The sequence below is a fragment of the Thermodesulfobacteriota bacterium genome (assembly GCA_040753795.1).
Taxonomy (GTDB): Bacteria; Desulfobacterota; Desulfobacteria; order Desulfobacterales; family Desulfosudaceae; genus JBFMDX01.
This window is the reverse complement of record JBFMDX010000007.1, coordinates 1-57671: the sequence shown is the minus strand read 5'-3', so window position 1 is coordinate 57671 and position 57671 is coordinate 1. Positions and strand designations below refer to the sequence as shown.

The window sequence follows — 57671 nt, the reverse complement described above, 5'->3', positions numbered from 1 at the left end:
TACTAAAATTAACGCTACCGTTCCTTTGATGTCGGCGGTGGCCAGCCGCATAAAAATTGCCACCGGCAGTGTCTCGGTTCGCATGGCCATCGTGCCCGCCACCATGATGGTTGCGCCGAATTCACCCAGCGCCTTTGCCCAGGCCAGGATGAACGAGGCGATCAGTCCTCGCCGCGCCAGGGGCAGCGTGATGGTGAAAAAGGCATGACGCGGTGTTGCCCCCAGCGTGCGCGCGACGATTTCCAGTTCAGCCGGCACTTCGTCAAAGGATGTTTTCAGCAACCGCACGGCAACACCCAGGATAGTGATAAACTGCGCCAGCACGATACCGGCAAACGCGAATACGAAGTGTACAACATGCTCCTGCACCCATTCGCCGATCGGGTTATTGAAGAAAATCAATATCATCGCACCCAGCGCAGCCGGGGAAACAATAATGGGGAATTCCAGCACCGTGTCGGTGATTTCACGTCCACGAAAATGATAGCGCGACAGAGCGTATGCGGCCGGTATAGCCAGCAGCAGGGCCAGCGCGGCCGCAACGGTTGCGGTCAGCAACGAGAGCTTTATTGAAAACAGGGTGCGGTCTGAAGTGAGAACCTGGCGGAGAATCGGCGCGTCAAAGAACCATGCCAGCGATAGGATCAGTCCGCCGTAAAGCACAAGCACCAGCAACGCGGCGAAAGTAGTTGAGCGTTGAAAGGTCATGCGTCCGTGTTATTTATTAATCCATTCCGCCGGCACGGCATATTCTCCGCCGACCGGTTTGCTTTCGCCCAGCCATGCGGCAGCCTCTTCCGCTGTTGCAAAGTAATGAAATTTCGTAAATACGGCCCGTCCCTCCGGCCCGGCCATAAAATCGATAAACGACTGCGCGGCTTGGCGGTTCCGGGTAAATCTTGAAGTTGCGATCGGAATGTAACCGATGCGCGGGATCATTCCCCGGGGTAATCGAACGGTCTCGATATGTTCCGGATCCCAATGTTCAAAAACGCTCCACCCGAGTACCGCATCCGCCATCTTGAGTGAAATAGCCGTGGCTGTTTTTTCACAAGACTCGGTATAATTGATCAGGTTGCGTCGGAATATTTTTTTTTCCGCCGGCGTAAATTGGTGTTCGATAATTTCCACCGCATACGCGCCGACGCACACACCCTCCGGATTTGCAATGGCCACCTTCAGGCCGGGACGGAGTAAATCGCGTAACCCATTAATCTTGTGGGGGTTACCCCGGAAAACATTAATCGCCGGAACGAGATATACAATAATCTTTTCCGTCTCAGGAAACACATCGCCGTCACGCTTGGCCTTCTCCATGTAATCGGATGATCCGGGAAAATAAAGGTCTCCTTGTTTGGTCAGCTTCATTTGTGAGAGAATGCTGCCTGAACCGCCGATCACCAGATCCACCTTTACGCCTGTTTTCTGCTCGTAAAGCAAGGCCGCTTCCTCTGCGGCCGGCTTTGATGCCGCGCCGACATAAACGAGAAGATTCTCAGCGGCATCAGCAGGTCCGTCCGTGAAGATCATACCCAGAAGCATAATCAATACGATGTAACGATCCCGGAGTTTTTTTGTTCTAACCATTCGCCGCCCCCTTTTTCCGATGAAGTTTTTTTTGAAACTTTTCAAACTCGCCTTCGGCGAAAACGGTGAGTTTATTTTCCATTTCTTTATATTGCTGAATGTATAACTCCGCGAAAGGTGTCAGTAAGGTTCCGCCACGGTTATTCCCGCCCCTCGTGCTGATCACCATGGGCCGTCCGATGTCTTGCTCCAGAAACTTCAGCAGTTTCAATGCCTTGACATAAGAAAGGCTCATGCTCTGGGCCGCCTTGTTGATGGATTTATGCTCTTTAAGCCGTTCCAGCAGACGCAGAGGCCCCGCTCCCATGAATTGCAACCCCTGATCGTTGAGGATGGATATTTTTATTTTGATTCTCATTTGTCGATATTTATGCTGTTAAATAACGGAAAATGTCAAGGGCTTTATTTGACAACATATGGCATATTTTGAAAAGAAACATCTTAACCTGAACAATAGATCTGACGCGTATCGTCAGATATCGATAAAATTAAGTGTTCGTACGAGTTGCTTTAATCCATGCTGTTAAGGAGTCATGATGTTTTTCCCCGTCGCCCAGATCGAAGTAGCCCCCTGGTTGCCGCCGGTAATCGCCCTAATCATTTCTTTCTTTACCTCCATGGGAGGGGTCTCCGGTGCCTTCCTGCTGCTGCCCTTTCAGGTCTCGGTACTTGGATACACCAGCCCGTCGGTTTCCGCCACCAATCAGCTTTTCAACATCGTGGCCATCCCCAGTGGTGTTTACCGTTACTGGAAAGAGGGCCGCATGGTCTGGCCCTTGACCTGGATCGTGATCCTTGGCACTCTGCCCGGGGTGCTCATCGGCGCGGTGGTGCGGGTGACCTGGCTGCCCGATCCCCGTCATTTCAAGCTCTTTGCCGCGGCGGTATTGCTCTATATCGGTATAAGAATGGCGCGGGATCTGCTGAAAAGAAAGGGAGACACTTCACCTTCAGAAGCAACCGGATCCGGAGCGGAAGCGGGTGGTTCATCCGCGTTGCAGGTGACGCGTTTTGACGCAAAACGGCTGGAATACAGCTTTCGGGGGGAATCGTTCGGCGCGCCATTCTGGGGCGTTTTTGCCGTGAGCTTTATCGTGGGTATTGTGGGCGGTATTTACGGCATAGGCGGCGGATCCATCATCGCGCCTTTTTTTGTGACGTTCTTTCGGTTGCCGGTTTACACCATCGCCGGCGCGGCTCTGATGGGGACTTTTGTCACGTCCGTGGCCGGCGTGGCTTTTTATCAGGCGATCGCCCCTTTTTATCCCGGCATGTCCATCGCTCCGGACTGGCTGCTGGGTATTCTCTTCGGTCTGGGTGGAATGGCGGGCATGTATCTGGGCGCCCGGTGTCAGCGGTTTGTTCCGGCCAAGGTCATCAAGTGGATGCTGACCGCTGTATTGCTCTTTACCGCCGCTCAGTATGTGGCCGGTTTTTTCCTGGTTTGAAAAATACCAGCCAGGCCAGAACCAGCGACACGATCAGAAAGGAAACATCGCGGGCGATGGTCCATAAATCCGCCGGTCCTTCCGTAGCTTCGGTAGAAAAACAGCCGCAGTGAATATTCAGCCCGCGAGCCAGATTAAAGGCCAGCGCGGCGATGAAAATGGTCATGAGTCCGGTGCTGATGCCGACAGCCCCGGGTAGCCAGAACCCGGCCACCAGGCAGAGGCCGATCAGCAACTCAACCCATGGCAAAATCAGCGCCGCCGGACTAATCAGCACATCGGGAAGGATCTGATAGTCGCAGACCGCCTGGGCAAAGGCCTGAGGGTGAATAATTTTATCATAACTGGCATACAGAAAAACGCCGCCCAGAAAAAGGCGTAGCACCACAAACATAATTTTTTCGACCGGAGAAGGGCTGCTGTCTTTCCGGGTATGCTCACCTTGCAGGTTTTCGGGTTTACACCCGCCACTTCCGTTGCAGGCCATTTCACACAGCAGGGTACCCCGGCCGCAGTCAGCGGTTTCAAACTGTAGCACCGGATGGTCAATGCCGAAACGATGCAGCAGTTCCCGGCGGATACGCTCGGCCAGTTCGCCGGTTCGGCTCACCGGCTGGTCAGGCACCACCACATGGCAGGAAAAGGCGATGCTGGCGGAAGATACCTGCCAGGCATGCAGATAGTGAACACCCGCTACCCCGGACATTTTCTCCAGAAGACTTCTGACCTCTTCGAGCCTGATGTGAACGGGAGTCGCGTTCATCAGCACGGCCGCCGCCTCCTTGAACAGGCCCCAGCCGTTTTTCAGGATAAAGAAAACGATGGCCAGGGACAGCAGCGGGTCGAGCCAGTACCAGGGATAAAAGAGGAAAATAACACCGGTCATCAGGACTACCACCGACGTCAGCAAATCTCCCACCATGTGCAAAAAGGCGCCGCGGATGTTCAGGCTGTTTGCCGCGTCCCGGTGCAGCAGCCAGGCCGACAGGCCATTGCCGGTGACGCCGACCGCGGCCAGGATGACGACGGTCGATCCGTTGACGGGCTGGGGGGTCAGAAAACGCAAAACAGCATGGTAAAGGATGAGCCCGGAAGCACCGGCCAGGAGCATGACGTTAATCAGTGCGGCCAGGATTTCCGCGCGCCGGTAACCAAAAGTGTTAAAAACGGTGGCGCCCCTGCGACCGACGCGAAAAGCGATATAGGAAATCAGCACCACGGTAAAATCGCTGAAATTATGCACGGCATCCGAGATCAGCGCCATGCTGTTGGCCGCGATGCCGCCGATCACCTGAGCCACGGGAATGATCAGGTTCAGGGCCATGGTGATCAGCAGCCGGAAGCCTTCGGCATCCTTTTCCGCCGGCGCGCCATGGCGATGTTCATGCCCCGCGTCAATTCGATCCGCGGCATCATGCAGAAATGAACAATCCGGAATATTCATGGGGTCACGCCCCTGTTTTGGTGGGCAGACCGGCCTGCTGCCACAGGGTCCAGCCGTTGATCAGCACGCGCACGTTTTTCAACCCCATGGATCGAAGAAAACCGGCCAGCTCATGACTTAAGTCGCAGCCGGTTCCGTCGCAATACGTGATGATGGCTTCGGCCGTCTCCAGTTGCCTGTTCACCCGGGAAAGATAACGGTCCACTTCCAGCCAGGGTAAAGGCAGGGCCCCCTGAATATGCCCCTCGATATACTGGTCGATGGATCGTGCGTCTACAAAGAGAACCCTGCCCGCTTTAAACAACTGCCGCGCCCCGGCCAGGTCAATGGCTAGACCCTCTTCCCCGGCATCGGCCAGGCGGGCTTCAGCCGACCAGCTTCCAGCAAGAGGGATGCCGTCGGGACGCAGGGCGTTGACCCCCAGGGCGAGAACGCACGCCGCCGTCGTCAGCAGAATAATCTGCCAGAACGCCTGTTTTAAAGCAAACCAGGTTCTTTTTTTATCCATGAACCCGTTTTCCCAATGGACTTCTGCCCCGTGGTTTTCCAGTGCGTGATTAAAACTTTATTGAAGCCCCCGCCTGAACAACATGTTTGTCGTAATCATAGATGTTCACATTGGTGTGCGTGTGAATAAACGTGTAACTGGCCATCAGGTCAAGGTGGCGGGTGACCTGAAAGTTGTACTCGGTGCCCAGGCTGGCGGCAATATCGTGGCGTTTGTCGGAGGAGGTCTCGTTGATATAATCCCATGCCCTGGAGTCATAATAGATGCGCTGATAATCCCCCAGTATCCGGAAATAGGTCCTGTCTTTTATGCTGATCAGATAGGCCATGCCGCCGCCTATGGAATGGCCGTCCTCGTCAAAGGAAGGGTAGGGGTCCACGTCCAGGATCTGTGAAATTTTTCCGTATACTTCAACCGCCTGACGGGAATCCGGCAGTTTAAAGGTCGCCGTGGGGGCAGCGGAGTAGCGGTGATATTTGGAATCATCATCTTCCATGCCGTAAACATACTGCAGGGGCAGGCTGAATATGAAATCGCCCTGAAACAACTGCGGCTCGACGGACACCAGCTGCTCAATTACATCATTTTCCTTAAACGCTTCATGCAAATCAGCGTAGACATTATAGTCGGCCCGCAGCCCCAGGCGATCACCGAATTTACGCTGCCAGTAGGCGGAAAATCCCGCGAATCCCGCGTAATCGCCCTCGTCCTTGCCGGTGTCCTGGGCGCTCAGGCTCTGAACAATGTGTGAATCGAATTTGCCTCCGGCCATCACGGACGCGCCAAAGCTACCGGCTTCTCCATCCTGGCTTTTTACGCGGTCCTGAATTTTGGCTCCCCCGACCTGGGAGATGCTCTGTGACGGAGCGCTGCACCCTCACCCGGCAGCCCATACCGGGACAGTGTGCATTCCGAAAAACACGCCAAGAATCATAAAAAGGAAAAGTCGTTTCATTGTCACATCTCCTGTGCATAAATATTATCAGCGGCCGGTTTGTATCAAGGTAACATCATACAGAAACGCTTCTTATTTTTACATAAAAATAATTTTTCAGGGTTGTGTTTAGCGGTCCATAAACAATACCGGAGTACTTAAAAATTAATGATATGAAACAGGTATTTGAAGCAGAAATAGAATCCGACCGCCACAAAAAGCACTCCCGTAATGCGTCTCAACCACCGTTCGGCAACGGTCAGGCGGTTGAAAAAAATCCCGGCCAGCCGGCTGCTGTAGGCAATGATCATGGCAAAGAGAATGACCGGGGCCGCGGTCCCGACGCCATAAAGCAGGGGCAGGAAAAACCGGGACTGAAATTTCAGGGACAACGGGATGACGCTGCCGAAAAAAAGCGCCGCGGATACGGGACAGAAGGAAAGAGCAAAGAGAACTCCCAGCAGCACGGCCCCGATAAAGCCGCTGTCTCCCAACCGCTGCAGCATGTTCATGCTGAAGGAAACGTTCGGCAGCCGCAGGGGAACGATATCCAGAATAAACAGACCGGCGATCAGCAGCACCGGCCCGAGGATCTGATTCATGTGGGCCTGGAGAAAGTTGGACGACCCGGGTATGGAAATCAGCCCGCCCACAATGAGGATGCTGATGACCATGTACGACAGGGTCCGCCCCAGGGTATAGGCCAGAGCGGCCAGGATAGTCGCGTACCGGGAATCGATCTGCTTGCCGATATAGGTGGTGGCCGCGATATTGGTGGCCAGGGGGCAGGGGCTGATGGAGGTCAGGATGCCCAGCCAGATAACGGAAGCGATTTGCGCCGCACCGAAATCCATCATGGCTCCTTTAACCAGTCGGTAATTTCCGATACGACATACTGATCGAATTTTTCCCTGTTCCTCACGGTGGTCCAGATCTCTTTCAGGTCTTTCCAGCGGGTTTCCTTGCCGTCCCTGACTTCGGAAAGAATCAGGTGCTTGGTGTAAAGCTGATAGTCCTGCACATAATGGGCGTTGCCCGGTTCGTCCACATTGACCGCCCGCCAGACCAGAGAGCCGTTTTTCAACTGCTCCGCGAAATGGCTATTGATGGTTTCCGCGGAAAAGGCCTCGATCGTCTTGCAGGTGGGGCAGCGGAAGGTGTTGTGAAAATAGGTCGCGACCAGGTAGCGGGACGGTTTCGGGCTTTCCGCGGCCTGGGCCGTGGCTTGTCCCCCGGCAGGCGGTTCGGCCATGGCCGTCGTCATCAGTCCCGCGGTTATGAAAACGGTCAGCGCCAGACATAAAAACACGGTTTTAAAAATCCACTTCATCAGATCAATCTCCTTCAATAAAAGTTATTTTTTTGCAAACCAATGACTTGTCTTCAAACAGATTTTTACCAGCATCAGCATGACCGGAACTTCGATCAGGACGCCGACAACCGTGGCCAGGGCCGCGCCCGAGGAAAGACCGAACAGCATGGTGGCCGTGGCAATGGCCACCTCGAAATGGTTGGAAGCGCCGATCATGGCTGCCGGGGCCGCATCCGCGTAGGGCAAATTAAGGAGTTTCGCCAGCCCGTAACCCAGCCAGAAAATCAACATCGTCTGAATGAACAGCGGAACGGCGATCCAGACGATGGTGAGCGGATTGTTGATGATCACGTCACCCTTGAATGAAAAAAGCAGCACCAGGGTGGCCAGCAGGGCGATAATGGTGATCGGCGTCAGCACATGCAGAAATTTTTCGGTCAACCAGACCATGCCCTTGGCTGAAATGATCCAGCGACGGGAAAAATAACCGGCGACCAGGGGAAGCGCAACGTAAATCAGAATCGAGAGCAGCAGGGCCTGCCAGGGCACCGGCAGCTTGCCCACGCCCAGCAGAAAACCGCCCAGCACCCCATAGAGTACCAGCATGGTCAGGGAGTTGATGGCCACCATCACCAGGGTCAGGCCGTCGTTGCCCCTTGAGAGATAACCCCAGACCAGCACCATGGCCGTGCAGGGTGCGATGCCCAGCAGAATGCAGCCGGCCAGATAACTGCGCCAGAGGGGAACCTGCATCATCTTGACGCCGTCGACCAGCACCACGGTTCCCGCTCCGTGGGCCGCGCCCACCGGCAGGTCCAGGCCGAAGGGCATCTTCACCAGGTCTACGGCCTCCGGGCCGATAAAGCTGTAGAAAAGGGTGCCCAGAAAAAAGAGGGCGATGGCATACATGGTAAACGGCTTGACGCACCAGTTGATGAACAGGGTCAGAAAGACCGGCTTGCCGCTTCGGCCGGCCTTTACCACGGAAGCAAAATCGATTTTGACCATGATCGGGTACATCATGAAAAACAGGCAGACGGCAATGGGAATCGACACCACCGGCGCGCCCTTGACGTAAATGGCCAGCCCGTCCAGAGACCGGGCCGCTCCCGGCGCCACCTTCCCCAGCAAGATGCCGGCAATGATGCAGAGAATAACCCACACGGTCAGATAGCGCTCAAAGACGCTGGTCATTTTTCGATCATTGTTTTCGGCACTCATTCTTTTTTCTCCTCATCGGTTATGTCAGGTTGACGGGAATTTGCTTCACAAAGTCCCGGATTTCATCCCTCACCCGTCGATAGTGAATCATGCCCTCTTCGTCGTCGCGGGCGCCTCTGGCCAGTTCCGGCGGGTCGTCAAATCCGGCGTGAACCCGTTTGACCCGACCGGGAAACAGGGGGCAGGTTTCGTTGGCATGGCCGCACAGGGTGATGACATAATCAAACGCTTTCTCCGGCAGTTCGGCAATGGTTTTGGATGTCTGACCGCTGATATCCACTCCGGCCTCGGCCATGGCCCGAACCGCCAGGGGGTTGAGCCCGCGCTTTTCAGTGCCCGCCGACCAGGCGTCGATGGTGTCCGATTGCAAAGCTTTTGCCCAGCCTTCCGCCATCTGGCTGCGGCAGGAATTACCGGTGCACAGAAAGAGGATTTTTGTTTTTTTGCTCATCCGGTCTCCTTTGCAAGGCTATTCAAAATCAAATCCCGACAGGTAGGCGTTCAGTTTTTCCCGGCTCTCCGGGTTCAGTTCCGGGCAATCTTCCGCTCCCCGGCCGCCATCCATCACCTGAACGGCAAACACCATGCAGGTGGGCTGGCCGCACTTCTTACAGTTGCTTTTGGGCAACAGCTTTAATATCTCCATCAGCAGCGGCTTCTTTTTTCCCGCATAACACGGGGTTATCTCGGCCCGCTTTTCCCAGGCATGGTTGATCTCCGATTTGAGCCACTCCACCAGCTTGCGCGCTTCCTCTTCGTCCTTCAGGGCATTGATGGCGATCTTGCGGCCATGAACGGTGATTAATTTCCCCTGGACTTTGAAGGTTACCGAGGGCGGGTCCTGAAGGAAGACATCTCCTCCCAGGATCGCGTTTACATAGGGCAAGGCTTCGCTGACGTCCTGGTCCAGGTGGGCGAAGCAGTGCACGGCCATGGCGCCGGGGTTGCACTCGGAATTAAAAATTTCCAGTTGATAGCTGCTCAGCAGCATGGGGCGCCTCCGCATTCACAGGCGAACTTCTTTGCGCCGTCTGGTTGTCTTTCTCCTACCGAGCGCCTTACCGCTGCCTTGACCCGGTCGATGTCCATCCGCTCCAGATGGAAGTTCTTGTTTTTTTCAATCCCCTCATCGGTAATGACCAGGTAGTTTTTTAAGGGAATTCCGGCGTTTTTTAGAATCGCCCTGGCGCAGCCCACCTGACAGCCGTCAACGACCACCAGCGTCGGGACGTCCCTGGCCGACTGCACAAAACCTGAAATCAGACCGCCGATGCCGGCCAGGCAGAACATTTTACCAAAGCCCTCCTGGGTGAGTTCGATGGCTGCCTGATTGGAAAGCTGACCGACATTGGAACCGCCCGAACAGGCCAGAATCATCACCTCATTGCCTGCGGCACAACATGAATCCGCCATTGTAACCTCACTTGCTTTTTATTTTTTAAACCAGGATTTGACATCCTCTTTTTTAGGAATTTTTCCCACCGACTTTACCTCGCCGTCCACCACCACCGCCGGCGTGCCGAAGACGCCATAGCCGGCGATTTTCATCAGATCAGTGACTTTTTCTACGTTGGCGGTCACGCCTGCTTCAGCCACCGCCTCTTTGACGATTTTTTCGGTCTGCTGACATTTGGGGCAGCCGGGCCCCAGCACCTTGATGTCCATGTCTTTTCCTCCAGCTTGCTATTTGGTTTGTTTGGCGGCCTGTTCGATCCAAAGCTTGAGTTTGGCCCTGGGCGGAACAAAACCCACGGCTTTAACTTCGTTGTTGATGATCAGAGCCGGTGTCCCCATCAGGCTGTAACGTCTGATTCCGGCCGCATCGCGGACATGCTCCAGATCGGCCACTATCCCGGTTTCGGCCATGACCTCCAGCACTTCCTGCTCCAGCCGTTCGCACTGGGGGCAGCCGCGACCCAGCACCTTGATTTCCATCCCGCCGCCGGTTTCATGGGCCAGCGGTTCGCCGACAAATTTTTTGTATTCCCTCAGAAACGCCTGCCGGTAAAGATCCCTGACATTATCGCTGATGTAATTCCGCCTGGAAAGGCGGGTCAGAAGCTCTTCTCCAATGGCGCCGTCCTCGGCGCCTTTCATTTGTTGCGCCACTTCCGCCAGCGTCTCTTTCAGGCCGACGATGCCGACGGTTCCCATCGGGCCGATGCGGACTTGAACAACCTCATTCATCATCTGTTCCTTTTTTCATTGCGGCGTCCCACCAGCCACAGGGCCACGCCCAACCCGGCGATCATTACGGCAAGATACAGAACAAGCAAGCCAAGCGGCGTGCCATCCACCCAGGACCCGTAAAGCAATCCGGCCAGGGTGCTGAAGAGCGCCACCCAGCCGACATATGTCCAGGTTTTGATTCTTCCGATGATGGCCGAGATCATCAGGATGCTTTGCAGGCTGAGTTCGGGGTCGGCCATCAGGTAGGCCAGTAACGGGCCCCGGTGCATGCCCAGGCTGAGAAACATGTTGGCAATGGGAACTTCAACCAGGGTCGGAAAGTACATGAACACGCCGAAGACGACTCCGGCCAGATTGCCCGGAATCGTGTTGTGACCGGCCAGGGCCTTGATCCATTCGGGCTCTATCAGCATGCGGATAACGCCCACGGCGAACACACCGCCCACCAGCAGCGGAAAAATCTGTTTGACGAAGAACCAGGATTCAGTCAGCCACCCATAAAGCTCATCTTCGCTCAGGCGCTTGAACATCAGCCAGACGAGAGCGGCTTGTGCCAGCAGGACGCCGAAGAAACGCCCGGTAAATTTTACGTCCAGCCCGCCTTCGTGGGGAGACATGCCAAGCGCCGCGGTCAGAAGGGTCAGGCCGACCAGGCCCATGGCGATCCACGTCCAGGCGGTGAGGCCCTCGTAAAGCTTATTGAGTCCCTTCCAGGACGCCAAACCGATGAGGACCAGCAGCCCGATCAGAATCGCGCCCTGGGCGGTTACGCCTTCCTGCCCTTTGCCGGTATCGTAAGGGATTAAGCGGTAGAGGAAGTCCTGGAAGCGATCCATGCCCGTAATGGGAAGCGTGATCTGTGCGTAAGAATCAGTTAAAAGGCTGATTTTGAATGTACCGGCCAGCAGCATGGCCACTAAAAGCAACAGGAAAACCAGTGAGGAACGCTGCATTTTCCCCTGGCCGGCGAATATAGCATCGGATTCCCTGTCGTGGGCCAGGTCTTCACGCGAGAAAATCAGTGCCATGATCATGCCGATTCCGATCCCGAAAGTCAGGGAAAGGAACAGGCGGGCAAAGGCCAGGTCGAGACCAATGATGCTGCCGGTGTATACCAGCGCCAGAATGTTGGCGGCTGGCGCGAAAAAGAGGAACGTGATGGCCGGGCCGATTCCCGCGCCTTTTTTATAAATTCCGGCAAAAAGGGGGACAATGGTGCAGGAGCAGACCGCCAGCAACGATCCGGCCAGGGAGGCAGCCGGATAGGCGACCCGTTTCGGCGCGTTGCGGCCCAGAAAGCGGGTGACCGACTCTTTGGGAATAAGGGCACTCATTGCGCCCGCGATATAGAAGGCGGGAACCAGGCACAGCAAGACATGGGCGGCAAGATAGGCGGCAAGGTTTCCAAGGCCGCCGCTAAGAAGGGATAGAATAAATTCTGTAATATGCATAATACTCCTTTTGAAGGTGTGTCACTTTCAAGCTGGCGCCCTTACTTTTTCTATTATCATCGGTTCAGCGCCGGCAAACCTTAAAGTAGCGCTCCATTGCTTGAGCCATAGTCGGTTGTCGTCTCAAATTTGGTCTTATTTCGTCTCGTGACGATATCCGAAATCAGGCTTGCAGGCGGCAGACATTTTCTCCCGCCGGATGCCAGGCAGGCGTCTAACCAGCTCTTTTACGGCCTCGTCGTCTTCCAGCCAGTGGCGAAGGTTTCCCAGCAGGCTGGCCGCATATGGGTTTTCCCCGCCTTCGGACGGCCGGTAGTTGACCCATAGCCCGTCCCTGGAAGAAAGGATCAGGCTGGCGTCTTCCAGTATTTTTAAATGCCGGCTGACCGTGGATTGCGCCAGGCCCAGAGCCTCCTGTATTTCGCAGGCACACATCCATCGGCGCTGCAACAGCTTGACAATTTTTACCCGGCTGGGGTCGGAAAGCGCCTTGACTGTTTTAATGAATGTGTTCATCTGTTGTCCTTATATCGATAAATCGAAATATAACGATAAAGATCAAGCTGTCAATAAAAAAGTTTTCCTTTTACGACAATGAATAATTCGACATGGGCTGCTGGTGTAACTTTTTTACCCTGATTGTGCCCGGCAACATGTGGGGATGGGTACTTATTACCCATGCTTGTTGCTACCAACTTCTTTTTAAGCAAAAATTTGCTTATATATTGAATTGTTATCGTTTCACATGGACAGTGGCACAATAAATGCTTTGCACGAAAAGTGCCAGCACGCTACCCCAACGCAATTCACGGTTGTGTCCACATTAACGCTTGACAGCGGTTTTGAGTTTGTATTAAAGGCGGCTAGATAATTAGCCATTTGGCTAAATATAAAAATAGCGTTGGGAGGCAGGCGCCAAATGAATATGAAGAAAACAATACTGATAACCAAGGCGATTTCAGACGGCAATCGGGTGCGGGTGCTGATGGCCCTGACCCATCAGCAAGAACTCTGCGCCTGCCATATCGCGGAGTTGCTGCGAGTATCGGCGCCGACGGTGTCCCGGCACATGGGGATTCTGCTGACAGCGGGGCTTGTGACCGCCCGCAAGGACAGCCGCTGGGTATATTATCGGCTGACGGACGCAACCGGCGATCCGGACATACGGCCGCTGGTCAGGTGGCTGGCGGAATCCCTGAAGGCGGATCCGGATGTCAGCCGGGACCGGCTTTTTCTGGGGCATATCGCGGCCTGTGACAGCGGCCAGATAAACTACAAGAGTAACAACAATAGACAGACAGGCCGGAACGCCTGATTTTATAAGGAACGGCCGGAGGCCTGCTTTTAACAAAAATATAAAAAGGGAGATGGCGGTATGAAAAAAAGTTTTTTGATCGGAATGGTTGTACTGTTTTTTGCCTCTTTGACGGCGATCTCGGCTTGGTCGGCGGATTCCCCGGGCACAGGTTCCGGGATGAATGCCTTTGAAGCCTCATGGAAGAAGGATCGATATGCCCTGGTCTTTTTTTATGCGGAAATGGACGATGCCATCAAGGAGAAGCAAGCCGGGTTTGAGGCGATTGCGGCCGGCCTGAAAGACAAGGCCGATGCCTATTTTGTTAATATCAAGGATCCAGGGCAGCGCGATGTGGTGAACCAGTATAAACTCGACCGGGCTCCCATGCCGCTGGTGCTTGTCATCGCGCCAAACGGCGCGGTGACCGGTGGTTTTCCGCAGGTTTTTCCCGAACAAGCGGTGAAGGAGGCCATCCTGGGGCCGCTGACGGCCCAGTGCCTGAAAGGGCTCCAGGACCGGAAAATCGTTTTTGTCTGCGTTCCGGGTGAAAACGCCGAGGCAAATATCAGCGCCATGAAGGGGGTGAAGGATTTTACGAGCGATAAGATGTTCGAGGGTCAGACGGAAGTGGTCATTTTCAAGGATGCCGGCCCGTCGGAGCAGCGGCTGATGAGCATTCTGGGAATTGATGGAAAAGGTGTCGTTGATCCCATAACCGCAATGCTGGCGTCTCCGGGCGGGATGATCGGGAAATTTACCGGCGCAACCGACAAGGACACGTTATTGACCGCGCTGAAAAGCAAGCAGCAGAGCGGCGGCTGTTGTCCGGCAGGTTCCGGAAAAACCTGCAAGTAGCCAAAACGGTCTGAGAACAAAGAGGGAGTCGATGTGATGAAAATTTCGAGCATTGTCTGGAAGGAGCTGTTTGAGCGCAAGAATCAGCTTTTTACCAGTTTTCTGGCGATTATTCTCGGCATTACGGTCATTGTCGCCATTCGCAATATTATGAACTATTCCGAAAAAGCGGTGGCCAGGGAACTGGATGCCCTGGGCGCCAATATTCTGATTCTGCCCAAAAGCGCGACGGTTCAGAATTATTACAGCGCCGACATGCAGGATGAAGTGTTCCCGGAAGAATATGTCACCCGGTTGACCACGTCCGACCTGCAGGGGCTGGACAACCTTTCCCCGAAGCTGTCCTTTCCCGTGACGGTGGAGGCAAGACAGTGGATATTGACGGGCATCCTTCCGAAACAGGAGTTTGCCGGCAAGATCGCCTGGCAGGGAATCGGTATCTTTACCAAACCGGCCGGATGCGGCGCTGTGCCGGACACGTCTCCGAACAGCAAACCGGATCCCGCCGCCCTTGCCCGGAAACGGGTTATCGAAACGCTTGGGCCGGATGAAATTCTGGTGGGAGCGGATGCCGCCGCGGCCCTGAATTTGAAAGACGGCGGTTCCGTTGCCGTTATGGGCAAAGCGTTAACGATTGCCGGAATTCTTCCGGTTACCGGAACCATCGATGACTCCCGTATTTTCGCTCATCTGCACACGGTCCAGGATATGTCGGGCAAAGGGCCGGTAGTCAATGCCATTGAAGTCGTCGGCTGCTGCAATGCCATATCCGACGGGCTGGTGGGCAAGATCAACCGGCTGCTGCCCGAGGCCAAGGTTCTGACCATCACCCAGGTGGTGGACATCCAGATCAAAACCAACCGGCTGATGGCGCGACTTTCCCTGATGTTTTTAGCCATCATCGTGGTTGTCGGCGGCGCCAGCATCGCCAACTACATGTATGCCAATGTCTATGAACGCCGTCAGGAAATCGCCATCCTGATGGCCATGGGCGCCACTTCCGGTTTTGTGCTGCGGCTTTTTTTAATGAAAGCCCTTGTCATCGGTCTTGTCGGCGGAATCGCGGGGTATTTCGTCGGCACCGGCATGGCGGTTTATCTGGGCCCGAAAATAGTCGCCATACCGGTCTTGCCCATGCCGACGCTCCTGCTGTGGGCCATGGGAATTTCCCTTATACTCAATATCGGAGCGTCGCTGTTTCCGGCTCTGCGAGCCACCAAACTCGATCCGTCCGTCGTGCTTCAGGAGGCATAAAAATGATCCGTATCGAAAATGCGAGCAAAGCCTACACCCATCACGCGGAACAAGTCACGGCCCTGGACCGGCTGTCTCTGAACGTTCAGGCGGGGGAGTTTGTATCTATTGTCGGCCCCAGCGGCAGCGGTAAAAGCACCCTGCTGCTCCTGATGGGTGGAATGCTTTCGCCTTCCGAAGGAACGGTTTCCATCAACAACACCAATCTTTACGACCTTTCTCCGGATGAACGCGGCCGGTTTCGCGGTCAACACATCGGGTTTTTGTTCCAGCGGTTTCATCTGATTCCCTATCTGACAGCCCTTGAAAACGTCATGGTTCCGTTTCTCATTGGCGGCGATAAAGGCGAGGCGGCGCGCGAAAGGGCCATTGACCTTTTAACCCGGGTTCAGCTTGAACAGCGCCTGGACCACAAGCCGGGAGAGTTGAGCGTGGGCCAGCAGCAGCGTGTGGCCCTGGCAAGGATGCTGGCCAACGATCCTTCCCTAATTCTGGCCGACGAGCCCACGGGTAATCTGGATCCGGAGACCGGCGGGGCTATTCTCGGCTTTCTTGTGGAGCTGAACAGGGCGGGAAAAACCATTGTCATGGTCACCCATGCGCCGGAAGCCGCCAAAATGACCAGCCGCATGATCCGGCTGACTAACGGGGCGTTAGCCAACTGAACAGGCTCCTTGTCGCGTAAAACCGCAACCGCATCAATGGAAGCGGGCAATATATATGGACGTGTCGGTAGAAAAGGAGATTTTCATGTTTCATCGTGCCGGTTTTCGTTTGTTCTGTTTTATGCTTTTGTTCGGCTTTATTGTCGGGGCGGCATTCGTTCATGCCGGTGAAGGAAAGCCTGTTGCTGTATTTGATGCTGCTCCTCATGATTTCGGCGCGGTTTTTGAGGGCCAGGAAGTCAGTCATGATTTTGTCATCAAAAACACCGGCACCGCTGACCTTGAAATCAAAGACGTTAAAGCCGGGTGAGGGTGTACGGCGGTCTCGTTTGACCGCCTGATCTCTCCGGGGTCGGAGGGAAAAATCGCAGTGAAGCTATCGACCAAGGGGCGCCTCGGGAAAAACAATAAAACCGTCCGGGTGGAAACCAATGATGCCGCCAATGCGGAATTTAATTTGCAGTTGACGGGTGAAGTGAAAGCCTTTGTGGCCATTACTCCCCCCAAAGCGCTTTTAATCGGAAACATCGGCGAGCCGATCAGCCAGGTTGTCACGGCCGTTCCGGATGCCCGGGAGCCGTCAACCATTCTTCGTACGGAAACGTTTGGTCAGGGGAATTTTCGCTATACAATGAAGGAAACCGAAGTCGAAGGCAAAAAGGCCTATCAGTTCCTGATTGAAAATATCAGAACAACGGTAGGCACGTATTCGGAACAAATTCTGCTTTTCACCGACCGAATGGATCACAACCCGATCATCATTCCGGTTATTGGAAATATCCGGCCGGTCGGCTCGGAAAACAGTAAAGCCGGGGATGCGCCATCCGTGCCGGGCCCGGAAAAGAAGTAACAAACGAATCATAAGGGAATCAATACGTGTTTGAGACTACCATAACCTATTCTACGGCTTTTGGCGCCGGTCTGCTGTCCTTTTTAACGCCATGCGTATTTCCGCTGGTACCGGTGTATTTTACCCTGATAACCGGTTTGTCCCTGGATGACCTCACCGGCGTCGACAGGGCCGGTGCCAGAAAACAGGTTTTTTTCTCGACGCTGGCCTTTGTCACGGGATTTTCCACCATTTTTATTCTGCTGGGCGCCTCCGCTTCCTTTTTGGGAAGCCTTATCGGGGAGCACAGATTATTATTGAAAACCTGCGGCGGCATTCTGATTGTGATTCTGGGTATTCATCTAACCGGAATTATTCATATCCCATGGCTGAAAGCAGATAAACGGTTTCGAATTAAAGGCAAAACCACGAAATATATCGGGGCATTTATCGCAGGCGTTGCTTTTTCCGCCGGATGGACTCCCTGCATCGGCCCGATTCTGGGGTCGATTCTGATTGTCGCCGGTAATCAGGCTACCGTTTACCAGGGCATGTTGCTGCTGACCATTTTTTCCGCGGGACTGGCGATTCCCTTTCTCCTGCTGTCCGTTTTTATCAACGTGCTGCTGGAGGTTATTAACAGACTCCGTCGGGTGATCAAATACATCAATCCCGTAGCAGGATCATTGCTTATCACCGCGGGCGTGCTGCTGATTTCCGGCATTTAAAAAATTTATTGGTCCAGATGGGATTTTAATCCGCCCTGCCGGCTTTACTCCAGGCGCGTAACCAGAAGACGCACCAGTCGTAAGGCATTCTCCCTGTCTTAATCCAGAATCGTACGTTCCATGCTCAGGTTCAAGACCACCCCAGTCGCTCCTTACGTATCCGCAACTCTTTTTTTTAGATTGCGGCGGCCCACCAGCCACAGCGCCTTGCTCATGCCGGCAATTATTATCAGAAGATACGCCACTAACAGACCGAACGGGGCGCCTCCACCCATGCTCCGCTGTTTGCAGGTACGCCGCCTTTTAAGACGGCGCGCCTTACTTTTTCTACCGTCATCAGTTCAACGCGGGCAGACCGTCGAGCATGGTGCCGTCGGCTGAGCCATTAAGCTGAAAACCCACTACATTTCGGTTGGAGGAAAAGGAAATGAAGGTAGCGTTACTGATGCTCTGCGGCGAGAAGATATTCTCCGCCACGTTGACCACCTTGGCATAGCCGCCGACGGTGATCGTTTGGGTGGCCAGGGCTGTTCCGCCGTCGTTATAAGCGGTCAGCGTAACCGAAGCCGCGGTGCCTTCCGTGTTGACAAAGGCAATGCCGGTCCAGCCGTTTTTTTCGATTTTGGCAAATATCCCCGTTTTGGCGCCCGTGCCGCTGCCTTCGGCATAGGCCGCCAGCTGCTTTCCATCCAGGGTGCCGAAAAGCTCGAAGCCGCTGAGGGGCAGGGTGGCGTCAATTTTAAACCAGGCCGTATCATCGGGGAGATCCAGGTTCTTCACCACGCCGATATATTTTTCCTTGCCCGCTATCTCAAGGGTGGAGGGCGTCAGTTCCTCTCCGTTAGCGCTGTAGGGCGTGATGGTGATATCGCAGGCCGTAGTCGACGGGTTGTAGGCCACAATTCCGGTCCACCACTTGGTCTCATCGGCCACATGAGGATAGTATATGGTGGAGACCGTGTCGTCCGTCAGGAGGATGCCGTCCAGTTGCTTGCTGGAGCCGAACAGCTCCACACCGATGATGCCCGCGGCATTGGTGATCACTCCTGATTGAATGTCCGGCTGCGGCTGTCCGCCAAAGAGGCCGGCGATGGTAAAGATACGGTGCTCTCCGGCGGCAATCGTGAGATTGGACGTCCGGCCGTCGTTAAAAGTGATGGTCAGGTTTTTCGCTGTCGAGGTGGTGTTGACCAGGCTGACTCCCGTCCAGAAGGTGTCATTCGAAGCGATGTGCGAAATATAGATTTTCGATGTGTTTACCTCGGTTACCGCCGGAATGGCCGCCCGGTATGCGCCTGCCTGATAAAACTTGGTGTAGCCTTCGACCCCGTCCGTGTCGCTGATAAAGATGATATAACCGATGTTGGCGTGATTGAGGAACTCGTCAGAAACAATGAACTGCCTCCGGCCCCGGCGGGCAAGAGTAACATCCTTGACCTCGATCAGCTCACCGTTATCGTTGAAGCCCTTCAGAATCCCGGTGACCGTCTCAATGGAGGACGTGTTAATGAGGGCGATTTCCGTTTGCCACGGCGACCTGGTGGTCACATGCGGGAAATAAACCGATACGGCATTAGCGGGATCGGCAAAGTGCGCCGTCACGGTTGTGTCTGCGCTTATAACCGCTACGGTTACCGTACTGCTGGTGGAATAGGTGGTTCCGCTATCCGTTTGGATACTCCAGTAGTCAAAATCATACCCGCCCGCGGTGTCGGGCAGTGCCGTCAGGGTGTACTCATCGCTGCACGAAGAATCTGCTGGGTATGCGGATGGGACGGGTCCCTCGGAAAAGTCAAGAGAAGAGATATCGCCACTTCCAGCCGGGCTGACATCCACGGTCAGCGTGGGGCGGCCGCCTCAGGCGGTGGCAGTGCCGGGCATCATCAAAACGGCGCCGGCCAGAGCCAGAAGAGTAAAACCTGCCAAAAAAGAAAATGTGCCTCGAAAAGATTTTTTGTACGCCATGTCCTTTTTCTCCTCAATAAATTATTGGGGTTTTCTATTCCATGTGAATTCGGTGGCAGCATAAGAAAAATGATCGAATCATGATTTGAACAGTCCGCCGCCCATCAGGTAAAACCATGTCGTCGCCCAGTTGGCCAGGACGACCGTAACCATAAATAAGACGTTGCCGACGCTCATCAGGGCGACGCCGCTCATGATGTTGCCCACCACGCAGCCCCCGGCGATGGCGGCCCCCGCGCCCAGCAGAAGCCCGCCGAAAAACGCGGTAACCGTTTGCTCCGGCGGCCGGGGTATAAATCTGATTTTGTTGGACAGCTTCGCGCTGGTATACGCTCCGGCCACGAGCGCCGTTACTTCCAGGATCAGCCACCAGGAAACCTTTTTGGTCGGAGCCCCTGTGTTTGCCGTTACAGGTACAGCTCCATTTCCGATGGGAGCAGCAGGCGGCGGGGGCGTATAAACGTGTTTCAGCGGTGCGTCGGTTAGCAGGAGTTCGGCGTGTAAAACCCCGTGGGTGACGCCCAGGGGATAATTTCTGCCGCTGGCGGCGGAAGACAGATAAGCAAAGCAGGCCAGAATGCCGATGGCGATGCCCGCCTGCCAGGGCTTCCAGGGGCGGGTGATGATCCGTTGCAGAACGGGCATCTCCGCCCATTTTATGGCGCTGGAACGAGCCGCTTTCTTTTTTCTCAAAATACCCGCGACAACGACAACGATGAGGCCGAACAGCACGGCCAGCAGCCAGTATGGCAGGCCTGTGACGGATGAAAAGGTCACGGCGGACCCGTCGGCATTGTTGATGACAAAATGCTCCAGAAATTTATTGAAGCCCTGAAGCGGCCCGTGCAGCACCGCTGCTACGCCCAGAGGGATTCCAGCCAGACCGGCCATGGAGTTCAGGTTCCCCTGGGCGGTTTTAAACAGGCATCCACTAACACAGCCCCCGGCCAGCACGATACCGACTCCGAAGAGCACCCCTCCCGTGATATAATTGGCCCAAATCAGTGGTTTGGGGCTAAGTTTGATCCACCCGGCAACGGACAGAATCGAAAAACCGATCATGCTGACCACAATGACCAAGCAGATGCCCAAAAATTTTTGCCGGTCCTTCATCAGGATCATTTCACTGAAGGCCGAAGATCCACAGAGATCGGCCTTTTCCAGAAAAAAACCGAATAAAAAACCGATCGGTATCGCCGTCAGAACCCACAAGCCGGTTAACGCGCTATAAATGGAAAGAGTGGACAAAGCAATCAGCACGGCTAACGTTACCCGTTTCCAGTTTGCATCAGCTCGAAGCGGTATCATATCCCGTTCCTTGTAACCATCTTTGGATTGGGTTTGATAATTTTTTTTGTTATAATAAATAGATAAAGTCAAAATTACAGGCGGCAGACATCCTCGCGCCTGATGTCCGGCAGACGCTTGACCAGTTCCTTCACGGCTTCGTCTTCATCCAGCCAGTACCTTAAATTACCAAGCATGCTGGCTGCATAGGGGCTGTCACCGCCATCGGACAGCCGGTAATTGACCCACAGCCCTTCTTTTGAAGATTTAATTAAACCAGCATCTTCCAGAATTTTAAGGTGTTTGCTGGCGGTTGACTGGGCCAGACCGAGAACGGTCCGGATTTCACAGACGCACATTGTCCGACGCTGAAGCATTTTTAGCATTTTGACCCGGTTGCCATCTGACAATGCCTTCATTACTTTGACGAAAATTTTCATGGCGCCTCCATATCGTTATTTCGGAATATAGCGATTTAAGCCCGTTGTCAATGTAAAATATTATCTTTCGCGGAAAAGCATAGACGGTTTTTAAGAGCAAGAACCCGGCTGATTGGGGAGTCAGGGCAAAAAAAATAAAATACTAAATTATTTCAAAATATTATATAATGCACTAACCTGAAAAATACACTTTTATATAATTTTTTCTTGACTTTGATATTAACGAATTGTAGTTTTTACCTTGTATTTTTTATAAGGGGAGAAGTTTGTTCTGTAAAAATGTCTGGATCCGTGGCGCCGCGTGGTTAATGGGGCTTTATTGATCCGGCCGAAACGTGATTTTAGGAATAAAAAATTTTCGAGTGGTAGTTTATAACTTTTGTTTGCCGGAAAAGGGGAAGGAGAAACTATGAAAAAGTTATTACTGGTTTTCTTGATGGCGGGTATTCTGGCGGTAACTACCGCGGGCGCTGAAGATTTGAACGACGCTATTACAGGCATGCTGGCTTCCCATGACCGCATGGCCGCGGCCGATGCCGATGTCCTTGCGGCCGAGAATGCCGCCAGGGTGGCGCTGGGCAGATGGTTCCCCAATATCAACCTGACCAGCGAACTGGGCGTTGCTCGTGAAGATACACAGACAACCGATCTGCAGGACGAGCATATGGATCCCGCGTTGTTTGAGGCGAAGCTGACTCAGCTCCTCTGGGACTTCGGCAAAACCAACGGCGAAGTCAGAAAAGCCAGGGCCGGATATGAAAAGGCCGTTGCCGCCAGGGATAACACCCGGCAGGCGTTGGTGTTGGAGGGGGTCACGGCCTATCTGAAACTCAAACAGGCCGAAGAACAGTTGGCTTATGCCCTCAAGTCCGAGGACAGCATCAAGAAACAGGCCAACATGGAAAATACCCGGATATCCGCCGGCCAGGGCTATTCAACGGACGCGCTTCAGGCAAAAGCTCAACTCCTCGGCGCCGAAGCCAGGTTGACCCGGGTGGAAGGCCTTCTTCAGGGCGCGAAAAACAGGGCTCAGAACGTATTCAACCGCCCGGCCGATGAGATCGCCGGGCTGACCATGGGTGGCTCGGTAACCGGTCTTCTTCCTTCTACTCTTGAAGAGGCGATCGATGTTTCCCTGCAGAACAGCCCGGAATTGAAAGTGGCCAACAACATGGTGCAGCAGGCTGAAGAACAGTACAAAGCCAGCAAGGCCGATGCTTATTATCCGGTCATCAACGGCGTTCTGGACTACAACTACAAGAACGATTACGGCGCAATCGATCCGATCAGGCAGGAAAGCCTGGCCTTTGTCGAAGTCAAATATGATTTTGACCTGGGCTTTACCTCACTTAATTCTGCCCGTTCCGCCAAGGAAAGCTACCGGGCTGCCGTGAAAAACCGTGACGATCTGAAGAACGAGGTGGTGGAGAACGTGCGCAATGCCTGGCAGAACGTGCTGACCGCCGACAAAAATGCGAAGCTGCTCAGGGATCAGGCCGATATCGTGGCCCAGTTCCTGGATCTAGCCAAAAAAGAGCGTAAGCTGGGCAGAAGATCGCTCCTCGATGTTTTGAGCGCCGAAGTCTCGCTGATCAACGCCCAGAGCGACGCGGCCGCGGCTGAAGCGGATGTGACAATTCACGCATACAGCCTGCTCAAGTCCATGGGCAAGCTGTAAGATAAAAGCCGTCTTTAATTTCGAACGGTAAAAGTACGCGATAAAGTTTACGTAGCTTATTTATAAAATGTCAGGGCCTTGTCGTTTAATTTTTGGAGGTGCCAGATGGCAGATACTCAGACCGTTTTAACCCAAACCATGACCGCCGCTAAAACCGCTTTCCTCGCAGCCATGGGCCAGAATGCTGCTCCCGCCGATGCGGCTGAAGCCGCCGTTAAGGCCATGCAGGCGTCGCTGAAGAGCATACTCGGAGAGATCCCGGAGGGGTTTCTGCAGATGAAAGCAGAGGCCATGGCTCAATTCAGCCAGGCATTGAACAGCGGCATGTCTGCTGAAAGTGCCTTCAACAGCGCCCTGGAAAAGCTGTCCGCGATGCTGGTCGACACCGATTTCGGCGGTCTGCTGGATACGGGTAACCAACCGGTGACCTTGGATGATATCCAGAGCATTTCCCGCGAGATCGATGGGACATTGAGCCTGGATGACCGCGGTCTGGACGGACCTCTGGGGCACCCCCATCAGAACGGCTACCTTGACCTTCGTGATTTAGGCGGGAGATGGAAGGGCTGGGAAGGCCCCCGATTCGGAGAAGGCCGTGACGAAGGCCGCCAGGGCGACAGAACCGTTGGTGATGAACTAGAGGACTACTGGCCGATTATAGATGAAGGCGGCGGCACCGGACCTGAGCCACCGGAGCAGGCCTCCTTTTCCATTCGAACCGATATGGCGTCGGTTACGGAAAACAACGCCGGTGTCACCGAATATACGTTTACGGTCACCCGGAGCGGAAATGTCAGCGGCACCAATCAGGTGAGCTGGAGCGTGGCCGGCAGCGGCGATCATCCGGCCGACAACAATGATTTCAACGGTCTGCTAATGCCCAGCGGCGCCCTGACCTTTGCGCCGGGCGAAACCACCAAGACCATCACCGTGGAAATCCTGGGAGACCTGGCGGTCGAGTTTGATGAAACGTTTATCGTTACCCTCTCCGACCCGACCGGGCCCAATGCGGAAATAGTAACGGCATCGGCTGAAGGCACAATTATTAATGATGATGCCATCCTTCCCCCCGGCGAGACGGCTTTTTCCATTGCCGTAACCGGCGCCGCATCCCAGAACGAAGCCGATACCGGCGAGACCACCGTTTACACCTTCACCATCACCCGTGCCGGCGATACCGACACGGAACAGACGGTTAACTGGGCCGTGGAAGGAAGCGGAACCAATCCGGCCAATGCCGATGATTTCGGCGGCGCCCTGCCGGGCGGCGTGGTCACCTTTGCCGCCGGCGAAACCACCAAGACCATCACGGTGGATGTGACCGGCGACCTGACGATAGAAGAGGATGAAAGTTTTGACGTCCGGCTTTTCAACCCCTCCGGCGGCGCCCAGATCGCCATCGCGACCGCCACGGCCATCATTGTCAATGAGGACACGCCGACCACCGTCACCGGTCCCTGTTTCCCCTGTGTGGGGCAGATGGTGACGTACGCCACCGCGCCGGCGACCTTTACCATGGCCGGTCATCCTAACTGCGACCTCATGCGCGCTCAACTGACGAACACCGCTGGTGCCGTCAACAGCTATAACATCAACATGGATGGATCGGCCTGTAATGATTTTCTTTTTGCCAACCTCCATGGCACGGGCAGCGTTAACAACAACACGCTCAACCTTCTTGGCAGCTTGAGCAGCGACGCCATCCAGGTGTCCATGCGGGCATCGGGAATTACTACCGGGTTCTGGGGCTGGACCTCAGCCGGTGTTAACAGCAATACCATCAACATCGATGCCGGCGCCTGCAACGATTCTATCACGGTCCGCATGCAGGCCGATGCCGTGGCCAGCAACACTGGTGCGACAACGGCCGCCGTAAGCGGCGCCAATGCCTCCATCAATTATAACAACATAAACCTGATCGGCGGCACCGGCAACGACACCATTGCCCTGTCCATGGAAGCCGATGCCCAGGCCTTTGCACAGGCCTCATCGGCCGCCTCCTCCGCATCCGCCTATGCCTATTATGCCTATGCCTCGATCTATTCAAACAATATTGTCATGAGCGGCAGCGCCGGGAACGACACCCTGTCGGCCCAGCTGGCGGCCTCCGCCAGGGTGACGGCCGTTGCCAACGGCAGCGGGTATGCCTATGGCAGCGCTTATTACGCTTATGCTTCCGTTTACAGCAACAACGTCATGATGCTGGGCGGCGCCGGCAATGACCTTTTGGCTTTGACCATGACGGCCGATGCCTACATTTACGCCGACGCGTCGATAGTCAACGGGTATGGGACCGCCACTGCCTATTATGGCTATGCTTATGTTTACAACAACGCTATCACCATGACCGGCGGGGACGGCAACGACTCCCTGTCTGCCTTGCTGGCGGCTTCCGCCAAAGCGTCCGGGATTGTCTACGGCGGTCCGGGCGCGTCCATGGCGACCGCGTATGTCTATACGGCTTATGCCTCGGTTTACGGCAACGATGTTTTCATGTTGGCCGGAGCCGGTAACGACACCCTGTCCCTGATGCTTTCAGCCGACGCCCAGCTATTCGCCTCCGGCGTCAACCTGTCCGGGTCCGTGTCCTATCTGACCGGTTATTACGCTTATGCTTATGTGACCGACAACAGCATTGTCATGACCGGCGGATCGGGCAGCGACAACCTGACGGCCCATCTGGCCGCGTCCGCCAGGATGACCGCCCTGGCGCTTGCCAAAAACTACAATTATGCTTACGCCATAGCCTCTTATGCCTCCGCTTCCGTTTATAATAACGACCTTTTCATGGGCGGCGGGACCGGCAACGACACACTGGCGGTGATGCTCTCGGCCGACGCCTCGGTTTACGCTTCTGCCAGCGGCGGTGCTTCTTCTGTGACCGCGCTTGCTTATTACGCCTATGCCTACGTGAACAGCAACAACATCACCATGACCGGCGGGTCGGGCAGCGACAATCTGACCGCCATGCTGGCCGCATCCGCCAGGGCCACGGCCACCGCCATCGGCCGTACGTATGCCACCAATGTTTATGCGTCCGGCTACACGGCCTACGCCTCCGTTAATAGCAACAACATCATCATGGCCGCTGGATCCGGCAACGACACTCTGGCCCTGATGCTGACCGCTGATGCCGCGCTCATGGAATACGCCGTCAACTCCCGGTCCGCGACAACGGTTTCCGCCTATGCCTATTACGCCTATGCCTATGTCAGCAGCAACAATATCACCATGACCGGCGGGAACGGTTTTGACACACTGACGGCGATGCTGGCGGCGTCCGCCAGAGCCACGGCCATCGCCGAAGGCGGGCTTAACAATGCCTCATACGTCTATGCCTATGCCTCATACGCCACCGCCTATGTTTACAGCAACACCGTTCGCATGCTGGCCGGCAGCGGCACCGAAGCCGATACCCTGTCCGTGTCTCTGCAGGCCAACGCCTCCGGGTATGCCCGGGCAGCGGATGCTTCCTACAGCGTGTCGGCTTATGCTTATTATGCCTATGCTTATGTCAGTTACAACGATATAACCATGACCGCCGGCGCGGGCAGCGATAATCTGACCGCCCTGCTGGCGGCTACGGCCCGCCTGACCGCCATAGCCGACGGCGGAGCCAACGCCGATTATGCCTACGCCTATGCCTACACGGCCTCGGCCTCCATTACCTATAACAACATTTACATGTTTGCCGGCGGTAAGTTTGACGGAGACGACACCCTGTCTCTGTCCCTGCTGGCCAATGCCACGATGTATGCATCCGCCTCGGTGCCGAACGGATACTCCGCTTATGTCAGCAATTACGGTTATGTGGATGCCGACATTGACTACAACACCATTTTCATGACAGCCGGGGACGGCAACAACTCCCTGACCGCCCTGCTCCAGGCCAGCGCGAAAAATACGGCCATCGCCTATGCCGGCAACACGAGTGCATCGTATGCCTATGCGTATGCCTATTATGCCTCGGCCAGCATTTCGTCCAACAGCGTAGTAATGGTGGCCGGATCAGGCGATGACACCCTGTCCCTGTCCATGCTGGCGGATGCCTCCATCTACGCCGAAGCCGCGGGGTCAGCCTATTATGTTTCCGCCGGCGCCTGGTATGCCTATGCTTATGTTTACAGCAACAACATTACCATGACCGCCGGGGCCGGCAACGATTCCCTGTCCGCCATGCTGATGGCCAATGCCCAGGCCACCGGCTATGCCCAGGGCGCATCAAACGCCTCCTATGTTTACGGTTACGCGGGAACCGGTTATGCTTCGGTCGGCTACAACAACCTTTACATGAACGGATCCGACGGCAATGATACCCTGACCGCCATGATGGCGGCCAGTGCCAAAGTCAGCGCCGTGGCCGAACAGGCCGGCCCCAGCGCTTATTACGTTTATGCTTACGCTTATTACGCCTATGTTTCAGCCAACTACAATAACGTTTTTATGGGAGGAGGTACCGGGTATGATACCCTGTCGCTGACTCTTTCGGCGGACGCCTCCGTGTATGCAGATGCTTCCGCGGCGGGTACGGCCTACTATGTCAGTGCCTACGCCTACACGGCCTATGTGGAAGTAAACTACAACGGCATCACCATGACCGGCGGAACGGGCAATGACTCCCTGACCGCCATGCTGGCGGCCAGCAACAGGGAGGTCGCCATCGCCAGGGCCGGGTCCAGCGCTTCCTATGTTTACGCCTATGTTTATGCCAATCCTTATGCTCAGGTTAACAGCAATAACATTGTCATGGCGGCCGGAAGCGGGGATGACACGCTGTCCCTGTCCCTGTCGGCGGATGTGTACATGCTGGCGTCCGCGTCCATGGGCGGTGGAGGAACGGGGGCGGGAACCGGTTCTGCCTGGGCCAGCGCCTACTACGCCTACGCCTCTGTTAATTACAATAACATCACCATGACCGGCGGCGCCGGTAACGATTCCCTGGCGTTGCTGCTGGCGGCCAGCGCCAAAGGGTCAGCCATCGCCTATGGCGGTCCGAGCGCTTCCTATGCCTACGTCTATGCCTACTATGATACGGCTGAGGTTTCTAATAATACAATAAACATGCTGGGAGGCGCCGGCGCAGGAGACGATACCCTGTCGGTCAGGCTTCTGGCTGACGTGGGCATTTACGCTGAAGCGTCGGGATCAGCCGACTATGTTTCGGCCTGGAACTATTATGCCTACGCTTCCGTGGACTACAACACCATCGTCATGACCGCCGGCAACGGCAACGACGTGCTGACGGCGCAGCTCGCCGCCAACGCCGGAAATACCGCCCTGGCCATTGCCAACAACGGCACCGGCTCGGAAGAGTACGCCTACGCTTACGCCTACACGGCCTATGCCTATGTGTACAGCAACGACGTTATCATGCTCGGCGGCAGCGGCAATGACCGGCTCTCGGTCATGCTCTCGGCTGATGCCGCGGTCCTGGGTTCCGCTTCCATGTCCGGCGGCATGACCAATTCCGCTTATGGCAGCGCCTATTATGCCTATGCCTACATGGGTTACAACGACATCACCATGACCGGCGGCGCGGGCAACGACAGCCTGACGGCCATGCTGGGGGTCAGCGCTAAAGGATCGGCCATCGCATACAATATGGGCGAAAGCGCTTATTATGCTTACGCCTATGCCTACTATGCCTCCGCTTATGGTAGCTACAACAATGTGTTCATGGGCGCGGGCACGGGAACGGATACGCTCACCCTGCGGATAACCGCCCAAGCGGATTTGTATGCCTCAGCCTTCGGGGTTTCGGCCAGTTATGTTTCCGTCTACGCCTATTATGCCTATGCCGGGGTTGGCTACAACGGCGTGATGATGTCCGGAGGGGCGGGTGATGACAGCATGTCGGTCCTGCTGGCGGCCAGCGCGCAGAACAGCGCCATTGCCAAGGCCGGCTGGTGGCCGGGCAATGACTACGCCTATGCCTACGGTTACTCGGCCTATGGGTACATTTACAGCAACGATGTGTTCATGGCAGGTATGGCGGGGAACGATACCCTTGGCGTTAACATGATCGCCCAGGCCTCCCTTTTGGGCTCTGCCTCGGCCCTGGGCGGGGTGAGCAATTCGGCTTTTGCCAGCGCCTACTATGCCTATGCCTATGTCAATTACAATGACATCACCATGACCGGCGGTGCGGGCGCTGACTCTCTCTCGGCCCTGCTTTCGGCCAGCGCCAAAGGATCGGCCATTGCCTACAACGGCGGCACCAGCGCTTCCTATGCTTATGCTTACGCCTATTATGGATACGCGTCCGTGGATTACAACGGCATTGTCATGGATGGCGGAACAGGAACCGACACCCTGTCCCTGACCATGTTGGCGGACGTTTCCCTCTATGCCGGGGCAAGGGCGGTTGACGCCACTTATGTCAGCGCCTGGGCAGGTTATGCCTATGCTTATGTATACAGCAATACCGCGACGATGGCCGGCGGATCGGGCAATGACCATCTGACGGCGAAGCTCGCGGCCCAGGCCGTGAACTCGGCCGTGGCCTATGGCGGTTCCGGCGTATCCTATGCTTACGCTTCCGCCTACACCGCTTATGCCCAGGTGTACGGCAATGATATCTGCATGTATGGCGCTACCGGTACCGATACCCTGGCCCTGACCCTGTCCGCGGACGCGGTAGCTTTTGCCTCTGTGTCGGGTTGGGCGCAGAACGCTGTAACGGCCAGCATCTACTATGCCTATGCCTATGTTTCGAGCAATGTGATCAACATGACCGGCAGCGCCGGGTACGATAGCCTGACGGCCCTTTTGGCGGCTAATGCCAGGGCATCGGCTATAGCCATGGGCGCGGGCGCGACCTCGGCGAGCGCCTTCATGTATACGGCCTTGGCTACCGTTTACAACAACAATATTTTCATGGGTGGCATGACCGGCGCCGACACCCTGTCCCTGAATCTCTCGGCGTCCGCTACTGGAAATGCCAACGCCCTGGCTAACGGATATTCTGCTTCTGCCCAGGCGTTGGCCTATGCTACGGCCTATGTTTCCAATAATACGGCGGTCATGACCGGCGCAGGAGGAATGGATACGCTTTCTCTGACCATGAAGGCAGCGGCAGCCGCTCAGGCCACTGCCGCCGCTTACGGCACGGTGGAAAGCGCCTCGGCCTACGCCTACGCCGGAATCAGCAACAACGTCATCAACATGATAGGCGGAACCGGGAATGATACCCTGACGCTGAATATGACCGCATCGGCCACGGCTTCGGCCGCGGGAGCATCGACAAACGTGCTGGCCAGCGCCAATATCCTCACCAACCACGTAATGATGTCAGGCGGCAGTGGCGCCGATACCATGAATCTGACGGTCAATCAGGCTGGAACTACCGGCGGGTTCCTTAACAACGCCTTTACCCTGGTCGGCGGGTCCGGAAACGATAACATCAACCTGTACATCAACGCCACCTCGGCCGCCGGCAACACCGTTGATATTTATGCCGGAGCCGGCAACGACACCATTTCCATCACGGCCGACGCGTCGGATGCCGCGTTTATCTTCCGGTTTGCGGGCACCACCGAACTGGGCGATTGGATCAACGGCCTGACCTCCGCCCATAACTTCAACCTCTCGTTCCTGAATGCCGCCTTTAACGGGAACACCGCCGCCGGCGTACTGACCTCCAACTGCTTCCTCGCCGGGACCACGGCGGCCACGGCCAATGACTTCTTTATCTGGAATTCGGCCAACAACGTGCTTTATTATGATCCCGACGGCGCCAACGTGACCAACGCCAAGACAGTGGTGGCCATGTTTGACGCCAATGTCGGCCTGACCCACGGAGATATTACTTTCTACTAATCGTTACGGGAATTTCACCAAAAAGGGGGCCGGTTTTCCGGTCCCCTTTTTTTTCATCCGGTAATTAACGCTTGAATTTTACAGCCTGAAATTATAGATTAAGCAGTCCTGCTGGTCATGCCGGGCCCCGACCCGGACTGGAGAAAAGAGGAATAGCAGCCTTTTTAGGTAAGAGAAGAACCAACAGATCAGTACAACAGGAGAAGCTATGGCGATAATGGAACAGGATGTGGCGATGGCCATGCAGCACATCAATTTCAACCGCTTAAAAGAAGCCGAGGATTTGTGCAACCCCCTGCTGAAGAGCCATCCCCTGGAGCCGCAGGTTTTGCACGCCGCGGGGCTCATCAAATACAAGCGGATGGATTACCGGGGGGCCATTGAACTGCTTTCCAAGGCGGTCCAGATCGACAAGAGAAATCCGCTTTATTTCGGCAACCTGGGAGAAGCCTATCGCCGCAATCGTCAGTTCGACAAGGCCATGGAAGCCTTTGAAGAGGCCATCGCCCAGATGCCGGAGTTTCTCATGGGTCACCTGGGCATTGCCAATACCTTGCGGGATCAGGGCAAATTCAAGGAGGCCACGGCCCGGTTCCGCCTGTCCCTGGCCATCAACCCGACGTTTGCCCCGGCCTATCATTACCTGGGGTTGACTTTCGTGGACCAGGAGCGGCTCAAGGAAGCGATCCCTTTGTTGCGGAAAGCCGCTGCCTTGAGGCCGGGCTACATCGAGGCCCAGCTCAGTCTGGCCAACACGCTGGAGCGGGACGGACAGTCCGAGGAAGCCCTGGAATTATACCGCAGCGTCCTTGAAAAAATGCCCAACCACGTGGGCATTATCAACAATATCGGCAGCATTCTCAAAAATATGGGCCATATCGACGAGGCCATCACCCATTTTGAAAAAGCCCTGGCCCTGGACCCTGACCATGTGTCGTCCTATTACAACCTGTCCCGGGCTCGGGTGGGATCAAACAACGAAGAACTGGCCCGCATGGAAAAGATGGTCAATGATGACCGCCTCAATGCCGAGCAGCAGTGCAGCATGCATTTTTCCCTGGGAAAACTTCACGATGACCTGGGTAACTACGACAAGGCCTTTTATCATTTCAAGCGCGGCAATGAGATGGACACCCGGGAAAAGCCGTTTGACCCCAAGCTGCACAGTTTTGCCGTTGACCGCATGATGGCTATATTCAACAAGGAGTTTTTTGCCGGCCGGCGGGGTTTCGGCAGTGAATCCACTCTGCCGGTATTCGTGCTGGGCATGCCCCGGTCCGGAACCACCCTGGTGGAGCAGACCCTGGCCAGCCACCCGGAGGTGTACGGCGCCGGTGAACTCAACAACATCGGCCAGATCATAGGCGCCCTGCAGGCGGTTCAGGGCCGGATGGCCGCCTACCCCGAATGCGCCACCCTGGTCGACGCCATCACCGCCTGCCAGCTGGGCGAAGAGTACGTCAACTATCTGCGCACCGTAGGCGGAACGGCCAAACGGGTGACCGACAAGATGCCGGGAAATTTCATCAACCTGGGATTCATCGCCCTGCTGCTGCCCAACGCCAAAATCATCCATTGCCACCGGGAGCCCCTGGACACCTGCCTGTCCTGCTATTTTCAGCACTTTGCCATGGTCATGCCGTTTTCCCGGGACCTGACGTTTCTGGGAAGTTATTACCGCGATTACACGCGGATCATGAAGCACTGGCATCAGGTGCTGCCGCAGAAGATTTTTGACGTCCGCTATGAAGATATGGTCGCCGACCACGAGGGCATGAGCCGCAAGCTGATCGAATTCATCGGCCTGGAATGGGATGAGGCCTGCCTGAATTTTTACAAGACCGAACGGACGGTGAAGACCGCCAGTAACTGGCAGGTGCGGCAGCCGGTGTATACCAGTTCCATGGCCCGCTGGAAACATTACGAGAAGTTTATCGGCCCCCTGCGGGAAGCCCTGGGAGAAGCCCAGTCGGAAGAGTCATTGAAACGGGATTAGCGAGAAACACAGGGACTCTGGTACCATGCGTGAACTCTTCAACCGGCTGAAAGCGTCGCCGCGGCTGGCGCTGGAACTGCTGCTGGCGTCTTTTTTTATCAGCCTGCTGGCTCTTGCTACATCCATGTTTGTCATCCTGGTGCTCAACCGTTATGTCGCCCACGGCGTGAGCAGCACCCTTTACACCCTTACAGCAGGCGTGATCCTGGCCATAATTATGGAGTTCGCCTTCAGGCAGGTGCGGCTGAAACTGGCTGAAGGCATCAGCCTGGGGCCCGACGCCCGGCTGGCCGGCGGGGCCTTTGCCTCCCTGACGTCCGCCCGCATGAGCGCCATCGAGAAGATGCCGCCGGGCATGCGGCGGGAGGTCATGGCCGGGCTGTCGGCCGTTCAGCATGCCTACAGTCCGGACAACATATCCACCATCATGGATATGGTTTTCGCTTTTTTTTATATCATCGTCCTGTTCGTGATGGATTACCGTATCGGCGCCATTGCCAGCGGGTTTATCCTGGTCATGTTTGTTTTTGCCCTGGTCAGCCACAACCTCCTGGGCAGCCCCACCCAGGATCTTAACCAGGCGGCCGTGCGCAGTAATTCCCTGGTGGGCTCGGCCATCATGGCCACGGACGCCATCCGGAGCTTTAACGCCGCCCGGTTTCTAAAGGAGATGTGGGGCAGGCAGCAGGCACTGGCCAATCGCCTGCGCAGGGTCCTGACGACCCGGCAGGGGCTTTTTCAGTCCATCAGCACCAGCATCGCCTCCCTTATGACCGTGACCATAATTGCGGTGGGCGCCATGCTGGTTGTCTCCGGCAAGATGTCCGTGGGCGTTATGATCGGGTTTAATATCCTGGCCGCCCGGGCGCTGGCGCCCATCAGCCGGTTTGCCCTGCTGGGGTCGGTTTTTGCCAAGGCCCAGCAGTCGCTTGACCTGCTGGACAAGTTTACCCATCTGCCCCGGGAAGCCACCCGTGGTACCGCCCTGCGCCATTTCAGCGGCCGGTTGGAGATAAAGGACCTGACCTTCTGGTTTCCCGGTTCGTCCGGGCCGCTGTTTGAGTCCATTACCGTCAATCTGACACCCGGAAGGGTTCTGCTGATTACCGGCGATAACGGCGCCGGAAAGACCTCCCTGGCCAGGATTCTGCTGGGGCTGCTGGAGCCGACCCGGGGGCAGATTTTTGCCGACGGCCTGGATATCCGCCAGATGCTGCCCGAATGGTGGCGCCGGCAGATCATTTACCTTCCCCAGGAGCCGGTTTTTTTTGACGGCACCATCCGTGAAAACCTGATGACACAGCGACCGGACATGAACGACCAGATGCTGCAACAGATTGTCGGCCGGGCCGGGTTGAACCGTTTTCTGGATCAGAGCCCGGACGGCCTGGAGACCATGCTGGCCAACGGCGGCATGAACCTGGCCGTGGGCATCCGCCGCCGTCTGGCCCTGGCCCGGGCCCTGGTTTCCGACGGCATGCTGGCGGTGTTCGACGAGCCGGTGGGCGGGCTGGATAACGAGGGAATCACGGTCGTGTCCAATGTCATGCGGGATCTTCTCAAAAGCGGTCGGGCCCTGGTGGTCTGTTCCCACAACCCCAACATTCTTCAGGCCAGCGGGTTCCGTCTGGATTTGAACAGGAAACCGATTCCCGAGTTGACGCCGTTTACCATGGAGAGGCCGGCCATTCCGGATAAGAGGCCATGAACGAAAAGAAAATAGAAAACGGGCTTATTAAAAGCGGATCCGGTGCAGAGACCGCACGAGAGCTGGTTCCGGTGGACAGATTACCGGAAGAGCAGTCCTGGATGGATGAGGCCGCTGTTGTCGAAGAGGTGGTCGGTCGGGCTCCCCGCTATTTTCTGATGCTTCTGGTCGGTACGTGCCTGCTTTTTTTTATCTGGGCCGCTTTCGGCAAGCTGGATATTTTCAGCATGGCCCAGGGAGAGGTGGTCCCATCAACCAAGGTCAAGAGCGTTCAGCACCTGGAGGGAGGCATCGTCCAGCGGATCCTGGTCCGGGAGGGGGAGCGGGTCAAAAAGGACGAGCCGCTGGTGGAGCTCCAGACCACAGCCAGTGACGCTGATGTCCGGGAGTTGAATCTCCGCATCAAATCACTGGAAATCGAAGGCATCCGCCTGTCAACGGAGTTTGCCGGACGGAGCGAGTTGACGTTCAATTCTGAACTGGCGAAAGATTATCCGGAACTGGTCAAGCAGGCCAAAGACCTGTTCCGGGCCCGGCGGGAGCGGCTCCGCCTGGAGCAGGAGCGTCAGAAGCAGCTGGTCAACCAGAGCCGGCAGCAGATGGATGAGATCGAGGCCCGCCTGCGCAACCAGAAGGAAAAACTGACGCTTCTTCAGGAGCAGATCAGCATCAGCGAAGAACTGCTCAAGGATGATCTGACCAATCGCTACACCCATCTGGAACTGCTCAAGGAAGAAAATACCCTCAAGAGCGCCATTGAAGAAAATGAGGCGGCCTATAATCAGGCTGAAACAGCCCTGAAAATGGAGGAGGTGCGGTTAAACGGCATTCTCTCGGCTTACAACGAGGAGGTGCAGACCGCCCTGGATGAGAACCGCGGGCAGTACGACGGGTACCTGGAACGGTTAAAGAAGTTCGATGACAACCTGCAGCGAACGGTTCTGCGGGCGCCGGTGGACGGCATCATCAAAACCCTGTACCTGGTAACGGAAGGCGGGGTCATCCGGCCGGGTGAGACGGTGCTGGATATCGTCCCGGAAGGGGACCTCCTTATCGTGGAAGCCCGCCTGCCCACCCAGGATATCGGCTACATCCATGCCGGGCAGAAAGCGGTCATCAAGCTGACCACGGCCGATGCCAGGCGGTTCGGTAATATCAACGGCGAGGTGGTACACATCAGCCCGGACACCCTGGTCACGGACAAGGGTCAGCCCTACTACAGCGCCCGCGTCGCCACCGAGGAATCCTGCTTCAAAAGCAGCGGAGGGGACGCCTACTGCCTTTATCCGGGAATGACCGTTCTGGTCAACATTCACACCGGCCAGCGGACCGTGCTCGAATATCTGCTTTCCCCGTTCTTCGCGTCCATGGACAGCGCCCTGACGGAACGATAACGAATCTATACGATGTCCGCTTTTTCAGCCGGCACCCCTTGCTGCGGCTGCTGCCCTCCTGGTGCCTGCCGCTGCCCCAGCCTCTTGAATTCATCCTTGAAGCTCTCGTCGATTTTATGGGCCCAGACGGTAGCGAAAATGGAGGCCATGGCGGGGTTATAGACGAAATGGGTGACGTTCCAGGCCAGGCCGAATATGGATTTCCGCCGTCCGCAGATGCGGAAGTTCCTGAAACCCATGTCGTAGATGGTCTTCAGTTCACTGTACCGCAGAAATCCGGGACGGATATGGGCGGGATTCCTTTTGTCGGAAATGATGCCGAATTCGCCTGAACAGTGCTGGCGGACATGCTTGAGCTCTTCCAGCAGCTGGGGTGACCGCTTTAGATTAAACTGGGAGACGAGGGTCAGGTGACGTTTACGCTTGGGGCAGCGGTAGACGCATTCGTCGTTGACCAGAATTTCCGTGCGGTCGCGGTCCAGCTGGTCGAGGAGATCGAGGTTAAAGACGTGGTCGGGAAAAAGGATTACCCGGTCGAACCGTTCCTGCATCTTTTTATACCAGTCCACGTTTCCCTGAGGGTTTTCCAGAAGGGCTTTTTCATACGAGCAGACCTGCTTCAGGCCCGGTTTCTTGTTGCGGATATAGTCCGACAGCAGATCGCTGACGACAACGACGCCGTTCAGTCCGCATTTTTCGTCCATTTGTTCCAGGATCAGGTTGGCTTCCGGGTGGGAGAGATGCTCCTTGCCAAGGGCCAGGTTGGTGAAGCTTAAAAAGGCGCCCATGTTGTTTTTATTCAGGGCATCGAAAAATTTGGCCGAATCCGTGTTGGGCACCCCGGCGTTCAGGTGGCCGCCGTTCCAGGGAAGGTCAGGACATCCGTGAAAGGAGGCGATGGCCGGGAGAAGCTTGTGGGCGTTCATCTGGTTGATGAAAATACGCAAGAACACCCTGTAATTATACATGCCGGAGATGTGCCATCTGGCTTCCGGCCAGTCCGGATGGAGAATGCTGGTTTCTCTTTCTGTTTTTATGAACATGAGTTTTTACCCTTTATTGGTCGGATGCTGAGCCGTTATCTGATGATGCCTTTTTCCCTCGCGATTTTCTTAAAATCGGTTCGGACTTTCTGGTCAATGCTGGAGTACAGGATCCGGGCAAAGATATAAGCCTGGTCCTGGTTGAAGACCCAGTTTAATATATTCCAGGCCATGCCGTAGATGGTCTTGCGCCGGCCGGAGATTTTCAGATGCTTGAAGCCCATGTCGTAGATGAGTTTGACCTCGTCGTGATTCAGGTAAACCGTGCGGTATCCCTTGACGTTTCTTTCCGGATCCAGAATCCGACCGCCGCCGGCGCACCGGGTTTCCCGGATGGTTTTGATTTCCTCCATGATTTTCTTCGCTTTTTCCGGGTCTTCAAACTGGGCGACATTAAAGAGGGAGTTCAGGGTCTGATGATGGGCGCGGTTGGGGCACAGATAAATGCACTCTTCCGTGATCAGGATTTCCGACTTGTCCCGGTCCAGCTTGTCCAGCAGTTCCCGGTCGAACATATGGTCGGTGTGAATCACCACCCGGTCAAACCGCTCCTGCATTCTCCGGTACCAGTCGATGTCTCCTTTGGGGTTTTCAATAAAGGCTTTGACCACCGAGCTGATTTGTTTCAAGCCGGGTTTTCTCTTGCGGATATAATCCGACAGCAGATCGTTTAACACGATCACGCCGTTCAAGCCGCATTTCTCATCCAGCATGTCCAGCAACTCGTTGGAGGCCTTGTCATCCAGGTGCTTCTTCTCCAGAATGGCGTTGGTAAAGGTCAGATAGACGCCGATGCCCATGCGGTTCAAGGTTTGCATGTAGGTTTCCAGGTCCGGGTGCTTGGGCACGTTGGCGTTGACACGGCCGCCGTTCCAGGGCAGGTCCGGCGAGTCGTGAAACGATTCCAGCACATGGGTCAGCCCATGGGCCCGCATGGTCTGCACCAGAAAATTGACCAGTGGGCGATAATTGAAAAGCCCGGAGATATTCCACCTGGCCTCCGGCCAGTAGGGATGGAGAAGACTGCCTTCACGTTTCATGTTGAACATGGTGATGAGTCCTTTTGCAAAAGATTTTCGATAATGACAAACGGCCTTCCGGGCAGACCGGAAGATCATATTTTTAACATTAATGAATGGCCGCAAACAATATATTTTTTTTACAGAAATGCCATCCGCGTCGATAAGAGGAGGCAGGGGTAAATGAAGCCGAAAGGGTATTTTATGTTTTGTTAAAACAACCGGTTGTGATAAGAACAGAAAATATCATCATTATCATGGGAGGATCTGCCATGAAAAAGCATGTGCGGACGTCAATATTGATTTTGATCTGCTTTTCTGTGCTGACCGGTGCCCGCCCGGCCTGGTCTGAAGCGGTGTCCCTGACGAAAAATAACGTCTGGCTGATGCCGGTGTTGAAGGAAGGCGCGGTCGCCTGGCCCTGCCGGGTGGTGGTCTGGTTTGACAAACAGTTTCTGGAGGACGGCGGCGCTTATCGGCGCAAGACGGAAGAATTCGCCGGCTGGAAACGAAGCGACATGCGTCGCCGGGTCGTGTCCGATCTGAAACGACTCAATGACGACGCCTGGAGCGTTGCCGGGACCGGAATCGAGGGCCTGGTCCGGCAGAAAAAGATTGACCAGGTCCACCGGCACTGGATCATCAACGGCTTCAGTTGCCGGGTGAGCAATGCCGGCGCCTTGAAGGAATTGACCGCTGTTCCCGGAGTCAGCAAGATATTTGCCCGGGTGGACAACGTTCCTATCCGGGCGGCCGCGGGAGAAGGGTCTTTTTATCCCGCCGTTTCGCAGACGCCGTTTCAGCCGGAGACCGTTACCTTCCCCTGGTATGCGGAAAAACTGGGAGCGGACCGGGTCTGGAGGGAATTTGGCGTTTTCGGCCAGCAGACCATTACGGTCATTCATGACAGCAACTTTGTGATGACCGCGGGGTTGACCGCCGGCCTTTACCGTAAACCCGGGGAAATTCCGGCCAATGGAAAGGATGATGACGGCAACGGCCTGGCCGATGATGTTCACGGATTTAATTTCGATCAGGGCAACGCCAACCTGACGCCCCTTGGCGATTTCGGCGGTACAAGAGATATCGGAGAACCCCTGCATGGCTTTTTGTGCGCCTCGATCATATGCGGCTCCGGACAGGGTGACAAGCCCTGGGTGCCGGGCATCGCTCCCCGGGGGCAGTGGGCCGGCGTGATCGGCCATGGCAATATTGAGGATGGAGTGGAATGGGCGGCGGAGATAGGCGCCGATACATACAACATGAGTTTTTCTCTGCCCGGATTCGGACAGTACCGCACACACTGGCGCAAGATTATGGAGCAGGGCGCTTTCTGCGGACTTGTTTTTGTTTCCGGTGCCGGCAATTTCGCCCGGGCGGGCAGCCGCAATTACGCGCCGGTTCCGGTTCAAATGCGCGTTCCCGAAGATATCCCGGACGCGGTCATTTCGGCCGCGGGTGTCCGGCAGGATCTGGTCCGGCCGCCGTTTTCCAGCCAGGGACCGGTGCAGTGGCAGACCGATTATTACCGGGAAGGGAAGGTGGGCAAGCCGGATGTCGTCACGTTCAATACCGATCTGCCGGTAGTGATGCCGGACGGCGTTATCCGGCCCCAGGGGGTTTCCGGAAATTCCTTTGCCGGCGCCATGTTAAGCGGCGCCGTGGCGCTGATCCTGTCGGCGGACCCGGACATTCTTCCCTGGGACCTGCGGGACATCATCCTCGATACGGCCAAAGACATCGACCCGTTCGGCTTTGATTACCAGACCGGACATGGCCTGGTCGATTGCCATCGGGCGGTGCAGGAAGTACGGCAGAGAAAAGCCTTACCCGCTCCTGCTCAGGCCCAGTGATGGCTAAAAAGAAAAGCCGCCCGCGCCACCGCAGGCGGCTTTTCTTTTTTATTGGACTATATTGATCTGGAAATTCCGGTTCAGAATTTGCCAAGGGGTCTGGTAAACGTAAAGCGGGCCGGTTCGACCACCAGGATGTTACCGACCTGGTCGATATTATCGCCCAGGGCGGAAAAGGGCAACGAGACAACGAACAGGGCCGAACCAAGGATCGTGGCCGCTAATCCCAGGGGGCGGCAGACCAGAAAATCCGCGGTGATGGTTCCGCCGTTCACTTCGTTGATGTCGGACATTTGTCTGGCCGAAGCGGCGAGCGGGGCCGTGACCAGGGCGGCAATCAGTACCAGTAAAGCAGCGCGGCGTAAGAGTTTAACCATTATTGACACCCTCCTGTGAAAAATAATTGTAGGTAATTTTCGAAAATTTTGTTTTATTATATATAATATCGAAAAATTCTGTCAATCATCTTTTCAGGCAAACGGATGAAAAACATGATGAGGCCCATTGATCTTGCGGACGGTCAGATTCTGAATACCAGCCGTCGTGGCGACGGCTGCCAGCAGATCATCAAGGTGGCCTCCGGCGACACCCATATTATCCTGAAAAGCTATGGATTGAAACGAAACCGGCTGCGGGCGCTGATCCGGCGGATCGGCTCCTTTGCTCTGGTGAAAAAGTCCTCGCCTTCCATTTCGGGAAGGTATGAAACCGAACGCGCCGTGCTGAACCTCTGGAACCGGGAGGGCTTTGACGTTCCCGTAATCTATCCCCGACCGGAACTGTCGCGGGATATGCCATACTGTACCGCCATGGAGTGGATTCCCGGCCCCACCCTGTCCGAGATGCTGCGGGATGAGCGCATACCCCTGGCACGTAAAAAGGAGGTTATCGCCCGCTATGCCCGGGAGTGGGGCAGACGTCATGCCAGGGCACTGGAACTCAACGAACCCCGGCTGCTTCAAGAGAATCCCACCCTGTCCCACGTGTTTGTTTCGGGCGACCGGCTGGTTCATTTTGATTTTGAAATCGTGTTTACCTGGAAGAAGGATCTGGAACGACTTGTCCGCCGGGAGATCGTGGGCGTTCTCCAGTCTATGGCCAAGGCCGGCGGGGACAGTTTTGAAGCGCTGCTGGACACGCTTCTGGACAATTACCCGAACCTGTCCCATTTCCGGCAGGCGGTGGAGGAGCTTCACCGCTACGGCACCGTGCCGGAGGTGGGTTGGTCGGCCATATTGCACCGGCTCACGCGCGGGAAAAAACGCTACCGCAAGCGCCGGCATTTTATCCACACCCTGGACAGGGCCTTGCAGGCCAGACTCTGACCCCGGGTTAAAGCGTGAGAATCGTTCGTATGATCGCGGAAGAATCCCGGTTGCTTCCTCCCAGGGTAGACAGTTCATCGTCGGCGATGGTCTTGATCCATCCCGCGATGACCTTCAATCCGGGCCGCGGATACCAGTTCAGGTTGATCGTCGCCGTCCGGACCTCCTGGGTGGAGGGGTCATAGGTGGTGATGCCGCCGTCAAACAGACCGCGGTCAATGTCGGCGTTGGAATAGCGCACCGCCAGTTCCAGGCACCCCGGAATATCTGCCGTTTCCAGCCATTCAAAAGCCGGCTGTCTCCGGCCGTCAAGCCGGGGCGGCAGCCACCTTCCCCGGGACCAGCGCATTTTTTCGCCGGTGATGTTCCAAGAGGCAAAAGCGGTCCATGAGGTCAGTTGATCCATGTCCTCCGTCATGCCGCGGCCGACGCGGACATCGTCAATCTCACCGGTCACGCGCTCGGCGCCCGCGCGGAAAGCGCCGCTGTACCAGCCGGCTTCAAGATGCAGGCATTGGAACTCGTCTCCGTGCAGGTCCGGTGTCGTGAAGACAGTGGACCGCAGGGGGGTCTGCAGGAAGATTTCGTCCTCATAATCCGGGCTCCAGGCAAATCCCAGGCCGACGAAGCTTCCTTTAACAAGATCGGAATCAATATTGTGAGCCGGAAAGAGGACTGCCCGGATGGACGCCTGCGGATCTGATCGGCGCTTGCCGTCCAGGTCGAATCCCGCACCGACCGTGGCGGACCCCTGATACCAGAAGGCGTTGTCCAGAAGCAGCCCGTCAATCTGGACCCCCGGGTCGTAGCGGCCGTCCAGGTAGGAGCTGAAGCCGTAATCGATGGAAGGCAGGTTTTCCGGACGGGTGGCGAATTCGGTATTCAAGGCCACTTTGATCTGTCCGACTCTAAGGTGCAGGGCCGGGGTGATATCCCACCCGCCCCAGGCCTCGTACAGATTGTTCTCCGTGTCAATGCCCAGAAGGTCGGGCTCCAGATGAAAATGGAATTTGTCTTCGCAGATCCCGGTCAGCAGCAGGTTAACAGTCTCCCATCTGACGCCGGCGTCCTTGGTATTATCCTGGTCATACAGAACGGCGTCCGCTGCCAGTTGGCCGCCGAAATGAATGTTCCAGTATTCCCATTCCGTTTCCGGTCCCCGGAAATCCTCCCACTGAAAAAGTGACGACCGTTCAATTTCCGGGGCCGCTTTAGGCCCGGCGGTTACCATCGGTATAAAAAAAACCAGTTGCGCCGCCAGGCAGAAACAGACAAAAAGATATTTTTTCATGGCCTCCTCCATCTTTTTTTAAACTCGTCGCGTCATGTTGCCGGGATACCCGGCATTGTTTTCTTCGGCAGAACAATAACCGATTGACAGGGTTGATTTATCCGCAATAATACCGTAAAGAATGACAAACTCAAAGAGAGATCGATCAACTATAAACAGCCATTTCTAAAAAAATAGAATTTGAGGATAAACTGCCGATGACTGCCAATAAGAAAGAGGTCCTTCATTTTGATGACCTGTCCCCCTATCTTCTGCTGAAAAATGGAAACTATCTCTATAAAATACCCTTCCGTGGCGGCTTTGCCGTGCTCAAGGTCTATTACGGCACCCGCAGCCTTCCGGAATATATCATCAAGAGCCTGGGGAACGTGCTGGTCAACAACCAGACCTCATTCATGCCCCTGGCCCGCTGGAAAACGGAATACGAGGCCCTGAACCTCTGGCGCCAGGCCGGGTTCCGGGTGTTTGGCACCTATGATGACGTGATCGTGGAAGGATGCGTGCCTGAAAAAGGCTGGCGCCTGTTTGAATACGTGGACCGGCCCCGGTTCATCCATTATTTTGCCGATCAGAAAATTCCCGTGCAAGAGCGCCTGGATATGTGGAAACGGTTTCTGCCCGTGTGGCACCGCCGCCATCAACTGGCCATCGAGCGACGGGAGCCCCGGCTGATTCACGAAAACGGCGACCTCAAACATGTCATGATCATGGAAGACGGCCAGTTTTTATTTTTTGACTTTGAGATGTGCTATCGATCGGCGCGGAAAATAAAGGACCTGGCCGCCAGGGAGATTCTGGCCTACCTCAAGTACCTGGGCAAAGCCGTGGGAAAGGAACACTGGGACGTGTTTATGAAAACCACGGTGGAGACCTATCCTGACCGGGATCTGCTGGACTATGCCTATACCGTGACCTTCCGCAATGCCAACCCGCTGCTTCGCGCGGCCCGCTGGCTTGACTGGAAAATCAGCCCCAAGGCCAAAAAGCCTTTTTCCAAATACAACGCCGCCCTGAAGCTGCATCAGCTGCTGCACCCTTAAGCACATTTAGCCCGGCTGATATTTTTCCTGAAGAATCGCCGCTATCTGCTTCACGGTCGCAAAGGCCCGTTCCACGGTGGCGGTTTTGTCCGGGTTGATCAGGCAGCAGGTGGCCGGGGAGAGCATGCCGCGGGCAATGGTCAGGTCCCGGTCAACGCCTTTTGACCAGAGAAACTCCCAGACCGCCTCAAGCCGCCGGATCAGCGAGGGAATGTCTTCCCGGGCAAAGGTTTCCATGCCGGTGGGCACGATGCCCCAGACAATGACCCCGCCCCGGTCCAGGAATTTCTTGATGGATCCGGCATAGGAGGAAATGATCTCGGCGTTGGTGTAAGCATCCAGGGAGAGCACGTCCAGGTCCAGGCCCAGCATGAAATCCCAGTCCGGGTTGCCGCACAGGTGGATGCCCCGGGGCCGGTCGATCCGGGCGAAAAACTGATCCAGGTCGTCTTTGGCCTTGATGTTGTCATACCCGGACAGGGCCGAAAACAGGAACTGCATGCCCGGCTCATCCACGAACATGAAGGCGTTGGGGTTGCGTTCTTTGAGCCGGGCCAGCTGTGCGTTCACCCGCCGGGCCATGAAGTCGAACATGAACGGCCGCACGGTATCGTCAAACAGGATGGGCCGGTTGTCCTGATCCAGGATATTGAATCCGAAACTGACCGGCCCCTCCATCTGACCGCGGATGGCGGACCGGCCTGAAAGGTCCATCTCCAGAAAACGATGGTAGACCGCCGAATACGTTTGGCTGACGTCAAAATACGACGGATCGTCAAAGCGAGCCAGGGCCTCCTCCAGTTCCAGGGCGAACCGGTCCATGGAAAAGCGCAGGGTACGGTTGTCCATGTCCAGGATGATGCCGGGAAAATGTTCGGCCGCCTGCACGTACATGTCTTCGTAATAACTGTAGTTGGGCAGCTGCGGCCAGAAGGGCACGTCCAGGGACAGGGCCGTTTCAAGGGCGCGGGCCACGTCGGTGTGGGGCATGACCGCCATGGCCGTGGTCAGGAGTCCGCCGGGAATGATAGGTTTCATGCCCAAACCCCGAAAATTTAGAATTTTGGTTCCAGGTCAAGGCGCGCGAAAAATTTAACCGCAGGAATACAGAAAAGCATCGCGAGGATTAAATTTTTCGCGCAACCCCGAAATCGAAACAAAAGGCAATTTTAAAGAGGCGGCCTTAAATATTGCGGGCCGCTTCATACCCCTCATGCACGGCGTAGACGATCTTCCGCGGCTGCTTGGCATCGCCGACCACGATCACCGGCCAGTCTTTCAGATCGGCCGCCAGGTCATTGTTGGGCCGGGAGCCGATGGCGACGACAACCGTATCGGCGGCAATGGTCTTCTTCTCCCCTTTGACCTCGCCGACGATGCCGTCGGGAGTAATCTCCTTGACGGCAAAGGCGCTGATCTGATCGATGCCGCATTCATTCAGGCATTGCAGGATGACCCACTTGGTGCCCGGGCCGATGTTGTGGCCCATCTTGTCGAGCATTTCCAGCTGGACCACCTTCTTGCCGTCATGGGACAGGTGCAGGCAGACGTCGCAACCCGTGCCGCCGCCGCCGATGACCGCCACGGTTTTGCCGGGGACGGGTTTGCCGGCCAGCACCTCCCAGGCGTGCATGACGTTGGGCAGATCGATGCCCTTGATGGCCGGATTGGCCGGCGTGGCGCCGGCGGCATAAATGATGACATCCGGCTTTTCCGCGGCCACGGTCTGGCGGTCGGCCTGGCAGCCGAGTTTGATCTTCACGCCCAGGTCCTTGAGCATGGCCTCATAATAATCGGCCACCAGGGCGAACTCACCGAAATTGGGCGTCTGAGAGGCCAGCTTCAACTGCCCGCCGAGGCGGTCTTCCCTTTCCATCAGAACCACCTCATGCCCGCGCAGGGCGGCCACCCGGGCGGCCTCGCATCCCGCCGGGCCGCCGCCGATGACCAGCACTTTCTTTTTCGTTTCCGCCGGCTGGATGTCGCCCAGGGCCTGCTCGCGGCAGGCCTCGGCGTTCAGGGCGCAGGTGACCGGCTTGCCTTCAAAGAGGCTGTCCATGCAGTTCATGCAGGCGATGCAGCGGCGGATCAGGTCCGGCCGGCCCTGCTTGACCTTGTTGGGCAGGTCCGGGTCGCACACCAGGGGCCGGGCCATACTGATCATGTCGGCCTTGCCCGAGGCCAGGATCTCTTCGGCCAGTTCGGCGCTGTTGATGCGATTGGAGGCGGCCACGGGCGCGTGGTCCAGGGCGCTCTTGATGCCTTCGGCCATCCATACGTACCCGCCCCGGGGCACGTTCATGGTGATCATGGGGTCCGTGGATTCATGCCAGCCGGCGGTGACGTTGAAGGCGTCCACCCCGGCCTTTTCCCAGATGCGGGCGAACTGCTTCATGTCTTCCAGCTTGTTGCCGCCGGGAACCATCTCGTCGCCGACCATGCGGATAAAAATCGGGTAGGATTCGCCCACGTTTTTGCGCACGCATTCGATGACCTCTTTGCCGAACCGGGCGCGGTTTTCCAGGCTGCCGCCGTACTCGTCGGTGCGCAGGTTGGTGGACGGGCTCATGAACTGGCTGATGAGGTAGCCGGCGCTGGCGATGAGCTCGACGCAGTCGTACCCGGCCTCCTTGGACCGGGCCGCGGCCTTCCCGAAGGCCTCCACGATGCCCTTGATTTCTTCCTTGGAGAGGGCCCGGGGTTTCTTCTTGGAAAAGATCGGCGGGGCCACGTCCGAGGCGCTGACCGCCTCGTTGCCGGTGATAAAGGTCATTTCATAGCGGCCCGGGTGCCAGAGCTGGATGCTGGCCCTGGAGTCATACTTGTGGATGGCGTCCACCATCCGTTTGTGCCCCGGCAGAAACTTGTCGTCGGAAATATCCAGCCCCATGACCATGCCCGGAACCACCGGGCTGATGCCCACCGTAACCAGGCCCGCGCCCCCCCTGGCCCGTCGTTCATAATAGGCCACGGCCGCGTCATTGATCTCGCCCAGGGCGAGATTGACCGTCAGGGCCGGCATGATGATGCGGTTGGGCATGGTCATGGATTTGATCTTGATCGGTTCCATCAGATGTTTGAACTGTGTCATGGGGCACCTCTTTTTTCTTAAAGGGTTGTTGATGGTTTATGGCGAAGTGTTCCTTTTCCCCTGGAAAGGGGTTGGAGATTAAAGGGCTCAAGGGGTCGAGGGTTCAAGGGATCGAACCGTCATGGGTTCATCCGCGGAAATCAGGGAGACCAGGGCGCGCTTGAAGACCTCCCGCTGGTCCTCGGGAAAGGTCTTCATGATCTCCTCGTTGGCCCGCTGCCGCAGGGCGCGAAGTTCGTCCTTCATACCGGCGCTTTTGTCCGTGAGGCAGACCAGGATGGCCCGGCGGTCACTGGGGTTGCGTTCCCGGTATACGAACCCGGCCCGCTCCAGGCGGTCGATCATGCCGGTCAGGGTGGCCGAGTCAAACCGCAGCAGTTCGCCGAGCAGCGTCGGCGAGAGGCGGTCGGCGACCCAGAGGCATTCGATGATCAGGTATTGCGCCGGTGTCAGGCCATAGGGTTCAAGAAGCGTCCGCAACAGTTTCTGGGCGGCCTGGGCAGCGCGGGACAGGAGAAAGCAGACGCAGGACCGGGGATCATCCAGGTTGTTTAGCACGTCATTATCTTTTATGCTTATATCTTGCATACAAGATAAATTCGTATATTTTTACGGTCGTGTCAAGGAAAAAAAAGGTTCAGAAAATTGACCTGGTTGATCATGGGTTCGTGCTGTTTGATCAGTTGCTTGATCCGGTCCTGCTCCCGGGCGTCGGTCACGGGCTCGACCTGGGAGATCGGTCGGCCATCGGCATTTTGTCTGTATTGCCACTGACGGACAAACCCGGCCACATTGGCGTAGCGGAAGGCCCCGAACCCGCAGCAGGTCCGGTCGACGATGCCCTGGCCGATAAAATACAGCAGGTCTTCTCCCTGAAAGGGCAGGCGCGCCTCCTTGACGACGATATAATGGCCACCGATGGCCTGGATTTCGCTGTTTAATTCCGGGTGGGTGAAGTCTTCAACCGTCACGCTCATGAATCTTACCTTATGAATATCGGGTCAGCGGGGGATTTCCAGCATGGGCTCTTCAGGCGCGGAATCGGGTTTTTTGAAAATGTCCCGGTAGGCCGCGGCCAGGATACAAAAGCCGATAGGCAGGGTCAGGGCGATCCCGACACCGAAGGCAATGGCGCCGATGCCGCCGATGACCGAGGCCACGATGGTCAGCCCCAGAAACGGCCAGAACCCGGGTTTGACGGTGTCCATGCTGACGGTGGACGCCTCCCAGAACCCCATTTTCCGGTCGACAATTAGAAACATGCCGAAGACCAGCAGGGCCTGCAGGGCGTAACTGAAGAAAACAGCGGCCAGGTGGCCGATCACGGGAAACCACCCCACCACGGCCATGCCGAGCAGACAGACGCCCGACCAGACCAGCATGAACAGCAGGGCGTTTAAAAAGAAGGAGAAGCCGTTAAAAACCGCGCCGAATCCGGGCGGGGGCGTTTCTCCGTCCATGATCCGCAGAATGATCAGAATCAGCCCCGCCGTTAGCGGCGGGAGCAGAATGAACATGGTCAGGCTGCTTAACACGATCATGATGAACGCGGCCAGAACCAGGGGTTTGAAATTGGCTTTATAAAGGGAAAAACCCTCTTCAATCCATCTCCCAAAGGGAACTTCAATCGTTTTATTCATGGCGATTCTCCTTGTTATTTTTTTTAATCGCAAAAAGGCCGTTCAAAGTCAAGAAGCAGCCATTGGCGGAAAAACATTTTTGTCACGTCGCCATCCCGGCCCGTGACGCGAAGCGGAACGCAAGTCGGAGGTTGACGAGGAAGTCAAGCCGGCATTCGCCAGAATGACGATGTTGTATCGAATTGCCGGCAAGGCAGTAGACCGCCTGTGTTTTTTGAGGCAGAAAAAGCTTGAAAAGCGGGGGGAAGCGGATAAAATGACTGACATGTCAGTCAGAGAAAAGAAAAAAACAGAAACCCGCCAGCTGCTCCTGGTCTCGGCCGTACGGACGTTTCACGAAAAGGGAATTCACGATACCCGGGTATCGGATATCGTGGCCCGGGCCGGAGTCGCCCAGGGCACCTTCTATAATTATTTTCCTTCCAAAGAAGCGCTGTTCAGGGCCATGGCCGAGGAATACATGGCCCATTACGGCGAACTTTTCCAACTCCACGCCGGCAACCTGTTTGAAGACGGCGGCGTGGATGCCATGATCACCGATTTTGGCGGATTTATTCGTCAGCTGTTTATCAGCTGCCGGGACAATATTGCCACGGCCCGGCTGGTCTTCGGCGAAGGCGCCGGCTCATCCGGTCCGTACCAGGAAATATGCGACACCGTCATCCGCCGGTTTGTGGAACTGATCCAGGGGGTGCTGGACAAGGGCCGGGACAGGGGCGCACTCCGGGTCGAGGATACCGAACTGGCGGCAGCCATGATTTTCGGCATGTTTCAGCGCTGCATGTTCTATTTTCTGTTGACCCGAAAGGACTTTGACGTTGACCGCATTGAAAAGGGCATGATGGCGTTTCTTTTCGGCGGCCTGGGTGTGCGGCTTGATGCTTTATAAGTAAGGAGAGAAAGAGATGTCCTATATTTCAAACGCCGACTGGACCGCCTGCACCGAGTGCGGGCAATGCCTTATGAAATGCCCGGTGCTGGAGATGAAGAAGGATGACGCGGTCGCGTCCATACGCAAGCTGATCCGGGGGGAGCCGGCGCCGGAGGTGCTGGACAGATGCACCTATTGCTTTGACTGCAACCGATTTTGCCCGGTGGAAGGGCTCCGGCCCCATGAGCTGATTCTCCAGCGCGGCCTGGAAAGACGGAAGAAAGTGCCCGGCGTGCTCAAATATCTGTCCAACGGCCGGGGCGTTAAGAACATGTTCGGCGATTTGTATAACGCCCTGGAACCGGACGAAAAAGGCCTTCTGAAAAAATGGTCGACCCTGCCGGACGGCGGAGATGTCCTGTGGGTGGGATGCATCGGGCGGCTCAGCTGCCGGGACCTGGACCGGTCCGGGGTGCTGGCGCCCCTGGCCAAGTTCGGACCGCCGGACCTGTGCTGCGGTGAACTGGCCTATCGGCTCTGCTCCTGGGACATGTACGAAGAGACCGTCAAGCGGACCCTGGCGGTATTGGAAAAGGTAAAGGTCGACCGGCTGGTCTGCTACTGCGGCTCCTGCTACAATTATTTTACCAGCATTCTACCCAAAGTTTACGGCAAAACCCTGCCTTATCCGGTGATTTCTTTTTATGAGTGGCTGTGGGAGCAGTACGAAAAAGGAGCCATTACCGTCAAAAAACCGCGCATGTTTACGGCCGCCATCCACGAATCCTGCTATGTCAGCGAGCTGGACGACTCCTTTGCCGCCTGCCTGCGGAAACTTTATAAAGCCGTGGGGGTCAATACGGTGGAGCTGGCCCATCACGGCGACCGCAACCTGTCCTGCGGCGCCGTCAGCATTGTCCGCGGCATGAACCTGGTGTCCAGCCTTTTCAAGGAACAACGCCGCAAGTTCCGGGAAGTATCGGACGCCGGCGCCTCCGAAATCGCCTTAAACTGTCCCGGCTGCTTTATCACCCTGGCTTTTACCAACCGCCTGTTCGGCAAAAAACTGCGCTACATGCCGGAGCAGTTGCTGGCCGCCTTTGGCGACGAAATCACCGTGCCGCTGGGCAAACGCATACCGGTCATTGCCAAAACCGTAACCGTGAATTTTCCCCGGGTGATGTTCTGGTAGACATAGGGTAGACAACATGCTGGTATCCGTCTGGAAGTCTGAAAACGAAATTCAACGGTCCTTGTCCGACGCCCAGCGGGTGGCGGTTTTTTCCTGTAACGTCTGCGCCAATTTAAACGGTACCGGCGGCAAACGCGGTCTGAAGCAGATGAAGCGCCTGCTGAAAAAATGGGGCAAGGAGATCCTCGTCGCCAGGACCGTCAATGTCTGCTGCTCCGAGGAGATCATGCGCCAGTGCCTGCGAATTTTTATCGAACCGGTTAAAGACCGGTGCGACGCGCTGATCATGCTTTCCTGCGCCGGCGGAGTCAAAAGCGCCTTTTTCTGCGACCCTGGTATTCCGGTGGTGGCGGCCCTGGACTCCTTCGGCAGCGGCGTTATCACGACCTCAATGGAGCCGCTTGAAGCGGGTATCTGCCAAAGCTGCGACCATTGCGTGCTGACCTGGACCGGCGGCATCTGTCCCCTGGCCGGTTGTCCGGCGAAAAAGCGATACGGGCCGTGCAAAAAAGCACCGGTCGAGGGGATTGCCTGCGGCATCGAGCCGGACCGGGAATGCGTCTGGAAAAAAATAGAGAAAAAGGGAGACCTGGCGGCCCTGGCGGTTATGGCCGAAATCCATGGCTGCAAGGATTATGAGCGGCTTCCCCCGGCCGCGTTCAACGGGTCGCCCGGCTTCGTCCGGAAAACGTCCGGGTGGTTCATGGCCCGGATGCCGGGGATATCCGGGCTGATCGACCTGATCAAATAGCGCCTACAGCTCCCGGATCAATTGCAGCAGGCGGGCAATCTTTTCATCCGTGCCGGCGGATCCGGTCTGATCGTGTTCAACGGCCATGGCCTTGAGCTTTTCTATCTTTTTATCCACCAGCAGGGAACGCTCGATCTTGCTGACCATGGTCGACTGCTGTTTCAGAAGTTGTTTTAAGCGGTCGATCAACTGGTCAATAAGGTTTTTAACGATGGCCAGGTTATGGCTCAGATTTTCATTGAGCTTCTGCTCGGTGATGATAAACACCTCGGTGGGCTCCACCGCTTCGGCGGTGGCCGTTCGGGGCTCGCCGGTGATAATCGCCATCTCCCCGAAGATCTGCCCCTCCCCCAGCTGATTGATCTTCATGCTTTTGCTCTTATGCTGGCGGGTGATCTTGACCTGCCCGTTTAAAATCAGGTAGGCCTCTTCGCCGGGGTCGCCCTCGCTGAATATCACGTCTCCGGCATTGAAACTGCGGGTGGAAAAACCGGTTGGCGAGGGCGGTGCTTTTAATTTGGCGGCAGCCGGCGCGGTGGCTTCCCGCGGGCTCTCTTCGATAATGGTGATGTCGGATGCCTCAAGCTCTATTTCGACCTCCGATGCTTCCGGTGCCGGGTTGTTCAGGGCCTCGTTTTCCAGTTTCAGTACGGGCTCCTCGGTTTCATTCTGCTTTTTATGATCCCCCATGATTTTCCTCCCTCCTCCCAAAACGGTAGTGATCCCGGGTCGCGCCGCCTCCGGACAGCGGCCGGTCTTTTTTTCAGGAAATCAGCCGGGAACCAGTGACCCGGCCACCAGTTCCGCGAAGTTTTTCGGCTCTATTCCGAGATTATAGGTTTCGTTCAGCCCGCGGATCTGGGTCAGGCAGTTGAAGCAGCCGGTCACGACGATTTTCGCGCCGGTTTTCCGGATCTGCTCGGCCTTGGCCTTGCCTGCCTGCATCCTGGTCTGACCGAAGGTCCCCGTGGACGCCAGCCCGCCGCCGCCGCCGCAGCAGAAATTGGCGGCACCGTGGGGCTCCATTTCGACGAATTGCGTTGAGAGCGCCCGGAGGATGTTCCGGGGCGCCTCAATGATTCCCCCCCTGCGGCCGATGTTGCAGGGATCATGATAGGTGATCGGCCCTTCATACACATCCTTTTTCAGCCTGATCCGGCCTTCGCGCACGTAACGGTCCACCAGTTCGACAAAACTCAATATGGGAAAATCATGTCGCCGGCCCAGCATCTTTTCGGCTTCCCAGCGCATGGCCCGGTACCCGTGTCCGCAGGGAGAGCAGACGATACTGGCCGCCCGGAGCATTTTCCGGGCCTTCAGGGGCCGCTGGCTGATTCGCAGCATGTTGTCCTTGTTTCCCTGGTAGTAGGCGTAATTGACCGTGTCAAACCCCTGGGAGGAAAAGGTGAAGTTCTCTCCGGCCGCATGCATGATCTTGATATAGTACATCAGCAGGAAAGGAATGTCTCTGATCTCCAGCGGGTGAGGGATGAAGAGGACGTTGGCGTCCATCTTGTCGATGGGAATGCGGAATCCCTCCACGCCGATATCCTCCTCCATTTCTTCCCCGATCCATTCCATATTTTCGATAAAATCTTCCGGCGTCAGCCCCACGTAATTGCCTTCTTCCATGGATTTTCTCACCGGTTCATCCAGTCCGGAAGGAAGCTTCCCGATACTGCTTAGCATGGATCTGGCCAGCAGCATGGCCTCACCGGTATGAATCCCCATGGGGCAATGAAGGGCGCACTTGCCGCAGATGGTGCAGCTTTCAAAAGCTTCTTTATAAAGCTCGTTTACCTTTTGATTCAGCGCGTCTTTGCTTCCTTTCAAAAATGGAAGGCGGGATTTCACCGGATGAAAATAGGCGTTCAACACGTCCTGGAACTTCTGAAGCCGGGCTGCAGGAATGTAGTCCGGGTCGCCGGTGGAAACGTAATAGTGGCAGGCATCCGCGCATAAACCGCATTGAACGCAGGAACCCATCATGGACAGAATTTTGCTGTTTGTGTTTTTGTCCAGAACCAGGCGCATCTGTTTTAACAACCGGTCTGGATCGTCATTTTTTACTTCCGCCGGAGCGGTATGGGTGGCATCACTCATCAGCATCTCCATCACTTTGCATTCCGGAAAAGGCGATACAATTGTTTATGGCCGGGCCGCTTTATGGCATTCACCGCAGGTGGTGGGTCCCGAAGGCAACTGTTTCGTTTTGATCCTTTTCCGGTGACAGGCAGTGCAGCTTCCATGATACGCTTCCCGCAGAGCCGGTATGCCGTCCTTTTTTTTCCCCAGATGACATTCGCGGCAGCTCAGTTCTTCTCCTTCTATGTAAACCAGTTGACTCGACGCATCATCCCGGGAATGATGACACACGCCACAGCCGTTCTCCTCCAGGGCAGCCATATGAAGATCATGATCAAAAGCCACCGGGGGGCGTTTACGTTCTTTGAAAATGTCATCATGTTGAATAAACGTCATCTCCGCGCCGACGGTCAGCGGGCCGGGGGTGGCTGTCAAAAGCAGGATTATCGCCATCACTGTTACAGCACGGTTTTTTATGCTCATATTGAGTCCTTCATTACTGCGGTTGTACTTTCTTACGGCTTGTCCCGCCATTGAGTGCCTACCAGTCCCGCGGCTTCAGCACCTTCCCGAACTCGGCGCCCATATACGCCCTGGAGAACCAGAATAAAAACATGTGGCTCAATCTGGAAAACGGAATCATGACTAAAAAGAATTCACCGGCCAGAACGTGCAGGATAAGCATTAACCGGTATGGGCCAACCTGGTGAGTGGCCAGAAAACCGGTCAGGAAGGGCAGAACGATAACGGCCAGCAGCAGGAAGTCACCGGGCCTGGTCAGCTTTTTTACTTCCGGCACGGTCAGCCGGCGCACGACAAAAAAAAGACAGGCCAGCACCACGCACACCGTCATAACATCCGCGACCATGTCCGGGATACTCCACCCCAGGATTCCCCAGGATTCATACCAGACCACGCTGTGCGCCAGAAGAAACAGCGGCACAAAAAGTAAACAGACGTGAAAAATAAAAGCGACAACGGTCAGCGCCGGGTGCTTACGCATATAGGCAGAGCCGAACGGAATGGTTCCGTGAAGAATCGACAGAAAGCCGTCTCTCAGGCTGACCAGCGGATAGATCATCCTTTTCTGGTGGCCTTTTTTGAGCACGATAATCATTCGAAAGACGCATCCGGCCAGAAAAAAAAGGATAGCGGCCCAAGCAACCGGGCCCCGGACAAATTCATAAAGATCCATCGCGGTTCCTTTCGAGACTCATGATTACGGTTGAAAGGAACTATACCGCATGCCGGTGTGTGCGTCAAATCATGACGGCTTCATTAAACAGGATCTTCATAAGGCGTGAAGTCGATTCCGCCTTCTTTTAACCCGGCCATCCCTCCACCGACGCTGAAGTTGTTGGTAATGCCGGCGGCATCAAGATTAAGTTGGGACTCGTAGGAACGGACGCCGGTGTTGCAGAGCAACACGAGTTTTTTGTCCCGGGGTACTTCGGCCAGGCGGTCGCCGAGCTGATCGTGGGGGATATTTACCCACATTCGTTGGGCCCTGTTGTCAAACGGCTGTGTATCTGTGCTGGCGCGGCAATTAATAAAAACCAGATCGCCCTTGCCCCTGTTTTCCCAGCATGCCTGGAATTCATCCCAGTCCATGGGACGATACCGGCCGTCCAGATAGTTGGCGGCCGCGTTGCCCAGGGCATTGACAACATCCATGGCGGAAGCGAAAGGAGGGGAATAGGCGATCTCCAGGTTGCTGACTTCTTCCACCGGGGGGTTGTGCTTTAAAATTGAAGCGATGGCGTTAATGCGGCCCACCATTTCGCTGCCGTCGCCGCCGAACCCCTGGATACCGAGAACCCGGCGGGTCTTGCGGTCAAATACCAGCTCCAGGAAAACGATCTCCTTTTCAATATAAAAATGAGCCCGGTCGAACTGGGCGACCATTACGCTCGCCGCGTCAAACCCGGCGGCCTTGGCTTTTTCCACGGTCAGGCCCGCACCGGCCAGGGAACCGTCAAACACCTTGACAACGAAACTGCCCACGGCGCCGTCAAAGGTGGCGCTGCCGCCGGCGATGTTGGTGCCCACCACCCGCCCCTGCCGGTTGGCCATGGAACCCAGCGGGAAGTATCCCGGCTGACCGGTAATCAGGTTGGGGATTGCAACGCAATCACCGCCGGAATAGATATCCGGGTCGGATGTCTGCATTTTTGAATTAACGACGATCAGCCCCTGGGGCGTTACTTCCAGGCCGGCCGCCTTGGCCAGATCCGTATTGGGAACGACCCCGGCCGATAGAATTACCAGATCGGCCGGGAGCTCGCGCTTGTCCGTCCTGACGCCGGACACTCTTTTCTCTCCCAGAAAGGCAACCGCCTTTTCGGTGGTATGGACAGTTACGCCGTGCTTGCTCAGACGGTTTTTAACCATGGCCGCCAGATGACGGCCCGCAAATCCGGGCATGACCTGATCGCACGCTTCTATAATGGTGGTTTTAATCTCCCACATATCCGATAGCGCCTCGGCCATTTCCAGGCCGATGAATCCGCCGCCGATAATAACCGCATTTTTCGGGTTGTTATTAATCACTGCCTGTTTAATGGCCATGGCATCCCGCAAGTTTGAGACGGTAAAGACATTCTCCAGGTTTTCTCCGGGCAGGTTCAATCGCCGTGGAACGGTACCGGTGGCGATGACCAGTTTATCGTAGGCCAGGATGCCGATGCCACCGTCTTTTTTGCGGATATGCACTTCTTTATTGCCCCGGTCGATTTTGGTCGCTTCGGTACCGGTCAGCGCGATCACCCCTTTATCCTTTAGAAAAAAATGCTCATCCCTGACCATGTGAAAGCTGGTGGAGCGCAGTTCGGCTTCGTCGCCGACATCTCCGGAAATATAATAAGGAATACCGCATCCTCCGTAAGAGATATAATCATCCTTATCCACAAGATAAACCGTTGCTTCCGGATCCAGCCGCTTCGCCCGGCAGGCGGCCTTGGACCCCAGGGCCACACCGCCGATGATCACGATTTTCCGAGCCATGATTTTATCCTCCAAGTAGAAATTATTTTTAAAAATATGAATGTTATTATGAGAAATATCTCAAAAAGGAGACCATACCCCATTCAATTTTCAGATTCAAGTCCGGGGGTGAAATTTTTTTGCGGTTTATTCTGCCTGGCAGACCAGGCCTTTGAGGTAAGCGCCCTCAGGAAAGCAGAGGGCCACGGGATGATCTTCGGCCTGGCTCATTCGGGCGATGATTCGGGCCGACCGGCCGGCGTCCAGGGCGGCGTCGGCGGTAATTTTCTGGAACAGGGCCGGATCCATGAGGCCGGAGCAGGAAAAAGTAAAGAGGACCCCGCCGGGCCGCAGCAGCCGGAAGGCCAGCAGGGCGATGTCCTTGTACCCCCGCGCGGCCCGGTTGATCTGGCTGCGGGATTCGGCGAACTTGGGCGGGTCCAGGACGATCAGGTCAAACCGCCTCCCCTCCCGGAAGTACCGCCGCAGGAGGTCGAACACGTCCGCCGCCTCGTTTTCCACCGGCGCATTGTCAAGGCCGTTGGCGGCCAGGTGCCGGTTGATCAGGTCCAGGGCCGGACCCGAGGTCTCCACGTTGGTCAGGGTCGCGGCCCCGCCGCGCAGGGCGTAAAGGCCGAACCCGCCGGAATAGGCGAAGCAGTTGAGCACTTCGGCGCCGCGGGAAAAGGCCGAAACAAGACGACGATTTTCCCGCTGATCCAGGTAAAACCCGGTCTTATGGCCGTTGACCACGTCGGCCAGAAACTTCAGATCGCCCTCCTCAAAGGGCACGAATTCAGGCGGGGGATCGCCGGCGAGCACGCCTTTGGCCGACGCCAGTCCTTCTTTGCTCCGCACGGCCGCGTCAGAGCGTTCATAAATGCCCTGGCAAGGCACCAGCGCGCCAAGTTGATCGGTGATGGTCTGCTTCCAGAATTCCGCGCCGGCGGAAAGGAACTGAACCACCAGGAACTCGCCGTACTGGTCCACGATCAGGCCGGGCAGGCCGTCGGATTCGGCGTTGACCAGGCGCAGACCCGTGGCCGGCCAGGTTTGCCGCAGCCGGTCCCTCCGGCGAACGGCGGCCGCCAGTTGCTGCCGGAAAAAGGCTTCGTCCACCGGCTGGTCCGGTTCGAAAGTCCAGACGCGGATGGTGATCTGGGAGGCGGGAGAGATCGCGCCCCGGGCCAGAAATTTTCCGTCATGGGACAACAGGTCGACCGTCTCTCCCGGGCTGACGTCCCGCGGAAGGCGCGCCAGGGCGCCGGAAAAGACCCAGGGATGACGCCGCCGCAGCGACGACTCCCGGCCTTTTTTGAGATGGATAGTGGTCATGTTGTTTTGTCGGTAGTGGAAGGCTTTACAGGCTGTCTCGCAGCCTTCCTATATATTTTTGACTTTTTGCGATCCGATTTCGTTAGTTGATCGCCTGCTCTTTGAAAATTTGTTTAAAACATCTCCGACGCCAGGCTTTTTTGC

At 56.1% G+C, this 57671-nt stretch carries 52 protein-coding genes (1 of these 52 running past the window's edge); 18 read left to right on the top strand and 34 right to left on the bottom strand.

The annotated features are described in order from the left end of the window. The 3 genes in view from AB1724_10260 to AB1724_10250 are tightly spaced (at most 9 nt apart) and all read right to left on the bottom strand, a layout consistent with a single transcriptional unit that may run on beyond the window. On the bottom strand, positions 1-708 hold the 5' portion of the coding sequence (locus AB1724_10260) for an ABC transporter permease (GenBank protein MEW6078185.1). The gene continues 69 nt to the left of window position 1, outside the view; the window shows 708 of its 777 coding nt (coding positions 1-708); the start codon lies at positions 706-708; its stop codon lies beyond the left edge, outside the window. Positions 709-717: 9 nt separating this feature from the next. Next, entirely contained in the window at positions 718-1587 is an 870-nt protein-coding gene (locus AB1724_10255; GenBank protein ID MEW6078184.1) for a molybdate ABC transporter substrate-binding protein, read from the bottom strand. After that, positions 1580-1894: a LysR family transcriptional regulator gene (locus AB1724_10250; GenBank protein ID MEW6078183.1), complete on the bottom strand. Its 315-nt coding sequence runs from the start codon at positions 1892-1894 to the stop codon at positions 1580-1582. Before AB1724_10250 ends, AB1724_10255 begins: the two co-directional genes overlap by 8 nt. Positions 1895-2123: 229 nt before the next feature. On the opposite strand from AB1724_10250, the gene AB1724_10245 reads away from it, so the two are divergent. Beyond that, positions 2124-3035 (top strand): sulfite exporter TauE/SafE family protein, encoded by a 912-nt coding sequence (locus AB1724_10245; GenBank protein MEW6078182.1) that lies wholly within the window; start codon positions 2124-2126, stop codon positions 3033-3035. On the opposite strand, the gene AB1724_10240 is transcribed toward AB1724_10245, so the two are convergent. The 13 genes from AB1724_10240 to AB1724_10180 form a co-directional block, all read right to left on the bottom strand. After that, the gene (locus AB1724_10240) at positions 2995-4479 is read right to left on the bottom strand and encodes a cation diffusion facilitator family transporter (protein ID MEW6078181.1); all 1485 of its coding nucleotides are present in this window, start codon (positions 4477-4479) and stop codon (positions 2995-2997) included. The two genes, AB1724_10245 and AB1724_10240, sit on opposite strands and share 41 nt — an antisense overlap. A gap of 4 nt (positions 4480-4483) precedes the next feature. Next, positions 4484-4987, bottom strand: coding sequence for a rhodanese-like domain-containing protein (locus AB1724_10235; GenBank protein MEW6078180.1), 504 nt, complete (start codon positions 4985-4987; stop codon positions 4484-4486). Between the two features lie 49 nt (positions 4988-5036). Beyond that, the gene (locus tag AB1724_10230; protein ID MEW6078179.1) at positions 5037-5759 is read right to left on the bottom strand and encodes a DUF481 domain-containing protein; all 723 of its coding nucleotides are present in this window, start codon (positions 5757-5759) and stop codon (positions 5037-5039) included. Between the two features lie 320 nt (positions 5760-6079). Beyond that, positions 6080-6778 carry an aromatic aminobenezylarsenical efflux permease ArsG family transporter gene (locus AB1724_10225; GenBank protein ID MEW6078178.1) on the bottom strand — a complete coding sequence of 233 codons (699 nt, stop codon included), beginning with the start codon at positions 6776-6778 and terminating at the stop codon, positions 6080-6082. Beyond that, positions 6775-7251, bottom strand: a complete 477-nt coding sequence (locus AB1724_10220) for a nitrophenyl compound nitroreductase subunit ArsF family protein (protein ID MEW6078177.1) — start codon at positions 7249-7251, stop codon at positions 6775-6777. The genes AB1724_10225 and AB1724_10220 overlap by 4 nt, the downstream gene beginning before the upstream one ends. 24 nt (positions 7252-7275) lie before the next feature. Next, positions 7276-8454: an ACR3 family arsenite efflux transporter gene (gene arsB / locus AB1724_10215; GenBank protein ID MEW6078176.1), complete on the bottom strand. Its 1179-nt coding sequence runs from the start codon at positions 8452-8454 to the stop codon at positions 7276-7278. Between the two features lie 19 nt (positions 8455-8473). Continuing rightward, on the bottom strand, positions 8474-8905 hold the full coding sequence (locus AB1724_10210) for an arsenate reductase ArsC (GenBank protein ID MEW6078175.1): 432 nt from the start codon (positions 8903-8905) through the stop codon (positions 8474-8476). Between the two features lie 18 nt (positions 8906-8923). Continuing rightward, on the bottom strand, positions 8924-9445 hold the full coding sequence (locus AB1724_10205; GenBank protein ID MEW6078174.1) for a (Fe-S)-binding protein: 522 nt from the start codon (positions 9443-9445) through the stop codon (positions 8924-8926). Further along, on the bottom strand, positions 9436-9867 hold the full coding sequence (locus AB1724_10200; protein MEW6078173.1) for a putative zinc-binding protein: 432 nt from the start codon (positions 9865-9867) through the stop codon (positions 9436-9438). The genes AB1724_10205 and AB1724_10200 overlap by 10 nt, the downstream gene beginning before the upstream one ends. A gap of 18 nt (positions 9868-9885) precedes the next feature. Further along, positions 9886-10119, bottom strand: coding sequence for a thioredoxin family protein (locus tag AB1724_10195; protein MEW6078172.1), 234 nt, complete (start codon positions 10117-10119; stop codon positions 9886-9888). Between the two features lie 18 nt (positions 10120-10137). Then, positions 10138-10644 (bottom strand): thioredoxin family protein, encoded by a 507-nt coding sequence (locus AB1724_10190; GenBank protein ID MEW6078171.1) that lies wholly within the window; start codon positions 10642-10644, stop codon positions 10138-10140. Then, positions 10641-12095: a permease gene (locus AB1724_10185; protein ID MEW6078170.1), complete on the bottom strand. Its 1455-nt coding sequence runs from the start codon at positions 12093-12095 to the stop codon at positions 10641-10643. Before AB1724_10185 ends, AB1724_10190 begins: the two co-directional genes overlap by 4 nt. 135 nt (positions 12096-12230) lie before the next feature. Then, positions 12231-12611: a metalloregulator ArsR/SmtB family transcription factor gene (locus AB1724_10180; GenBank protein ID MEW6078169.1), complete on the bottom strand. Its 381-nt coding sequence runs from the start codon at positions 12609-12611 to the stop codon at positions 12231-12233. Between the two features lie 409 nt (positions 12612-13020). Between AB1724_10180 and AB1724_10175 the strand changes: the two genes are divergently transcribed. Genes AB1724_10175 through AB1724_10150 form a run of 6 tightly spaced genes read left to right on the top strand, consistent with a single transcriptional unit; the run spans position 13021 to position 17723 of the window. After that, the gene (locus tag AB1724_10175) at positions 13021-13410 is read left to right on the top strand and encodes a metalloregulator ArsR/SmtB family transcription factor (protein ID MEW6078168.1); all 390 of its coding nucleotides are present in this window, start codon (positions 13021-13023) and stop codon (positions 13408-13410) included. Positions 13411-13470: 60 nt separating this feature from the next. Next, positions 13471-14247, top strand: coding sequence for a hypothetical protein (locus AB1724_10170; protein ID MEW6078167.1), 777 nt, complete (start codon positions 13471-13473; stop codon positions 14245-14247). Positions 14248-14283: 36 nt separating this feature from the next. Then, positions 14284-15501, top strand: coding sequence for an FtsX-like permease family protein (locus tag AB1724_10165; protein ID MEW6078166.1), 1218 nt, complete (start codon positions 14284-14286; stop codon positions 15499-15501). 2 nt (positions 15502-15503) lie between these two features. Beyond that, complete coding sequence (locus AB1724_10160) at positions 15504-16166, top strand: ABC transporter ATP-binding protein (protein ID MEW6078165.1); 663 nt, start codon at positions 15504-15506, stop codon at positions 16164-16166. 55 nt (positions 16167-16221) lie between these two features. After that, positions 16222-17016, top strand: coding sequence for a DUF1573 domain-containing protein (locus AB1724_10155; GenBank protein ID MEW6078164.1), 795 nt, complete (start codon positions 16222-16224; stop codon positions 17014-17016). Between the two features lie 26 nt (positions 17017-17042). Next, positions 17043-17723, top strand: coding sequence for a cytochrome c biogenesis protein CcdA (locus AB1724_10150; protein MEW6078163.1), 681 nt, complete (start codon positions 17043-17045; stop codon positions 17721-17723). 336 nt (positions 17724-18059) lie between these two features. Here the strand turns inward: AB1724_10150 and AB1724_10145 are convergent, their stop codons facing one another. From AB1724_10145 to AB1724_10135, 3 genes are all read right to left on the bottom strand, one after another. Continuing rightward, a complete protein-coding gene (locus tag AB1724_10145) occupies positions 18060-19559 on the bottom strand; it encodes a hypothetical protein (GenBank protein ID MEW6078162.1) in 1500 nt (499 codons plus the stop codon). A gap of 207 nt (positions 19560-19766) precedes the next feature. Continuing rightward, positions 19767-20996 carry a YeeE/YedE family protein gene (locus AB1724_10140; GenBank protein ID MEW6078161.1) on the bottom strand — a complete coding sequence of 410 codons (1230 nt, stop codon included), beginning with the start codon at positions 20994-20996 and terminating at the stop codon, positions 19767-19769. 74 nt (positions 20997-21070) lie between these two features. Beyond that, positions 21071-21415: a metalloregulator ArsR/SmtB family transcription factor gene (locus AB1724_10135; protein ID MEW6078160.1), complete on the bottom strand. Its 345-nt coding sequence runs from the start codon at positions 21413-21415 to the stop codon at positions 21071-21073. Between the two features lie 409 nt (positions 21416-21824). Here AB1724_10135 and AB1724_10130 point away from each other — a divergent pair, with 409 nt between their 5' ends. The 5 genes from AB1724_10130 to AB1724_10110 all read left to right on the top strand — a co-directional run bounded on the left by AB1724_10130 (position 21825) and on the right by AB1724_10110 (position 36009). Then, positions 21825-23093: a TolC family protein gene (locus AB1724_10130; protein ID MEW6078159.1), complete on the top strand. Its 1269-nt coding sequence runs from the start codon at positions 21825-21827 to the stop codon at positions 23091-23093. A gap of 105 nt (positions 23094-23198) precedes the next feature. Continuing rightward, positions 23199-30911 (top strand): Calx-beta domain-containing protein, encoded by a 7713-nt coding sequence (locus AB1724_10125; protein ID MEW6078158.1) that lies wholly within the window; start codon positions 23199-23201, stop codon positions 30909-30911. Between the two features lie 208 nt (positions 30912-31119). After that, complete coding sequence (locus AB1724_10120; GenBank protein ID MEW6078157.1) at positions 31120-32907, top strand: sulfotransferase; 1788 nt, start codon at positions 31120-31122, stop codon at positions 32905-32907. Positions 32908-32932: 25 nt separating this feature from the next. Then, positions 32933-34615: an ATP-binding cassette domain-containing protein gene (locus AB1724_10115; protein MEW6078156.1), complete on the top strand. Its 1683-nt coding sequence runs from the start codon at positions 32933-32935 to the stop codon at positions 34613-34615. After that, positions 34612-36009: an HlyD family type I secretion periplasmic adaptor subunit gene (locus tag AB1724_10110; GenBank protein MEW6078155.1), complete on the top strand. Its 1398-nt coding sequence runs from the start codon at positions 34612-34614 to the stop codon at positions 36007-36009. Before AB1724_10115 ends, AB1724_10110 begins: the two co-directional genes overlap by 4 nt. A gap of 5 nt (positions 36010-36014) precedes the next feature. Here AB1724_10110 and AB1724_10105 read toward each other — a convergent pair whose 3' ends face one another. Continuing rightward, positions 36015-37052 carry a hypothetical protein gene (locus tag AB1724_10105; protein ID MEW6078154.1) on the bottom strand — a complete coding sequence of 346 codons (1038 nt, stop codon included), beginning with the start codon at positions 37050-37052 and terminating at the stop codon, positions 36015-36017. 35 nt (positions 37053-37087) lie between these two features. Continuing rightward, positions 37088-38101, bottom strand: a complete 1014-nt coding sequence (locus AB1724_10100; GenBank protein ID MEW6078153.1) for a hypothetical protein — start codon at positions 38099-38101, stop codon at positions 37088-37090. Between the two features lie 242 nt (positions 38102-38343). On the opposite strand from AB1724_10100, the gene AB1724_10095 reads away from it, so the two are divergent. Beyond that, positions 38344-39924, top strand: coding sequence for a S8 family serine peptidase (locus AB1724_10095; protein MEW6078152.1), 1581 nt, complete (start codon positions 38344-38346; stop codon positions 39922-39924). A gap of 80 nt (positions 39925-40004) precedes the next feature. Here AB1724_10095 and AB1724_10090 read toward each other — a convergent pair whose 3' ends face one another. Continuing rightward, a complete protein-coding gene (locus AB1724_10090) occupies positions 40005-40301 on the bottom strand; it encodes a hypothetical protein (GenBank protein MEW6078151.1) in 297 nt (98 codons plus the stop codon). A 114-nt stretch (positions 40302-40415) separates the two neighbouring features. Here AB1724_10090 and AB1724_10085 point away from each other — a divergent pair, with 114 nt between their 5' ends. Then, the gene (locus AB1724_10085; protein MEW6078150.1) at positions 40416-41249 is read left to right on the top strand and encodes a hypothetical protein; all 834 of its coding nucleotides are present in this window, start codon (positions 40416-40418) and stop codon (positions 41247-41249) included. 7 nt (positions 41250-41256) lie between these two features. Here AB1724_10085 and AB1724_10080 read toward each other — a convergent pair whose 3' ends face one another. Beyond that, the gene (locus tag AB1724_10080; GenBank protein MEW6078149.1) at positions 41257-42540 is read right to left on the bottom strand and encodes a porin; all 1284 of its coding nucleotides are present in this window, start codon (positions 42538-42540) and stop codon (positions 41257-41259) included. A gap of 197 nt (positions 42541-42737) precedes the next feature. Between AB1724_10080 and AB1724_10075 the strand changes: the two genes are divergently transcribed. Then, on the top strand, positions 42738-43580 hold the full coding sequence (locus tag AB1724_10075) for a hypothetical protein (GenBank protein MEW6078148.1): 843 nt from the start codon (positions 42738-42740) through the stop codon (positions 43578-43580). Between the two features lie 6 nt (positions 43581-43586). Here the strand turns inward: AB1724_10075 and AB1724_10070 are convergent, their stop codons facing one another. From AB1724_10070 to AB1724_10050, 5 genes are all read right to left on the bottom strand, one after another. Next, positions 43587-44618 (bottom strand): hypothetical protein, encoded by a 1032-nt coding sequence (locus AB1724_10070; GenBank protein MEW6078147.1) that lies wholly within the window; start codon positions 44616-44618, stop codon positions 43587-43589. A 145-nt stretch (positions 44619-44763) separates the two neighbouring features. After that, positions 44764-46671: an FAD-dependent oxidoreductase gene (locus AB1724_10065; protein MEW6078146.1), complete on the bottom strand. Its 1908-nt coding sequence runs from the start codon at positions 46669-46671 to the stop codon at positions 44764-44766. A gap of 87 nt (positions 46672-46758) precedes the next feature. After that, positions 46759-47259 carry a MarR family transcriptional regulator gene (locus tag AB1724_10060; GenBank protein ID MEW6078145.1) on the bottom strand — a complete coding sequence of 167 codons (501 nt, stop codon included), beginning with the start codon at positions 47257-47259 and terminating at the stop codon, positions 46759-46761. Positions 47260-47291: 32 nt separating this feature from the next. Next, complete coding sequence (locus tag AB1724_10055; GenBank protein MEW6078144.1) at positions 47292-47648, bottom strand: hypothetical protein; 357 nt, start codon at positions 47646-47648, stop codon at positions 47292-47294. Between the two features lie 24 nt (positions 47649-47672). Next, positions 47673-48311 (bottom strand): hypothetical protein, encoded by a 639-nt coding sequence (locus AB1724_10050; protein ID MEW6078143.1) that lies wholly within the window; start codon positions 48309-48311, stop codon positions 47673-47675. Positions 48312-48567: 256 nt separating this feature from the next. Here AB1724_10050 and AB1724_10045 point away from each other — a divergent pair, with 256 nt between their 5' ends. The 3 genes from AB1724_10045 to AB1724_10035 are packed head-to-tail and all read left to right on the top strand — an operon-like array spanning position 48568 to position 51125. After that, the gene (locus AB1724_10045; protein MEW6078142.1) at positions 48568-49200 is read left to right on the top strand and encodes a TetR/AcrR family transcriptional regulator; all 633 of its coding nucleotides are present in this window, start codon (positions 48568-48570) and stop codon (positions 49198-49200) included. Between the two features lie 16 nt (positions 49201-49216). After that, positions 49217-50374, top strand: a complete 1158-nt coding sequence (locus AB1724_10040; protein MEW6078141.1) for a (Fe-S)-binding protein — start codon at positions 49217-49219, stop codon at positions 50372-50374. A 16-nt stretch (positions 50375-50390) separates the two neighbouring features. Beyond that, positions 50391-51125, top strand: coding sequence for a methylenetetrahydrofolate reductase C-terminal domain-containing protein (locus tag AB1724_10035; GenBank protein ID MEW6078140.1), 735 nt, complete (start codon positions 50391-50393; stop codon positions 51123-51125). A 3-nt stretch (positions 51126-51128) separates the two neighbouring features. Here the strand turns inward: AB1724_10035 and AB1724_10030 are convergent, their stop codons facing one another. From AB1724_10030 to AB1724_10005, 6 genes are all read right to left on the bottom strand, one after another. Next, on the bottom strand, positions 51129-51815 hold the full coding sequence (locus tag AB1724_10030; GenBank protein ID MEW6078139.1) for a cyclic nucleotide-binding domain-containing protein: 687 nt from the start codon (positions 51813-51815) through the stop codon (positions 51129-51131). 81 nt (positions 51816-51896) lie between these two features. Further along, a complete protein-coding gene (locus AB1724_10025; GenBank protein ID MEW6078138.1) occupies positions 51897-53228 on the bottom strand; it encodes a (Fe-S)-binding protein in 1332 nt (443 codons plus the stop codon). A gap of 45 nt (positions 53229-53273) precedes the next feature. Further along, entirely contained in the window at positions 53274-53531 is a 258-nt protein-coding gene (locus tag AB1724_10020) for a cytochrome c3 family protein (protein ID MEW6078137.1), read from the bottom strand. A 220-nt stretch (positions 53532-53751) separates the two neighbouring features. Continuing rightward, complete coding sequence (tmcC, locus tag AB1724_10015) at positions 53752-54405, bottom strand: TmcC family electron transfer complex membrane anchor subunit (GenBank protein ID MEW6078136.1); 654 nt, start codon at positions 54403-54405, stop codon at positions 53752-53754. 83 nt (positions 54406-54488) lie between these two features. After that, positions 54489-56213, bottom strand: coding sequence for an FAD-dependent oxidoreductase (locus AB1724_10010; protein ID MEW6078135.1), 1725 nt, complete (start codon positions 56211-56213; stop codon positions 54489-54491). 126 nt (positions 56214-56339) lie between these two features. Continuing rightward, positions 56340-57527 carry a class I SAM-dependent methyltransferase gene (locus AB1724_10005; GenBank protein MEW6078134.1) on the bottom strand — a complete coding sequence of 396 codons (1188 nt, stop codon included), beginning with the start codon at positions 57525-57527 and terminating at the stop codon, positions 56340-56342. Between the last annotated feature and the right edge of the window lie 144 nt (positions 57528-57671).

Coding starts and splice junctions, on each gene's coding strand:
- AB1724_10080 (MEW6078149.1), bottom strand. CDS start 42,540: ATGAAAAAATATCTTTTTGTCTGTTTCTGCCTGGCGGCGCAACTGGTT.
- AB1724_10035 (MEW6078140.1), top strand. CDS start 50,391: ATGCTGGTATCCGTCTGGAAGTCTGAAAACGAAATTCAACGGTCCTTG.
- AB1724_10115 (MEW6078156.1), top strand. CDS start 32,933: ATGCGTGAACTCTTCAACCGGCTGAAAGCGTCGCCGCGGCTGGCGCTG.
- AB1724_10060 (MEW6078145.1), bottom strand. CDS start 47,259: ATGCAAGATATAAGCATAAAAGATAATGACGTGCTAAACAACCTGGAT.
- AB1724_10100 (MEW6078153.1), bottom strand. CDS start 38,101: ATGTTCAACATGAAACGTGAAGGCAGTCTTCTCCATCCCTACTGGCCG.
- AB1724_10050 (MEW6078143.1), bottom strand. CDS start 48,311: ATGAATAAAACGATTGAAGTTCCCTTTGGGAGATGGATTGAAGAGGGT.
- AB1724_10135 (MEW6078160.1), bottom strand. CDS start 21,415: ATGAAAATTTTCGTCAAAGTAATGAAGGCATTGTCAGATGGCAACCGG.
- AB1724_10205 (MEW6078174.1), bottom strand. CDS start 9,445: ATGCTGCTGAGCAGCTATCAACTGGAAATTTTTAATTCCGAGTGCAAC.
- AB1724_10075 (MEW6078148.1), top strand. CDS start 42,738: ATGACTGCCAATAAGAAAGAGGTCCTTCATTTTGATGACCTGTCCCCC.
- AB1724_10070 (MEW6078147.1), bottom strand. CDS start 44,618: ATGAAACCTATCATTCCCGGCGGACTCCTGACCACGGCCATGGCGGTC.
- AB1724_10200 (MEW6078173.1), bottom strand. CDS start 9,867: ATGGCGGATTCATGTTGTGCCGCAGGCAATGAGGTGATGATTCTGGCC.
- AB1724_10095 (MEW6078152.1), top strand. CDS start 38,344: ATGAAAAAGCATGTGCGGACGTCAATATTGATTTTGATCTGCTTTTCT.
- AB1724_10235 (MEW6078180.1), bottom strand. CDS start 4,987: ATGGATAAAAAAAGAACCTGGTTTGCTTTAAAACAGGCGTTCTGGCAG.
- AB1724_10190 (MEW6078171.1), bottom strand. CDS start 10,644: ATGATGAATGAGGTTGTTCAAGTCCGCATCGGCCCGATGGGAACCGTC.
- AB1724_10160 (MEW6078165.1), top strand. CDS start 15,504: ATGATCCGTATCGAAAATGCGAGCAAAGCCTACACCCATCACGCGGAA.
- AB1724_10195 (MEW6078172.1), bottom strand. CDS start 10,119: ATGGACATCAAGGTGCTGGGGCCCGGCTGCCCCAAATGTCAGCAGACC.
- AB1724_10165 (MEW6078166.1), top strand. CDS start 14,284: ATGAAAATTTCGAGCATTGTCTGGAAGGAGCTGTTTGAGCGCAAGAAT.
- AB1724_10020 (MEW6078137.1), bottom strand. CDS start 53,531: ATGGCTGCCCTGGAGGAGAACGGCTGTGGCGTGTGTCATCATTCCCGG.
- AB1724_10005 (MEW6078134.1), bottom strand. CDS start 57,527: ATGACCACTATCCATCTCAAAAAAGGCCGGGAGTCGTCGCTGCGGCGG.
- AB1724_10130 (MEW6078159.1), top strand. CDS start 21,825: ATGAAAAAGTTATTACTGGTTTTCTTGATGGCGGGTATTCTGGCGGTA.
- AB1724_10225 (MEW6078178.1), bottom strand. CDS start 6,778: ATGATGGATTTCGGTGCGGCGCAAATCGCTTCCGTTATCTGGCTGGGC.
- AB1724_10120 (MEW6078157.1), top strand. CDS start 31,120: ATGGCGATAATGGAACAGGATGTGGCGATGGCCATGCAGCACATCAAT.
- AB1724_10065 (MEW6078146.1), bottom strand. CDS start 46,671: ATGACACAGTTCAAACATCTGATGGAACCGATCAAGATCAAATCCATG.
- AB1724_10030 (MEW6078139.1), bottom strand. CDS start 51,815: ATGGGGGATCATAAAAAGCAGAATGAAACCGAGGAGCCCGTACTGAAA.
- AB1724_10025 (MEW6078138.1), bottom strand. CDS start 53,228: ATGAGTGATGCCACCCATACCGCTCCGGCGGAAGTAAAAAATGACGAT.
- AB1724_10125 (MEW6078158.1), top strand. CDS start 23,199: ATGGCAGATACTCAGACCGTTTTAACCCAAACCATGACCGCCGCTAAA.
- arsB (MEW6078176.1), bottom strand. CDS start 8,454: ATGAGTGCCGAAAACAATGATCGAAAAATGACCAGCGTCTTTGAGCGC.
- AB1724_10040 (MEW6078141.1), top strand. CDS start 49,217: ATGTCCTATATTTCAAACGCCGACTGGACCGCCTGCACCGAGTGCGGG.
- AB1724_10185 (MEW6078170.1), bottom strand. CDS start 12,095: ATGCATATTACAGAATTTATTCTATCCCTTCTTAGCGGCGGCCTTGGA.
- AB1724_10210 (MEW6078175.1), bottom strand. CDS start 8,905: ATGAGCAAAAAAACAAAAATCCTCTTTCTGTGCACCGGTAATTCCTGC.
- AB1724_10105 (MEW6078154.1), bottom strand. CDS start 37,052: ATGTTCATAAAAACAGAAAGAGAAACCAGCATTCTCCATCCGGACTGG.
- AB1724_10140 (MEW6078161.1), bottom strand. CDS start 20,996: ATGATACCGCTTCGAGCTGATGCAAACTGGAAACGGGTAACGTTAGCC.
- AB1724_10220 (MEW6078177.1), bottom strand. CDS start 7,251: ATGAAGTGGATTTTTAAAACCGTGTTTTTATGTCTGGCGCTGACCGTT.
- AB1724_10245 (MEW6078182.1), top strand. CDS start 2,124: ATGTTTTTCCCCGTCGCCCAGATCGAAGTAGCCCCCTGGTTGCCGCCG.
- AB1724_10230 (MEW6078179.1), bottom strand. CDS start 5,759: ATGGCCGGAGGCAAATTCGATTCACACATTGTTCAGAGCCTGAGCGCC.
- AB1724_10170 (MEW6078167.1), top strand. CDS start 13,471: ATGAAAAAAAGTTTTTTGATCGGAATGGTTGTACTGTTTTTTGCCTCT.
- AB1724_10255 (MEW6078184.1), bottom strand. CDS start 1,587: ATGGTTAGAACAAAAAAACTCCGGGATCGTTACATCGTATTGATTATG.
- AB1724_10010 (MEW6078135.1), bottom strand. CDS start 56,213: ATGGCTCGGAAAATCGTGATCATCGGCGGTGTGGCCCTGGGGTCCAAG.
- AB1724_10175 (MEW6078168.1), top strand. CDS start 13,021: ATGAAGAAAACAATACTGATAACCAAGGCGATTTCAGACGGCAATCGG.
- AB1724_10180 (MEW6078169.1), bottom strand. CDS start 12,611: ATGAACACATTCATTAAAACAGTCAAGGCGCTTTCCGACCCCAGCCGG.
- AB1724_10045 (MEW6078142.1), top strand. CDS start 48,568: ATGACTGACATGTCAGTCAGAGAAAAGAAAAAAACAGAAACCCGCCAG.
- AB1724_10090 (MEW6078151.1), bottom strand. CDS start 40,301: ATGGTTAAACTCTTACGCCGCGCTGCTTTACTGGTACTGATTGCCGCC.
- AB1724_10240 (MEW6078181.1), bottom strand. CDS start 4,479: ATGAATATTCCGGATTGTTCATTTCTGCATGATGCCGCGGATCGAATT.
- AB1724_10085 (MEW6078150.1), top strand. CDS start 40,416: ATGATGAGGCCCATTGATCTTGCGGACGGTCAGATTCTGAATACCAGC.
- AB1724_10250 (MEW6078183.1), bottom strand. CDS start 1,894: ATGGGAGCGGGGCCTCTGCGTCTGCTGGAACGGCTTAAAGAGCATAAA.
- AB1724_10110 (MEW6078155.1), top strand. CDS start 34,612: ATGAACGAAAAGAAAATAGAAAACGGGCTTATTAAAAGCGGATCCGGT.
- tmcC (MEW6078136.1), bottom strand. CDS start 54,405: ATGGATCTTTATGAATTTGTCCGGGGCCCGGTTGCTTGGGCCGCTATC.
- AB1724_10055 (MEW6078144.1), bottom strand. CDS start 47,648: ATGAGCGTGACGGTTGAAGACTTCACCCACCCGGAATTAAACAGCGAA.